Genomic DNA, 57,057 nt, shown 5'->3' with positions numbered 1-57,057 from the left:
TCCGCGCAAGGAGCCCGAGGCCTTTGCCGCCGCGCTGCGCACCGCGAGCGGCCTGATCGGGTCGAGCCACACGGTCGACGCCGCGCTGCTCGATGCGGCGCCACGGCTCGAGGTCATTTCGAGCGTGTCGGTCGGCGTCGACAACTACCCGCTGGCGGAACTGCACAAGCGCGGCATCGTGCTGTGCCACACGCCCGACGTGCTCACCGAGACGGTCGCCGACACGATGTTTGCGCTGCTGATGGCCACGCAGCGCCGCGTGGTCGAGCTGTCGAATCTCGTGCGCGAAGGGCGCTGGGACAAGAACATCGGCGAAGAACTGTTCGGCAGCGACGTGCACGGCAAGACGCTCGGCATCCTTGGCTTCGGCCGCATCGGGCAGGCCGTGGCGCGGCGTGCAGCGCTCGGCTTCGGCATGCCGGTGCTGTACCACGCGCGCCGGCCGGTCGACCTGGCCACGCAGGCCCCCGAGCTGCTGGGCCGGGCGGCGCACACGCCGCAAGACGAACTGCTGGCGCGCGCCGACATCGTGCTCGCGATGCTGCCGCTGACAGACGCCACGCGCGGCATGATCGACGCAGCGTTTTTCGCGCGCATGAAACCGGGCGCCGCTTTCATCAACGGCGGCCGCGGCCCTACGGTGGATGAAGAGGCATTGCTGCACGCGCTGGACCACGGCACCTTGCGCGCTGCCGGCCTCGACGTGTTCGCCAAGGAGCCCTTGCCGCTGGCTTCGCCCTTGCGCACGCACCCGCGCGTGACGCCGCTGCCGCACATCGGCTCGGCCACGCACGAAACGCGGCATGCGATGGCCGAACTCGCGACGACGAACCTGCTGCAGGTGCTGGCCGGCGAAAAACCGACTGCGCCCTACGACACGGCCGCCGCATGACATGAAGCCCACGGGCCGCGCCACCATCGCCGACGTCGCCGAGGCCGCGGGCGTCTCCAAGGCCACCGTCTCGCGCTTCCTCAACCACCGCGAGCGCCTGCTGAGCCCCGACATCGCCGCGCGCGTCGAGGTGGCCATCGCCAGGCTGGCCTATTCGCCGAGCCCGATGGCACAGGCGCTGAGCCACGGCCGCTCGCGGCTCATCGGCCTGATCGTGGCCGACATCACCAATCCGTATTCCGTCGCGGTGCTGCGCGGCGCCGAGAAGGCCTGCCAGGATGCCGGCTACCTCGTGATGCTGTTCAACCTCGGCAACGAGAGCGAACGCGAGCGCGAGGCCATCGATGCGCTGGCGGGCTACCAGGTCGACGGCTTCATCCTCAACACGCTCGGGCGCGGCAGCAACGTGGTCGACGCGGTCACGCTGCATGGCAAGCCCGCCGTGCTGGTGGACCGCCTGCACACGGGCATGCACACCGACTTCGTCTCGCTCGACAACCACGCCGCGATGCGGGCCACCTGCGGCCATCTGGTCGAAGGCGGGTATCGCGAACTGCTCTATGTCACCGAACCGCAGAAGGGCGTGAGTTCGCGGCGCGAGCGAACGGCGGCCTTCGGCGCCTGCGTGGCCGCGCACGAGCCGCGCGTGGCGGGCGAGGTCTTCGAGTGCGTCGAGGACGAGAGCGACGCGCTCGATGCCGCGCTGATCGCCTTGCGCAAGCGCGCGAAGCGGGGCCGCCGCGCCGCGGTGGTGGCCGGCAACGCCGTGGTCACGCTGCGGGTGGCGCAGGCCATGGCGCGCCTGGGCTGGCAGTTCGGCGCCGACCTGGGTTTTGTCGGTTTCGACGATCCCGAATGGGCCTCGCTGATCGGCCCCGGCCTGAGCACCGTGGCGCAGCCCACCGATGCCATCGGCCGCACGGCCGCTACATGCCTGATCGAGCGGCTGCGTGGACTGGATGCACCGCCGCGCCAGCTGCTGCTTCCGGGAGAGCTGATGGTGCGGGGCTCGTCCCGGGCGCTCTGGCATCCTGCACAGCCCGGTCGAAGGTGATCGGCCCGCGCATCCAGTCGGCTGCGCGCTCGGCGATCATGATCGTCGGCGCGTTGGTGTTGCCGCCGATCAGCGTCGGCATCACCGAGGCATCGACCACGCGCAGGCCTTCGATGCCATGCACGCGCAACTTCGCGTCGACCACGGCCATCGCATCCACGCCCATCTTGCAGGTGCCCACCGGGTGGTAGATGGTGTCGGCGCGCGCGCGGATGTGCCGCGCGAGTTCTTCGTCGGTGTGCGCATCGGCCGTGTAGAGCTCGGTGTGCCGGTACTTCTCGAGTGCCGGTGCGCGCAGGATCTCGCGCGTCTTCTTCACGCCCTGCAGCAGGAGCGCCATGTCTTCGGCCTCGGAGAGAAAGCGCGGGTCGATGCGCGGCGCCGACGCGGGGTTCGCATCGTTCAGCCGCACGTCGCCGCGGCCCTTGGGGCGCAGCACGCACACATGGCATGAGAAGCCGAAGCCGCCGTGCAGCTTGCGCGCATGGTCGTCGGTGATCGCGATCACGAAGTGCAGCTGCAGGTCGGGCCGGCGCAGTTCCGGCGACGACTTGATGAAGGCGCCGCCTTCGGCGAAAGGCGTTGCGATCATGCCCGTGCCGCTCTTGCGCCACTCGAGGATCGCCTTCATCAGGTGCAGGCCGCCGACCACACCGATGCCGAACAGGTCGGTCTGCTTCGACTTGTAGGCGAGGATGAAGTCCGTGTGGTCCTGCAGGTTCTGGCCGACGCCCGGCAACGCGTACTGCACCGCGATGCCATGGTGGCCCAGCTCGGCCGGGTCGCCGATGCCCGAGAGCATCAGCAGCTGCGGCGAATTGAAGGCGCCGCCGCACAGCGCCACTTCGCGCCGCGCGCGGATGATCTCGGTGTTGCCGCTGCGCCGCACCTCCACGCCAACGGCGCGCCTGTCCTCGAGCACCACGCGCAGGGCCTGGGTGCCGGCCAGCACCGTGAGGTTGGGGCGGTCCATCACAGGATGCAGGTAGGCCGCGGCCGCCGAGCAGCGCTCGCCGTTCTTCGCGCCGCCGTGGAACTGCGTGACCTGGTAGAGGCCTGCGCCTTCCTGCTCGGCGCCGTTGAAGTCGTCGTTGCGCGGAATGCCGCACGCGGCCGCGGCCCGCACGAAGTCGTCGGCGATCGGGCGCGGGCTCTGCTGCTCGGACACCTGCAGCGGCCCGTCGGCGCCGTGCAGCGCACTCTTTCCGCGCTGGTTGCCTTCGGCGCGCTTGAAGTACGGCAGCACCTCGTCGAACGACCAGCCCGCACAGCCGGCGCGCTCCCAGTCGTCGTAGTCGCCGCGATGGCCGCGCACATAGAGCATGGCGTTGATCGCGCTGGAGCCGCCCAGGCAGCGCCCGCGCGGCTGGTAGCCGCGGCGCCCGTCGAGGCCGGGCTGCGGCACGGTCTGGTAGGCGTAGTTGTTGATGCGCGGGCGGCCCGGCAGCATCGCCACCGTGGCGGCCGGCGCGCGCACCAGGATGCTCCGGCCATCGCCGCCGGCTTCGATCAGGCAGACCGTCACGGCGGGGTCTTCGCTGAGCCGGGAGGCCAGCGTGGCACCGCCGGAGCCGCCCCCCACGATCACGTAGTCGAATTCCATGGCGCTTTTTCCTCTTGTTGTCGCGTCTTGCCGGGCGAGAACGACTGTAGGAACAACGTGCAGGCGGGCGCCTAGCGTTTTCCCGCTGGTCGAAGGTATGCAGCCGGCCGCGGCCTCCCGGGGTTCCCCTGCGACCGCAGCGTCAACGTCAACTCCAGCGCGACGGAGCTGCCGACGCTCACGGGGACGCGCACGAAGGCCTGAGTGTCCGGTGCCGTCGGCGCCGGGGTCACCATCCGTGGAAGCGCCCCCACGGCTGCAACAAGCCGTCTTCGGACAGCGCGTGGTACTCGGGAAATTGCGCGCCGGTGGCGCAGGCATGGTTGGGCAGGATGCGCACGCGCGAGCCGAGCGGGAAGCGCGCGGCGATGTCGGTGCAGTGCGCCCCCTCGCGCGACAGGATGCCGTGCTCCTGGTTGGCGCCGCTGAGCACAAAGCCGTCGAGCACCGTGCCGTCGAGGCCGCAGACCTGTCCGTAGCCGTAGTCGCGCTTCTGCTTCCGCGTGCCCCGGTCGCGGCTCATGGCCATCCAGCCCGCATCGACGATGGCCCAGCCTTTCTCGGCCTGGTGGCCGATCACGGTGGTGAGCACGCTCAGCGCGATCTCGTCCGCGCCGCAGACGCCGACATTGCGCATCACCAGGTCGAAGAACACATAGACGCCCGCGCGCACCTCGGTCACGCCGTCGAGCCGCTCGGCCGTGAGCGCCGTGGGCGTGGAGCCCACGCTGACCACGGGGCAGGGCAGCCCGGCGTCGCGCAGCCTTTGCGCGGCCTGCACGCAGCCGGCGCGCTCCTGCTCGGCCATGGCCCTGAGCGCTTCGGGCGTGTCGAGCTCGTAGCTGGAGCCGGCGTGCGTCATCACGCCGCCGAGGCGCATGCCGCCGTCGTGCAGCAGCTGCGCGACCTGGAGCAGCACATCGTCCTCCGGGCGGATGCCGGAGCGATGGCCATCGGTGTCGACCTCGATCAGCACGTCGAAGGCTTCGCCGTTCGCGCGGCCGAACTCGGCGATGGCGCGCGCCGAGGCGACGCCGCCCGTGATGATGCCGAGCGCGCAGCCGCGGCGGCGCAGTTCCAGCGCATGCGGCAGCCGGTGCGGCGCCATGCCCACGGCATAGAGGATGTCGGTGAAGCCGGCGGCGAAGAACTGCTCGGCCTCCTTCAGCGTCGAGACGGTGATGCCCTGCGCGCCGGCATCGCGCTGCGCCCGGGCCACGTCGATGCACTTGCTGGTCTTGACGTGCGGTCGGAAGCGCACGCCCAGCGCGTTCATGCGCTGCTGCATCCGCTCGATGTTGTGCTGCATGCGCGGCCGCTCGACGATGGCGGCGGGGGTGTCGATGGTCGCGAGGGACGAAGAGAAGGAAGAAGTCATGGGGTGGGTCAGTCCAGGTAGTCGCCCTTGGCCTTGAGGGCGGGCACGTCGTCGCGCAGTCCGCGCGCGATCAGCGCGGACACTGCGGCAGGCTTGAGCGCATCGGGCGCCGGCAGGTCCACGCCCACGGCCTGCATCTGCCGGCGGAATTCGGGATCGGCCGCGGCACCGGCCAGCGCGGAGCGCAGCCGTGCCATCTCGGGCTCGGGCGTGCCGCGCGGCGCGAAGATGGCGTTCCAGGCGCGCACGTCGAGCGCGAAGCCGGCCTCCGCGGCGGTGCCGACGGCGGGCAGCTGCGGCAGGCGCGTCGACGACAGCACGGCCAGCGCCTTGATCCTGCCGCCCGCCACCTGCGGCAGCGCGGTGGTGGTCTGGTCGCACATGAAGTCGGTCTGGCCGCCCATCAGGTCGTTCATGGCCGGCGCCACGCCCTTGTAGGGAATGTGCGCGACGTTCTGCTGCAGCGCGGAGAGCAGCAGCACGCAGCCGTAATGGGAAATGGAGCCGACACCCGCGCTGCCGAACGAGGCCTTGGCCTTGTGGGCGCCGAGCCATGCGACGAACTCCTTGAGGTTCTTCGCGGGCAGGTCGGCCCGTGCGAGCAGCAGCATCGGCGCGGCGCCCGCGAGGCCGACGGGTTGGAAATCGGCCTCGGGGTCGTAGGGCAGCTTCTTGTACAGCGCGACATTGGCGACGTGCGTGCCGATGGTGCCGAAGGCCAGCGTGTAGCCGTCGGGCGCGGCTTTGACGGCCTTGGTGAGGCCGATGGTCCCGCCCGCGCCGGCCACGTTCTCGACGATGACGGCCTGGCCGAGCTGCTTGCCCATGTGCAGCGCGAAACCGCGCGCCAGTGCGTCGCTCGGGCCGCCCGGCGGGAAGGGCACGATCAGCGTGACAGGGCGCTGCGGAAAGCTGGTGGCCTGCGAGAACGCGGGTGCGTGCAGCGCGAACGCCGCCATCATTGCAAGCAGGCCACGCAGAAGCGCGGGGCGCCGGGTCATGCGGCGCGCCTGAAGGACTGCAGCCACGGCAGGGCGTGCGCGAGCGTCGGCCCCTGCAGCTCGGGCGACGGTGCGCCTTGCGGCAGCGCGAGTCCCACGCGGTTGTGCCAACAGGTGCGCAGGCCGACGGCCGAGGTGCCGAACATGTCGTAGCCCGACCCGGCGACGAAGGCGGCGTCGTCCGCCTTCACGCCGAGCCGGTCGAGCGCCATGCGGTACGGGCGCGGGTCGGGTTTGTAGAAGCCGGCCTCCTCGGAGGTGACGACCACGTCCCAGTCGACGCCCAGCAGCGACGCCGCGCGATGGCCGAGCCGGCGCGAGCAGTTGGTGACCACCGCGAGCTTGCAATGCGGCTGGAGCGCCAGCAGCAGCTCGCGTGCGCCGTCCCACGCGGGGAGTTCGTCCCAATGCGCTTCGAGCGCGTCCGGCGCGCCGTCGGCCATGCCGGTGTTGCGGGCGGCGTCTTTCACCAGCTGCTCGTAGGGCACGTAGGCGCCGCAGCCGTAGGTGAGCCGCAGGTATTCGGCGCGCCATGCGCGGCCTTTTTCCTCGGAGCCGGCCGCGGCGTTCCAGACGGTCCAGGAGTCGAGCAGGGCGGTGAGCAGGTCGAAGAGCACGGCGCGGGGGTAGGCGCCGGGAGGCGTGGCGGGTGTTTGCATGGCCATGGACTGTACATATCGAAGCCATCGTTGTGCTTCAATGTGCGCTCATCAATCGTTAAGCGCAGATTAATGATCCAGATCGAGGACATGCAACTGGCGGCCGCCCTGCTGCGCGAGCCTTCCCTCAGTGCCGCGGCGCGCTCGCTCGACGTCACGCCACCGGCGTTGTCGATGCGGTTGCGCAAGCTCGAGGCCACGCTCGGCCTCTCGCTCGCCACCCGCACCGCGCGGCGGCTGAGCCTGACGCCGGAGGGCGAGCGCTTCGCGCGCGAAGCCGCGGCGCTGCTCGGGCAGATCGAGGGGCTGCGCGAATCGATGCAGCGCGAGGACCGCCGGCTCACCGGCACATTGCGCATCGCCGCACCGTTCGGCTATGGCCGGCAGTACGTGGCGCCGATGCTTGCGCGCTTCGCCCGCCTGCATCCGGGCTTGCACATCCAGTTCGACCTGCGCGAGACGCCGTGGCCCGACCGGCACGATGCCGACGCGATCATCCACATCGGCACGGTGCGCGATTCGTCGTGGGTCGCGCGCACGCTGAGCGCCAACGAGCGCTGGCTGTGCGCGAGCCCGGAGTACCTGCGCGTGCACGGCGTACCCCGCGTCCCGCGCGACGTGATGGCGCACGCCTGCATCGTCATCCGCGAGAACGACGAGGACGTGACGCTGTGGCATGTGCGCCGGGCCGGCAAGGCGGCGGCGCAGCAGCAGCGCGCGGCGGCACGCGAAACGCTGCGCATCTCGCCGGCCTTCGTCACCAACGACGGCAGCGTGGCCCGGCAATGGGCCGAGCAGGGCATGGGGCTGGTGCTGCGCTCCGAATGGGACGCAGCCGACGCCATCGCGCGGGGCTCGCTGGTGCGGGTGCTGGCGGACTGGCAGTTCGACAGCGCGCCCGTGATCCTGCTGGTTCCTACCCGCAAGGGGCGGACGGCGCGCGTGCAGGCGTTGATCGAGTTTCTGGAGGCGAGCTTCGGTGGCTCGCCTGCCCGGCTGTCCAAGAAATGACACCTTGCATTTCTGTTCGTCGCGTTGTGTTGTTGGCATCCGCTGTTCAGGGCGCGCTCACGCCGACGGTGTGCTCTGCTCCGCGAATGTCCCCCGGCGCGGCCTAAGGCCGCATGCCTCCTCCTTTATTTCGCTGCGCAAGGCACCCCATCGGCGTGATCGCTCAGAGCACTTGTTGATCGGCTCGCACGGGCGCTGCGTCCATCGTGCGCAGGGCACCGGGTGCTCCCCGCAGCGAAACAAAGGAGGAGGGGCGAAAGCCGAAGCGGGGGACATTCGCGGAGGGGAGCACCCGGTGTCCTGTGCACGTACCCCGAAGAAACGCACCTCGGTCTTCACGCACTTCGCATCCGTTTCATGCGATGCGGATGGCGCCATGAAAAACCGAAATGCCGCGCGGCAGGCAGCTTGCCAATTTCGTTCCATCGCGGTGAAACGGTGGGCGCCTCGCGTTGCGAGGGCCTTCTAGAATCCAGCCCCGCGTTTGCCCGGCACAACCAGGCAAGGCGCATCGTTCATCCCATCTTTCCGCATGCCTCTTTTCCGACTTCGCTCCGCTCCTCCTGCTTTCCTGGCTGTTCTTCTTCTCTCCACTTCCGGCGCAGCAGCCCCTGCCTCGGCCGCCGATGCCGTCCTGACGCTGAACACCGACCGCGCGCAGGAAGACACCCAGACCCCCGCCATCGATCTCGCCCTGACCCGCTTCGCCGGCATGGCGTCCGGCTCCTACTACTGGCCCGAAGGCTTGCTGGCCGAACAACTGATCTCGGGGCTGTCGTCGCGCCGCGACCGCAAGCAGCAGGCCTTGCCCGGCGGCCAGCGGCTGCTGTCGTCGTACCGCCGGCCCTATGGCGGCAGCGAGCGCGCGGCCGTGTTGCTCGACGACCGCAGCGGCTATGTGCTGGCCGCGGCGCTGGTGCATCGCCAGTGCGGCAACGGTTCGGCTTCCGCCGGTTGCCTGGACGACCAGCACGCGGTGCTGTCGATCTTCCTGCGCCCCGGCTTCGATCGCGCCAAGGCGCAGCCGTTGCTCGCCTGGAGCCGCCAGGTGCCCGAAGACCTGCAGTCCGGCGACGGCGAAAGGATCGCGAAGACCGAGTACGCCACGATGGATGCGGCGCACACCGCTGCACGCCCCGTCGAACGGCCGAAGGGTTTTTCGGCGGCGGTGCCGCTGTACCCGAAGTCGCAGATCCATCGCACCGGGCAGGATGCGCTGAGCGACGCCAAGGCCAGGCGCGTGCTGCGCCTGCAGACCACGGACAGCATGGAACAGGTGCTGGCCTTCTACAAGCAGCTGACGCCGCCGCTCGAAGAGATGGAGTCGGGGCTGGACGAGCGCAACGGCTACGTCGCGGGCAGCCGCAAGGGCGTGGCTTTTTCGGTCAACGTGAAGCACGACCGGGACATGCCGGCGATCACGAACATCGAAGTGGAGATTTCCGAATGAAGAAGAAGTTGATTCCGGCCGCCATGGCGTCGCTGCTGCTCGCCTGCGCGGTCACCGCCCATGCGCAGGGCGCACAACCCGAGGCCTCGGGTCCCGTCACGACGGAGCTGCCCGCGCCTGCGCTGCGGCTCAGCGAGCAGACGCGCATCCGCAGCGCCGTGATCGGCATGGTCGGCTACGCGCGCGGCAACTACACCGAGCCCGATACCCTGATCGCACAGCAGTTGCTCGAGGGCATGCGTTCCAAGTACGACATCACGCGCACCGTCTGGCCCGACGGCCGCAAGGTCATCGCGTCGGTCAGCGGTGGCGGCCATGGCGAGGAACGCGCGGCCATGTTGCTCGACGCCGAAGGCCGGCTGGTGGCGTTGGGGTTGGTCAACGGCCATTGCCGCGCGCCGGCGAGCAGCGACAAGCCGAAGGTGTGCAACCCCGCGCCGCAGACCGTGCTGTCGGTCTTCCAGCGCACCGGTGCCAGCCAGGCGGACGCCGCACCGCTGGTGGCCTGGAGCAAGACACTGCCGTCGTTCCTGGCGGCCATGGCCGACAGCGACGATCCGGCGGATGTCGCGGCCGCGCAGAAGATCGCGAGTGTCGAATACATCACCGGCCAGCCGGATGTGCCGGGCTGGCATGTCGAACAGCTGCCGCCGGGCTTCCCGGCATCGCTGCACCCGTTGCTGGTGCAGACGGCCGAGGTGAACAGCACGGCGAGCGCCGGCAAGATCGTGCTCCCCAAGGGCCTCGTCGGCCAGCCGATGCGCACGGCGTACGAGCGCGCGCAGCGCCCCGAGGCCCGGCTCCCCGATGCCGAGGTCACGCTGCGCAGCTATGCCGGGCTCGGCGCGCTGGTCGGCACCTACCGCGAACTCGCAAAGGGCGCGACGCTGGACGAAGAGGGCCGCGAGGTCGTCTTCAACGGCACCGACGGTGCGGGCCGCTACAGCATCCGCCTGCGCGATGCGCAGGAGACCGGCGTGTTCATCACGGTGGCGAGCTGGAAGCGCAAGTAGCCGGTTCGCTTGCATGGTCCTTTGCGGCCCGGATGTCAATCGGAGAATTCTTGCCGCTCCCCTGCGATGACACCGAGGCGCGCGGTGCAAGGGGCTCACGAGAATCGATGCATGACCAGGGCCGTCAGAGCTCGCCGCATCCACCTCGAGGAGACAACCACCATGCATCGCTCCCGCTCCCTCCCAGGCCTCTTTCGCCTGCTGCTTCGCACCACGGTCCTGTGGGCGCTCGCGATGCTCGCGGCACCAGCGGCGCTGGCGGCCTACAACCAGAGCCTGACCCGCACGCTCGACGCCGGCCAGATCTACGGCAAGGCTGCCGCCAACAACACGCATGCCTTCCTGGGCATTCCCTTCGCGCAGCCGCCGGTCGGCAACCTGCGCTGGCGCGCGCCGCAGCCGCCGGTGCCGTGGAGCGGCTCGCGTGCCGCCACCACGCTGGCGGGCATGTGCGCGCAGGTCGGCAACCCCTTCGGCGAGCCCGACCCGGCCACCTTCGGCCAACCCGTGGGCACTGAGGACTGCCTGTACCTGAACGTCTGGCGCCCGAACTCCAGCACCGAGAATCTGCCGGTGTTCTTCTGGATCCACGGCGGCAGCAACACCAAGGGGTCGGCGCGCGAGCCCCTGTACGACGGCGCCTACCTTGCGCAGCGGGCCAACATGGTGGTGGTGACAGTGCAGTACCGCATGGGCATGCTGGGCTGGCTCAACCACCCGGCGATGAAGACCGGCAATGCGCTGGACGACTCGGGCAACTTCACCACGCTCGACCTCGTGCGCGCGCTCGACTGGGTGAGGGCCAATGCCCGCGCCTTCGGCGGCAATCCGGGGCAGGTGACGGTGGCGGGGCAGTCGGCCGGCTGCATCAACACCTGGGGGTTGCTGCAGTCGCCGCTGGCCGACGGCAAGTTCCATCGCGCGGTGTGCATGTCGGGCGTGCCGAACGCCTACCCGCCGCTGGTGGGCACACTGGCGGCCGAGTCGCTGATCGACAGCCTGCTGGTCGACACCGGCCGCGCCTCCACCACGGCGCAGGCCGCCGCGCAGCGCGCGACGATGAGCCAGGGCGATATCGCCTCGCTGTTGCGCAATGCGACGGCGGCGCAGATCATGAAGTTCACGCCGAGCCCGGTGGTGCCGGGGCATTTCACCGACGGTACGGTGATTCGCGCGAGCGGGCTGCCCGGCCTGCTCGCGGGCAACTACAACAAGATGCCGCTGATGATCGGTTCGACGCACGACGAGGGCTCGTACTTCGCGTTCCTGTTCGGCATGGGCCAGCCGACACAGGCCGAACTCTGGAACCTGGCCAACTTCGCGCCGCCCGGCAGCGTGACCTTCAACCAGCTCATCAAGCCGGAATTCCAGCCGATCTACACGCAGACGCACGAGGTGCTGACCTACGCGATCGACAACGTGCTCGACAACGTCATCCGCGTGCTGCGTCTGCAGAACGGCGACATCTACCGCTACAACTACAACTGGGACGACACGCCCCAGCCCTGGAAGGACACTTTCGGCGCCTTCCACGGCATCGACGTGGCCGCGCTGTTCGGCAACTTCGTGACCGACGAGCCGAACTTCATGCGCTTCGCCTGGAGCGCGTCGAACGCGGGCAGCCGCAAGGCGCTGTCCGACAAGTTCATCGACTACACCGCCACCTTCGCCCGCTACGGCGCACCGAGCCGGCTGTTCGACGGCAAGACGCCCTGGAACAACTGGACCAACTTCGTCTGCCTGTTGTGCAGCAAGCGGATGATCTTCGACAACCAGCCGCGCATGTCGCCGGACGACTATCTGTTCTTCTGGCCGCGCTACACGCTGCTGTCGCCGCAGCAGCGCGATTTCCTGATGCAGCAGATCGACTTCAACAGCCTGCCGGCGTCGGTCGATCCGCTGCGCGGCGGGGTGCGCTGAGCGGCCTACTGGATGAGGCCGTGGCGCACGGCATAGAGCACCAGCTCGGCCGTGCTGGCCACGCCGAGCTTGTCGAGGATGTTCGTGCGGTGCGTGCTCACGGTCTTCACGCTGATGAGCATCTCGTCGCCTATCGCCGTGAGCGACAGGCCCTTCAGCATCATCAGCATGATCTGGTGCTCGCGCACCGTGAGCCGCTGGTGGGCCGGGCGGTCGTCGCGGCCTTCGAGCTGGCCGCTGACCTGCGAGGCGGCACGCGCGCTCAGGTACTGGCGACCGGCCGCCACGCAGCGGATCGCGCGCACCAGCTCGGCCGGCTCCGCATCTTTCGCGATGTAGCCGCGCGCCCCGGCCTGGATGGCGACCAGCGCGTACTGCTCCTCGGCGTACATCGACAGCATCAGCACCGGCAGCGCGGGCTGCGCCGCGCGGATCGAGGCCAGCACCTCCAGGCCGTTGCGGCCTTCCATGTTGATGTCGAGCAGCACCACGTCGAAGCGGCGCTGGCGCACCAGCGCGAGCGCCTCGGCGCCGTTGCCGGCCTCGGCGGTGGTGCGCAGGTCGGTCTCGTCGAGCAGCAGGCGCTGCAGCCCGGAGCGGAAGATCGTGTGGTCGTCGACCATCAGGATGTCGATCATGCGGGGCGGGGCTCCTGGTGCAGCGGGACGCTCAGCAGGAGCCGCGTGCCCGCGCCGGGCGCCGAATGGATGTGCAGCTCGCCGCCGATCTCGCGCGCGCGTTCGCGCATGCTCAGCAGGCCGAGCGCGCTGCCCTCGGGCGCATCGGGGTCGAAGCCGCAGCCGTCGTCGTGCAGCGCGAGCTGGAGGCGGCCGTCTTCCACGCGCAGCCGCACGTTCACGCGTCGTGCCTTCGAGTGGCGCGAGACGTTCGTCAGGCCTTCCTGGAAGATGCGGTAGACCGCCGTCGCGTGCCGGGGCGCGAGCCGCAACGCCGGGGCGTCGGCGTCCAGCGCGTGCGGCACGCCCGATCGGCGCGTGAAGGCCTGCAGCTCGTTCGCCAGCGCAACGGACAGGTCGAGATGGTCGAGCGCGCTCGGGCGCAACGCTTCGGAGATCTGCTTCACCGTGTCGATGGTCTGCTGCGTGAGCGCGATCAGGCCCTGCGTCAGCGCCTGCACCTCGGGGTTGTCGGCGCGGCGCTGGATGCGCGTGGCGTCCATCTTGATCGAGGTCAGCATGCCACCGAGCACGTCGTGCACGTCGCGCGCAAGCGCCAGCCGCTGTTCCTCGAGCTTGTTCGCGGTGTAGGCGGCCAGGGCCTGCAACCGCTCGCGCGAGCGCTGGCGTTCTTCCTCGCCGCGCACGCGGTCGGTCACGTCGACGCCCACGCCCATCACGGCTGGCCGTCCCCGGTAGGTGATGCGCGAGCCGTGCACTTCCACGAAGCGCACGCGGCCGTCGCGGTGCAGGCCGCGCGTGATGAAGTGCATGCTCGGCGGCTGCCCCTCCAGCCGGGCGCGGATGCGCGAGCGCACCACCTCCAGGAAGTCCGGCGGCACGATCTGCGCGAGCGACATGCCGGTCGCTTCTTCCGCCGTGTAGCCCGCGATGCCGGCCCAGGTCGCGTTGCAGTAGACGAAGCGGTCGTCCTGGATCACGTAGATGCCCGCGACCATCTGTTCGACGATGGTGTCGAAGGGAATGTCCGGCAGGCGCTCTTGGGCGGGATCGGTCATGGGGTGGGCGGTGGCGCGCTGCATGATAGGTCGCAGGCCGCGCCGCGCGGCCCGGGGCCGAGGGTTTGCGAGCAGCAGGGTTCCCCGTAGCGTTGGCCGGAAATGTCCGATGGCCGGCACGCGTGGCGTGCCGCCAGGATCGGGGCCCGCCTGCTTTCAGGCAGCCCCACCGCCGGCGCGCCCGGCAAGGACGACACGACGATGTACCGCCGCTGGCTTCTGCTTCTGGGTCTCTTGTTCCTCGGCCTGCCGGGCCGGGCCGACGAGATCGTGGTGGGGCAGTCGCTGCCGCTGAGCGGCCCGCTCGGCGAGGCCGGGCGCAACGTGAAGGACGGCATCGACGCCTACCTGGCGCGCGCGCAGCGCGACGGCCTGCTCGGGCGGCACCGGCTGGTGTGGCGCGCGCTGGACGACGGCTACTCGGTGGAGCGCCACACGCAGAACATCCGGCGGCTCGTGGTGCAGGACAAGGTTGACGCGTTGGGGCTGTCGGCGGGTACCTCGCACATCGACGCCGCCTACCCGACGATGCGCGAGGCGGGCACGCCGCTGATCGGCGCCATGACCGGCGCCTCGGTGCTGCACGGTGCGCAGCGCGCGCTCATCTATCACCTGCGCGCGAGCTATGCCGATGAGGTGCGGCAACTGGTCGCGCAGGCGGTGTCGGTGCGGCAGCGGCGCGCGTTCGCGGTCTGGCAGGACGACGGGCTGGGGCGCGATGCCTTCGCGGCGCTCGAAAGCGCGCTGCGCGGTGCCGGCATCGAACTGGTGGGACAACAGGGCGTGGCGCTGGCGGAGATGGACGGCGCTGCCTTGGCCGCCAGCGTGCGCGCGGCGCGGCCCGACGCGCTTTTCGCGTTGTGCGTGACGCCCTGCGGCGTGAAGCTGCTGTCGGGCCTCGCGACCGAAGGAGGCGGCAGCGGCCTCACGCGGCCGACGCCGTACATGCTGTCGATCGTCAACGGCGAGGCGCTCGCGAAGAGCGTGGGGCCGGCGGCGCGCGGCACCGTGATCTCGCAGGTCATGCCCAATCCGCGCCTGGCGACTTCGCCGCTGGTGCAGCGCTACCAGCAGGACATGCGCAGCCACATGGGCAGGGACGAGTTCAGCTACTTCTCGCTCGAAGGCTACGTGGCGGCGATGGTCATGGTGGAAGCGGCGCGCACGGCGTTCGCCGCCTCGCCGCGCCGCTCGATGCAGGACGCCATGAAGCTGATGCTGCTGCGCGAGATCGAGGGCATTCCGGTGTCGGGCGGCGAAGACCCCGGGGTGCGCCCGCATCCGGTGACGCTGTCGATGATCGGCAGCGGCGGGCGGCTCATCCACTGAGCCGCCCGGCGGGAGCGGGCGGGGAGAGAAGGAGAAAAAGGATCAGCCGATTTCGGCGATCAGCTCGATCTCGACGCAGGCGCCCATCGGAATCTGCGCCACGCCGAAGGCGCTGCGTGCATGCGCGCCCTTTTCGGGGCCGAAGACTTCGGCGAAGAATTCGCTCGCGCCGTTGGTCACCAGGTGCTGCTCGGTGAAGGTGCCGACCGAGTTCACCAGGCTCATCACCTTGACGATGCGCTTGACCTTGTTGAGGTCGCCCACGGCCGCGTGCAGCGTGCCCAGCAGGTCGATGGCGATGGCGCGTGCGGCCTGCTTGCCTTCCTCGGTGCCAATGCCGGCGCCGAGCTGGCCGGCCCAGACCTTGCCGTCCTTCTTGGCGATGTGGCCCGACAGGAACACGAGGTTGCCGGTCTGCACGAAAGGCACGTAGGCGGCTGCGGGGGCGGCCACCGGGGGCAGGGTGATGCCGAGGCTGGAAAGTTTGTCGTAAACGCTCATGGAGACTCCTTGTCTTGGGGTGTCGATTGTGTCTGGCTTTGTGGCAGCCCTTCGACCACTTCCCCCACGGGCTGCACGGTCACACCGACGTTGAGCGTGTGCCGTGCGCCGCCATGGAGTACGCCGCGCATCGGCGATACGTCGGAGTAGTCGCGGCCGATCGCGAGCGTGACGTAGTCTTCGCCCGGCTGGCGGCCGTTGGTGGGGTCGAAGTCGGCCCAGCCGCCGGCGCTTTCGGGGCCATCGCCCTCGCCGTCGCCGTGACCGGGCAGGTACACCGACACCCAGGCGTGCGAGGCATCGGCGCCGACGAGCCGCGGCTGGCCCGGCGGGGGCTGCGTCAGCAGGTAGCCGCTCACGTAGCGCGCCGGCAGGCCCAGCGTGCGGAAGCAGGCGATCATAATGTGGGCGAAGTCCTGGCAGACGCCCTTGCGCTGGGCGAGCGCTTCGACGGCCGGTGTGTTGATCTCGGTGCTGTCGGCGTCGTAGGCGAAGTCGCGGTACATGCGCTCGGTGAGGTCCATCGCCACGTCGAAGGTGGGGCGCTCGGGCGCGAAGCTGGCGCGTGCGTAGGCGGCGAAGTCGTCGTGGCGCGGCACATAGGGCGAGGGAAAGACGAATTCGGAGGCCGCATCGAAGGTGGCGTCCTTGCGGAAACGGAAGCGTTCGCGCACGGCCTCCCAGGGCAGGTCGCGGGCCACGGCCGGCGAGAGCACCGGCGTGGAGGTCTCGACCACGCTCTCGGCCGTGACGACCAGCCTGCCGTGCGTGGCCTCGAGCGCGAAGAAGGCGCGGGTGTTGCCGTAGAGATCGGGCAGTTCGCTGCGCTGCGCGGGTGCCGGATCGATCACGAGCTTGTGGCTCACGAGCCGCTGCGAATCGGTGGCCAGCGGCTTCAGGTGGGCCAGGTGCTGCGCCGTCTCGACCGGCGGTGCGTACTCGTAGCGGGTTTCGTGGGTGACGTGGAGCAGCATGGTGATGCCGGCCTGTTACTTCGACCCGGCGCCGAAGTGCGCGGCGTAGATCCTGGCGTAGCTGCCGTCGGCCTTGATGTCCTCGAGGCCCTTGTCGATCCTGGCGAGCAGCTCGGCATTGCCTCTCTTCACCGCGATGCCGTAGTGCTCCACCGGAAAGCCCGGGTCGCTCACGGTCTTGAAGCCGCCGCCGGAATTGTTGGCGAGGTAGTGCACCACCACGCCGTTGTCGGCCACCACGGCCTGCACGCCGCCGGCTTCCAGCTCTTTCAGCGCGAGCGGGGTGGACTCGAAGCGCTTGACGCTGGTGCTGGACTTGCCCAGCAGCTTGCCCACCACTTCGTCGCCGGTGGTGCCGTTCTGCACGCCGACCTTCAGGGTCTTGATGTCGTCGAACCTGGCGACCGGCGAGTCGTTCCTGACCGCGATCAACTGCCTGGCGTCGAAGTAGGGCTTCGAGAAATCCATGGTCTGGCGGCGCTCGTCCGTGATGGTGATGGCCGACACCAGCAGGTCGCGGTCGCCCTGGTCGAGTGAATTGAAGATGCCTTCCCACGGCGTGTTGACGAACTTCACCTCGATGCCGGCCTTCTGGGCGATGGCCTTCACCACGTCGATGTCGAAGCCCACGATCTCGCCCTTTTCGTTCTGCGATTCGAAGGGCGTGTAGGCGGCGTCGGTGCCGACCACCAGCACGCGGGCGGCGGCTGGTGCAGGCGGGGCTGCAGCGGTGGCGGGCGCCGCAGGTTCCTGCTTGCCGCAGCCGGCCAGCGCGAGGCCGACGAGAAGGCCGGCAATGGTCAGCGTGAAGCGGCGATGGACGATGTCGTGGCGCATGTGGGGCCTCCTTGAATTCATTGTGGAACGCCGCAGAACCGGCTCCGCCGGGCTGCAGGCGTTGCCCCCGGCGAGGGGGAGTGCGAAGCGACACGAAGTGCGCGAAGCATGGGGGAGAGCCTATTCAAGCGCCGACGGAGCGGAGCGATTCGGAGGTGAGCGTGAAGTAGCGTGTGCCGATGGCGTCCGACACATGGTAGGCCGCCGTCTCGCAGTTGGCGAGCAGCTGGACCAGTGCGGGGTGGTTCCCGTCGGGCCCGGTGGCGCACAGGTGCTCGAGCGTCCAGGCGGCCGGATCGGGCAGTTCGTAGGACAGCGCGGTGAGCTTGCCGGGCGCGCTGCCGGCGAGCCGCGCGATGCGCCCGCGCAGCGTCTGCGTGACCCAGGCGAGCGAGCGCGGGTTCTCGGCGTCGAGCACCAGCAGGTCGACCAGCGTGGCGACGTCGCGGCGCTGCTGGTAGCGCGCATGGAAGGTGATGGTGCTGTCGAACAGCGCCACCATCGCCTCGAAGCCGCTGATCTCGTGCACGGCACCGTTGTCGAAGCCGGCTTCCAGCGCGTTCGACAGGAAGCCCAGGCGCTCGATGTGGCGGCCGATGGAGAGAAGGCGCCAGGCGTCGTCGCGCGTCATGCGGTCGGTCTGTGCGCCCGTCATGGCGGCCAGCGCGGTGCTGGCGGATTCGAGGGCGCGCAAGGCGGCGCTGGTGGCGAAGCTGCCTTCGCCGGCTTGCTCGGCTGCACGCCGCAGAAAGTCGGCCTCGGCGCGCACGATCTGGTTCCAGTTGTCCTGCGAGAGGCGCTCGCGCACCGCGGCGGCGGCCTGGCGAATGCAGCGCAGGCTGTAGCCGACGCTGCCGCCCTTGTCGACGTCGCCGAGTTCGGCAACCAGCGCGCGTTCGAAAACGCGGCGCGACTTCGGCGCGCTCGGCACCTCGGCCGGCACCAGCGCATTGCGCAGCGCCATGCGGTGCAGCCATTCGAGCAACGGGCGCGACGACTGGTCTTCGCCGCCGAGCAGGTTGAGCGTGAGCCGGGCAAGGCGCACCGCGTTCTCGGCGCGCTCGGTGTAGCGGCCGAGCCAGAACATGTTCTCCGCGGCACGGCTGGTGACCGGCGCGCGGTGCCGTGCGAGCGAGGCTGGCGTGGTATGGGGATGCAGCAGCGTGGTGCGGTCGACCTCGCCGTGCGTCTGCACCCAGACATCGGCGCTGCTGCCGCCGCGCTGCATCGAGGCGATCTGCGCATTGGCACCCGCGAGGCGGGCCAGTCCGCCGGGCAGCACCCGCCACGACTGCGCGCCATCGCTCACCGCGAACACCCGCAGCAGCACCGCTCGCGGCGCGATGTGGCCGGGGCCGAGGTCGCTGGCCCAGGTGGGCATCTGCGACAGCGGCAGGTAGCTCTGCACGGTGTGGGCGTCGCCTTCGCGCACGATGCGGCCGGCCCATTCGTCCAGCTCGCGGCGGCCGAGCTGGCTGCCGAGCACCGCGTCGAAGCTGGCGTGGCCATCGAAGCCGGGGTAGGTGGGCTTGATGGCGCAGTCGCCGAGCTGCGGCAGCACCGCTTCGAGCGCGGCGCGTTCGCCGCACCACCAGGTGGGGAGTGCCGGCAGCTTGAGCTTTTCGCCGATCAGCCGGCGCGCGAGGCCCGGCAGGAAGCCGAGCAGCGCGGGCGATTCGAGAAACGCCGAGCCGGGCATGTTGGCCACCAGCACGTTGCCGGCGCGAATGGCCTGCAGCAGCCCCGGCACGCCGAGCGTGGAATCGGGGCGCAGCTCCAGCGGGTCGAGGAACTGGTCGTCGAGCCGCTTGATGAGGCCGTGCACCGGGCGCAGGCCCTGCAGCGTCTTGAGGTAGAGCCGCTGGTCGCGCACCGTGAGGTCGTTGCCTTCGACCAGCGTCAGGCCGAGGTAGCGCGCGAGGTAGGCGTGCTCGAAATAGGTCTCGTTGTACGGGCCGGGCGTCAGCAGCGCGATGTGGGGCGGCACGCCGGCCGGGCACATCTGCTGCAGGCCCTCCATCATGGCGCTATAGGTGGCGGCGAGGCGCTGCACCTGCAGGGCCTCGAAGGCCTGCGGGAACTGCCGCGTGATGGCCAGCCGGTTTTCCAGCAGATAACCGAGGCCCGAGGGCGCCTGGGTGCGCTGCGACACCACCCACCAGTTGCCGTCGGGGCCGCGCGCGAGGTCGAAGGCCGCGATGTGCAGCCACGTGTCGCCCGGCGGCTTGACGCCGTGCAGCGCGCGCAGATAGCCCGGATGGCCGCGCACCAGCGCCGGCGGCAGCAGGCCCTCGGCCAGCAGCTGCTGCGGGCCGTAGACGTCGGCCATGACCCGGTCGAGCACGCGCACGCGCTGCAGCACGCCGGCCTCGATCTGGCTCCAGCTCTCGGGCGAGACGATCAAGGGGAACAGGTCGAGCGACCAGGGCCGCTGTGGGCCGTTGGCATCGGCGTAGACGTTGTAGGTGACGCCGTTGTCGCGGATCTGGCGTTCCAGGCTGACCGCGCGGCGCGGCAGGTCGCCGAAGCCGTCGGGGCCGAGCTGTTCGAAGAAGGCGTTCCAGGCGGGGGTGAGCGGTGGCTTGTCGCTGGACGACGTCTGTTGCTGCGACTGGGTTTGAGACTGGGACTGGGACTGCGTGCCCGCGGGCCRTTCTGCCGAGGCGTCGTACAGCAGCGGGGCGGGCGCGGGGGCCGGCGCCGCGCCGGGAGTCGGCCGCGCAGGCGCCGCCGTGGCCTGGCCGCGCAGTTCGTCGTAATGGCCCGGCATGGCTGCCGGTGCGAGCGCCGACGCCAGGGCCGCTGGAGATTCCAGTGCCTGGGCGTCGAACAGGGATTCGTTCAAAGGTTCCACAGGGGGATTGTCACACTGCCGTCACGGGTGTCCGCTCGGGCAATGTGCTAGGGATCCCCTTATCGGCGCAAGTCCAGCGTGAACGGGAATTCGCGGCTGCCCGGCAGCTCGATGGTGGCCGGGGGCGTGCGCATCAGGCCGGGGGTGTGGCCCATGCGGGTGAAGCGCGAATGACGGCGGCTTTCGGCCTCGTAGGCGTTGACCGGGAAGGTGTCGTAGTTGCGTCCGCCCGGATGGGCCACGAAGTACTGGCAGCCGCCCAGCGAGCGCTTCATCCAGGTGTCGACCAGGTCGAAGGTCAGAGGCGCATGGGCGCCGATGCTCGGGTGCAGCGCCGAAGGTGGGTTCCAGGCCTTGTAGCGCACGCCCGCAACGAATTCGCCAGTGGTGCCGGTGGGCTGCAGCGGCAGTACCTTGCCGTTGACGGTGATCACGTGGCGGCTCTCGTTGAGGCCGGTCACGCGCACCTCGATGCGTTCGAGCGACGAATCGACATAGCGCACGGTGCCGCCGGCCGAGCCTTCCTCGCCCATCACATGCCAGGGTTCGAGCGCGTTGCGCAGCGACAGCTCCACGCCCATCGCCTGCATCTGGCCGACCAGCGGGAAGCGGAACTCGAAGTGCGGTGCGAACCAGTCGGGGTCGAAGGCAAAGCCGGCTTGGCGCATCTCGCTGATGACGTCGTCGAAATCCATCTTGACGAAGGTCGGCAGCAGGAAGCGGTCGTGCAGCTCGGTGCCCCAGCGGGTGACGGGGGCCTTGTAGGGCTCGTCCCAGAAGCGGGCGACCAATGCGCGGATCAGCAACTGCTGCGCGATGCTCATGCGCGCATGTGGCGGCATCTCGAAGGCGCGCAGCTCCAGCAGTCCGAGGCGGCCGGTGCTCGAATCGGGCGAGTAGAGCTTGTCGATGCAGAACTCGCTGCGGTGCGTGTTGCCCGACACGTCGATCAGGATGTTGCGCAGCGTGCGGTCCACCAGCCAGGCGGGCATGTTGGCGCCGTAGATTTCGCGGTTCTTCGCGATTTCCTGGAGGGCGATCTCGAGCTCGTAGACCTGGTCGTTGCGCGCTTCGTCCACCCGCGGCGCCTGGCTGGTCGGGCCGATGAACATGCCCGAGAAGAGGTAGCTCAGCGACGGATGGTTGTGCCAGTAGAGCAGGAGRCTCGCGAGCAGCTCGGGCCGGCGCAGGAAGGGGCTGTCGGCGGGAGTGGCGCCGCCCATCACGAAGTGGTTGCCGCCGCCGGTGCCGGTGTGGCGGCCGTCGGTCATGAACTTCTCGGCCGAGAGGCGGGTTTCGAACGCGGCGTTGTAGAGGAACTCGGTGTGGGCGACCAGTTCCTTCCAGTTGTGCGCTGGATGGATGTTGACTTCGATCACGCCCGGGTCGGGGGTGACGGCCAGCATCTTGAGGCGCGGATCGCGCGGCGGCGGATAGCCTTCCATCACGATGCGCATGCCGAGCTGCTGCGCGGTGGCTTCGACGGCCGCGACGAGGTCGAGGTAGTCCTCGAGGCGGGCGAGCGGCGGCATGAAGACGTAGAGCACGCCCGAGGCGCTGCCCTTTTTCTCGGCCGAAGGGCCGTTGGCGCGGCGCGGGTCGCGCACTTCGACGCACAGCGCGGTGCGCGTGACCCAATGGGCCGATTCGCCGCGCAGGGGCTGGCGGGTGGCAGGCGTCGTGGTTGTGGTGGCTTCGTCGGCGGCTGCTGCGGCTGCAGCAGCAGCGTCGCCGCTCGCGGCATCGCCGGGGCTCTGCATGCGCAGCGCCGAAGGCACCACGGGCGGCGCGCCGAAGGCGTAGGGCACGGCGCCGAGGTCGCCGGTTCCGGATGCGCCGGTGTCCGTGGTGTAGCGCGCGCGGTAGTCGGAAGCGCTCGGCAGGGCGCCGCGCGGCGCGGTCGGGTCGCGTTCGATCAGGTAGGGGTAGTCGCCCTTGCTGGCCCACGGCTGCGAGTCGAGCGGCAGGCGGTAGCCCATGGGCGAGTCGCCCGGGATCAGGTAGAGGCGGTCGTCGCGCAGGAACCAGGGGCCGGTTTTCCAGGCCGGGCCCGCGAGCGCAGGCGCATCGCCGTTCGCGTTGCCGGGCTCGATGGGCAGCATGTAGCCGATCACCGCGTCGAGCTTCTGCGTGAACACGCGGCGCAGGCGCACGCGTTCGAGTTCGTCGTCGAGCTTCGATTCGAAGGGGTCGACGTTCACCGGCAGGCGGCGCTCGCGCCAGAGGTAGTAGTAGATGTCTTCGTAGCCGGGCTGGATGTAGCGCTCGGTCAGGCCGAGCTTGTGGGCCAGCACGGTGGTGAAGCGGCTCGCGTCTTCGCTCGTGTAGTGCGTGGGCACGCGTTCGTCGGCGAAGAGTTCGGGGTTGTGCCAGAGCGTCTGGCCGTCGGCACGCCAGAAGATCGAAAGGGCCCAGCGCGGCAACTGCTCGCCCGGGTACCACTTGCCCTGTCCGAAGTGCAGGAAGCCGCCCTGGCCGTACTCGGCGCGCAGCTTGTGGACCAGTTCGGTGGCGTAGCCGCGCTTCGTGGGGCCGAGCGCATCGGTGTTCCACTCGGGCGCGTCGCGGTCGCTGGTGGCCACGTAGGTGGGCTCGCCGCCCATCGTGAGGCGCACGTCGCCGGCCTTCAGGCGCGCATCGACCGCATCGCCCAGCGCCAGCACTTCGGACCACTGCTCTTCGGTGTAGGGCTTGGTGACGCGCGGCGATTCGTAGATGCGCGTGACCTTCATTTCATGGCCGAACTCGACCTCGGATTCGTCGACGCCGCCCTCGATGGGCGCCGCGCTCGATGGCGTGGGCGTGCAGGCGAGCGGAATATGGCCTTCGCCGGCCATCAGGCCCGAGGTGGCATCGAGGCCGATCCAGCCGGCGCCCGGCAGGAACACTTCGCACCAGGCGTGCAGGTCGGTGAAGTCGACCGTGGTGCCGCTCGGGCCGTCGAGCGACTTCACGTCGGGCGTGAGCTGGATCAGGTAGCCGGAGACGAAACGCGCGGCCAGGCCCATGTGGCGCAGCAGCTGCACCAGCAGCCAGCCCGAGTCGCGGCAGGAGCCGCTGCCGCTGGTGAGCGTTTCTTCCGGCGTCTGCACGCCGGGCTCCATGCGGATCAGGTAGTTGACGTCCTTCTGGACCTGCTGGTTGATGCCGACCAGGAAGTCGATGGTGCGCTGTTCCTTGCGCTCGATCTTGTCGAGGTAGGCCTGCAGCAGCGGGGTCGGCGTTTCGGTGACGAGGTAGGGTGCGAGCTCTTCGGCCTGCGAGGCGGTGTACTTGAACGGAAAGTTCTCGGCCTGCGGCTCGAGGAAGAAGTCGAAGGGGTTGTAGACCGCCATTTCGACCACGAGGTCGACGGTGACCTTGAATTCGCGCGTCTTCTCGGGAAACACGAGCCGTGCCTGGTAGTTGGCGAACGGGTCCTGCATCCAGTTGACGAAGTGCTCGGCCGGTTCGACCCGCAGCGAGTACGAGACCACATTGCTGCGGCAATGCGGCGCGGGCCGCAAGCGCACGACCTGCGGGCCCAGCTGCACCAGGCGGTCGTATTTGTAGTGGGTGACGTGGTGGAGAGCGGCGTGAATGGACATGCGTTTTTATGTGCAGTACTGCGAGATTGCATCGAAAAGATGTCTCTTGTGAGACGCATACTAGCCCAGATGCCAAGCAATTAACGCGCCATCGAGCGCGAGTCCGGGGAGGGTTTGCATCATGTGTTGTGGAGTTGTTCAGTGACGCCGTCACGGGCGTCGGGCTCGGCTGCGGCCGGGCCGTGGGCTTTTGCTGCGCTGGGCGGATCGCTGCTCGGCGCGGCGTTGCAATTGCATCAGCCTGCGTTGTGGGAGGCCGGTGCCTACGCGGCCTTGCTGTTTGCGGGCGTGGCGGGGCTGTGGTGGCGGCGGACGTCCGGGCGGCTGCTGCTGGCCGCGGCGCTGGTCTGCGGCGCAATGGCCGGTGCCGGGCTGGCGGGCTGGCGTGCCGTGGCCTATGCGAGCGGCGCGCTGGCGCCTGCGCTCGAAGGGCGCGACCTGCAGGTGATCGGCGTGGTGCCGCAGATGCCGCAGCGCAACGAGGCTGGAACGCGGTTTCATCTCGATGTCGAGTCGGCCCGATGGGCCGACGCGCGGGACGAGGTGCCGCCGGCCGTTCCGTCGCGCATCGCGCTGGGCTGGTATGGCGAGAACACCGGCCTGTGGGGGCGCGCTCCCGAGGGGCGGGCACCTTCTCCCAGCGTCGTCGGCGCATTGCATGCGGGCGAACGATGGCGCATGACGGTGCGGCTCAGGGCGCCCCATGGCAATCTCAATCCGCACGGTTTCGACAGCGAGCTGTGGCTGTGGGAGCAGGGCGTGCATGCCAGCGGCTATGTGCGCACGGGCGTGCGCGATGCGGCGCCCCAGCACCTGGCTGCCACCTGGCGGCACCCCATCGAGCGCGTGCGGGAGGCGGTGCGCGACGCGGTGTTCGAGCGCGTACTTGACCGGCGGCAGGCGGGCGTGATCGCTGCGCTGCTCACGGGCGACCAGGGCGCCATCGACCGCGCCGACTGGGACGTGTTCCGGGCCACCGGCGTCGCGCACCTCATGTCGATCTCGGGGCTGCACATCACCATGTTCGCCTGGCTCGCCGCGCATGCCGTCGGCGCACTGTGGCGATGCAGCAGCCGGTTGATGCTGCGCCTGCCGGCGCAACAGGCTGCGCTGGCGGGCGGTGTGCTGCTCGCGACGCTCTATGCACTCTTCAGCGGCTGGGGCGTGCCCTCGCAGCGCACGGTCTGGATGCTCGCGACGGTGGCGCTGCTGCGCCTGACCGGGCGGCGCTGGCCGTGGCCGCATGTCTGGCTGCTGACGGCCGCCGTGGTGGTGGCGATCGACCCCTGGGCCCTGATGCAGGCTGGCTTCTGGCTCAGCTTTGTCGCGGTGGGCGTGCTCTTTGCCACCGATTCGACAGGGCCGGCCGGGAGGAAAAAGGGCGCTGCAACCCGGTTGCTCCTGTTCTTTCGCGAGCAATGGGTGATCACGCTGGCACTCACGCCGCTCAGCCTGCTGCTGTTCCAGCAGGTGTCGCTGGTCGGCCTGATCGCCAACGCGATCGCGATTCCATGGGTCACCCTGGTGGTCACGCCGCTGGTCATGCTGGGGGCGGTCGTGGCGCCGATGTGGGACGTCGCGGCCTGGGCCGTGCAGGCGCTTGCCGTGCTGCTGCAATGGTTCGCCGGGTTGCCTTTCGCCACGCTGTCGATGGCTGCGCCGCCCTGGTGGATGGCAGCCTGCGGCGTGGCTGGCGGGGCGCTGCTCGCCATGCCGCTGCCATGGACCGTGCGCGCGCTCGGGCTGCCGCTGTTGCTGCCGGTGCTGTTGTGGCAGATGCCGCGGCCGGCAGCCGGTGAGTTCGAACTGCTCGCAGCCGACATCGGGCAAGGCAACGCGGTGCTGGTGCGGACGGCGACGCACAGCCTGCTCTACGACGCGGGGCCGCGCTACAGCCTCGAAAGCGATGCCGGCCACCGCGTGCTCGTCCCGCTGCTGCGAGCCTTCGACGAGCGGCTCGACATGCTGATGCTGAGCCACCGGGACATCGACCACACCGGCGGCGCTCCCGCGGTGCTTGCGATGCAGCCGCAGGCCGCGCTGCTCAGCTCGATCGAGGCCGAGCATCCGCTGCGTGCGCAGCGCCCCGGCGAGGTCTGCGAGGCCGGYCGGCAATGGGACTGGGACGGGGTGCACTTCGAGCTGCTGCATCCGCTCGCGTCGGACTATCTTGCAGGCGCCAGGCCGAATGCGATCTCTTGCGTGCTGCGCATCGGCAACGGCCGGGCGACCGCGCTGCTGGCCGGCGACATCGAGCGCGACCAGGAGCGCGCACTGGTGCAGCGCGGCAGCCCGCTCGCGGCCGATGTCCTGCTGGCGCCTCACCATGGCAGCAAGACCTCGTCGAGCGCCCCGTTCCTCGATGCCGTGCACCCGCGCATCGCGCTGGTCCAGGCCGGCTATCGCAATCGTTTCGGGCACCCGGCGCAGGAGGTGGTGGCGCGCTATGCGGAGCGCGGCGTGCGCGTGATCGACAGCGCCCATTGCGGTGCTGCACGCTGGACGAGTGTCCAACCCGGCGGCGTGGTCTGCGAGCGCGAACGCCGTGCGCGCTACTGGCAGCACCGCATGCCCGAAAGCCGGTCGAGCGACTGAGCGGCAGCATCCCCTTCGAACGGCATCCAAAATCGCTCTGCACATCAAAAAGACCGGGGTCGGCCCAATCCTAGGGCTTCTACTGGCCCTGAACTTGCTAAGCTATGGCTCAAGGAGATTGGTCGTTCCATGCACAAATTCGATGAGATGTATGAGCAGTTGCCCTACGCGGGGGCTGCAATCCGACAGCACTACAAGCGCTACGACCAATGGCTCGCGAAGCAACCCGGTGAGGTGATGCGTTCGCGGCGTGAAGAGGCGGAAATGATTTTCCGCCGGGTCGGCATCACCTTCGCGGTGTATGGCGCCAAGGACGAGGACGGCTCCGGCACCGAGCGGCTCATCCCGTTCGACCTGCTGCCCCGCATCATTCCCGCCCACGAGTGGGAGAGCATGGAAAAGGGGCTGGTGCAGCGCGTCACCGCGCTCAACCGCTTCCTGCATGACGTTTATCACGACCAGGAAATCATCAAGGCCGGCATCATTCCGGCCGAGCAGATCCTGAACAACGCGCAGTTCCGCCCCGAGATGATGGGCGTGAGCGTGCCGCACAACGTCTACTCCAACATCTCGGGCATCGACATCGTGCGCGCCCCCGATGCCCAGGGCAACGGCGAGTACTACGTGCTCGAAGACAACCTGCGGGTGCCCAGCGGCGTGAGCTACATGCTCGAAAACCGCAAGATGATGATGCGGCTCTTCCCCGAGCTGTTCAACCAGAACCGCATCGCGCCCGTGGCGCACTACCCCGACCTGCTGCTCGAAACCCTGCGCGCCAGCGCGCCGGCCGCCACCGCCGAGCCCACGGTGGTGGTGCTCACGCCCGGCATGTACAACAGCGCCTACTTCGAGCATGCCTTCCTCGCGCAGCAGATGGGCGTCGAACTGGTCGAGGGCCAGGACCTGTTCGTCAAGGACAACTTCGTCTACATGCGCACCACGCGCGGGCCGAGGCGCGTCGACGTGATCTACCGCCGCGTCGACGACGACTTCCTCGACCCCGAGGTGTTCCGCCCCACGTCCACGCTCGGTTGCGCGGGCCTGATGCGCGCCTACCGCGAAGGCAACGTCGTGATCTGCAATGCAGTCGGCACCGGCGTGGCCGACGACAAGTCGATCTACCCCTATGTGCCGAAGATGGTCGAGTTCTACCTCGGCGAAAAGCCGATCCTGAAGAACGTGCCGACCTACATGTGCCGCAACAAGGACGAGCTGCAGTACACGCTCGACAACATGAAGGACCTGGTCGTCAAGGAAGTGCACGGTGCCGGCGGCTACGGGATGCTGATCGGCCCGGCCGCCACGCAGGCCGAGATCGAGGACTTCAAGAAGGCCGTGATCGCCAAGCCCGACGGCTACATCGCGCAGCCCACGCTGAGCCTGTCGACGTCGCCGACCTTCGTCGACGCCGGCATCGCACCGCGCCACATCGACCTGCGCCCCTTCGTGCTTTCGGGCAGCGAGGTGCAGATGGTGCCCGGCGGCCTCACGCGCGTGGCATTGAAGGAAGGTTCGCTGGTGGTCAACTCGTCGCAGGGCGGCGGCACCAAGGACACCTGGATTCTCGAAGCCGACCGCACGTCCAAGCCCAAGGCGGCGCAGTCGCAGAGCCAGAGCCAAACCCCGTCACCGTCGGTCTGAGTGCAAGAAGCAAGGAACTAGGAGAACAAACGATGCTGTCACGCACCGCCGATCACCTCTACTGGATGTCGCGCTACACCGAGCGCGCGGAAAACACCGCGCGCATGCTCGACGTCAACTACCAGACCTCGCTGCTGCCGCAGTCCGCCGAAGTCGCCAAGTACGGCTGGCAGGGCGTGCTCTCCATCAGCGAGCTGCTGCCCTGGTACAACAAGAAGTACGACCAGATCACGCCCAACGACGTGATGGAGTTCATGGTCAAGGACGAGAGCAATGCCTCGTCGATCGTCTCCTGCCTCAAGGCCGCGCGCGAAAACGCACGCGCCGTGCGCGGAGCGCTGACCACCGAGGCCTGGGAAACCCAGAACACCACCTGGCTCGAGGTCAACCGCATGCTGCGCGCAGGCGATTTCGAACGCGATCCCGGCCAGTTCTTCGAATGGGTCAAGTTCCGCTCGCACCTGTCGCGCGGCGTCACGCTCGGCACGATGCTGCAGGACGAGGCCTTCCATTTCTCGCGCCTCGGCACCTTCCTCGAACGCGCCGACAACACGGCGCGGCTGGTGGACGTGAAGTTCCACGCCCTCAACAGCGAGTTCTTCGGCGCCGCCACCGAGGAAGACCAGGAGTACGACTTCTATCACTGGAGCGCGATCCTGCGCAGCGTCTCGGCCTTCGAGGTCTACCGCAAGGTGTACCGCGACGTGATCAAGCCCGAGCGCGTGGCCGAACTGCTGATCCTTCGCGCCGACATGCCGCGTTCGCTGCATGCCAGCCTGGTCGAGGTGGTGAGCAACCTCGCCAAGGTGCAAAACGAACAGAGCGCCGAAACGCAGCGGCGCGCCGGCAAGCTGCTGGCCGACCTGCAGTACGCGAGGGTCGACGAGATCCTGGCGACCGGGCTGCATGCGTACCTCACGCAGTTCCTCGACCGGGTGAACGAGCTGGGCGGACGGATCAGCCAGGACTTTCTGGTGCCCGCGCACTGAGGCCATCCCCCCGAGGGCTGCCAGCGGCAGGTGCCCCGCACAGCACATTGCACTCGGGCATCTGCCCGCAAGGTCTCAGGTCGCCGTGGCCTGCCGCACGGCGCGCTCCCAGCGCGCCATCGATTCCTCGGCCTGCGCGCGGCCCATGGTCGGCATGAAGCGGCGCTCCACCTTCCACAGCTTCGAGAGCTGGCGCGCATCGCTGTACACGCCCGTCGACAACCCCGCGAGGTAGGCGGCACCGAGGGCCGTCGTCTCGATCACTTCGGGCCGCACCACCGGAATGCCCAGCAGGTCGGCCTGGAACTGCATCAGCAGGTCATTCACGCTCGCGCCGCCGTCCACGCGCAACTCGGCCACCGGCTTGCCGCCGGCGGCCACCGCGTCGCGGCTCATGGCCTGCAGCAGCGCGGCGCTCTGGTAGGCGATGCTTTCGAGTGCGGCGCGCGCGATGTGCGCGACCGTGGTGCCGCGCGTCAGGCCGGTGATGGTGCCGCGCGCATCCGCATCCCAGTAGGGCGCGCCGAGGCCGGTGAAGGCCGGCACCATCATCACGCCGCCCGCATCGGGCACGCTCTCGGCCAGCGACTGCACTTCGGCGCTGCCCTTGATGGCCTTGAGGCCGTCGCGCAGCCACTGCACCACGGCGCCGCCCACGAACACGCTGCCTTCCATGGCGTATTGCGGTTTCGCGTCGGTCTGCGCGGCGCTGGTCACGAGCAGGCCGTTGTGCGAGGGCTGGAACGCGCCGCCCGTGTGCATCAGCAGGAAGCAGCCGGTGCCATAGGTGTTCTTGGCCATGCCGGCCTCGAAGCAGGCCTGGCCGAAGAGGGCGCTCTGCTGGTCGCCCGCCACGCCGCCGATGGGCAGCGTGTGGCCGAGCAGCGCGGCATCGGTGTCGGCGAAGTGCGAGCTCGACGGCTGCACCGTCGGCATCAGCGCAGCGGGAATATCGAGCGCCTTCAGCAGGTCCGCGTCCCATTCGTTGCGGTGCACGTTGAACAGCATCGTGCGCGAGGCGTTGCTCACGTCGGTCACGTGCACTTTGCCGCCTGTGAGCTGCCACATGAGCCAGCTGTCGACCGTGCCGAAGGCCAGTTCGCCGCGCTCGGCCTGCGCGCGCGCGCCGGGCACGTTGTCGAGCAGCCAGCGCAGCTTGGTGCCGGAGAAGTACGCGTCGATCACCAGCCCGGTCTTCTCGCGGATGGTGTCGGTCATTCCTTCTTCGCGCAGCTGCGCGCACAGCGGTTCGGCGCGCCGGTCCTGCCAGACGATGGCGTGGTGCACCGGCTGGCCGGTCTTGCGGTTCCACAGCACGGTGGTCTCGCGCTGGTTGGTGATGCCGATGGCGTGGATGTCGGTGGGCTTCAGCTTCGCCTTGACGAGCACTTCGCGCGCGGTGGCGATCTGGCTGCGCCAGATTTCCATCGGGTCGTGCTCGACCCAGCCCGGCTGCGGGTAGATCTGGGTGAGCTCCTTCTGCGCGATGGCGACGATGTGGCCTTCGCGGTCGAACACGATGCTGCGAGAGCTCGAGGTGCCCTGGTCGAGGGCTAGCAGGTAGGTCATGGGGTGGGTGTTCCTCGGGGTCTGATCAGGCGTTGAGGCTTGTCTTGTGCTCTTGGTGCTGTTGTTCTTGGCGCTGTTGTCCGGGGCGCGTGCACAGGACACCGGGTGCTCCCCTCCGCGAATGTCCCCCGCTTCGCTCCTCCTTTATTTCGCTGCGGGGAGCACCCGGTGCCCTGTGCACGAGGGACGCAGCGCTTGTGCGAGCCGATCAACCAGTGCTCTGAGCGATCACGCTGGCGGTGTGCTCTGCGCAGCGAAATAAAGGAGGAGGCATGCGGCCCTAGGCCGCGCCGGGGGACATTCGCGGAGCAGAGTACACCGTCGGCGTGATCGCGCCCTGAATAGCGCACGGCAAACACAACGCGACGACGAACAAAAAAACAAGCCGTCATTTCAATTCAATCGCGCGCAATCTCGAGGCGCACCTGCGCAGCGTGCAGCAGGTCGGCAAAAGGCGCAGGCGGCTCCGCATCGGTGAACAGCCGGTCGATCTGCGACAGCGTGCCCAGCTGGATCATCGCGGGCCGGTTGAACTTGCTCGCATCCGCCGCGAGCCACACCTCGCGTGCCTGCGAAATGATGGTTTGCGCCACCTTCACCTCGCGCAGGTCGAAGTCGCGCAGCGACCCGTCGGCCTCGATGCTCGACACGCCGATCAGCGCAATGTCGACCTTGAACTGGCGGATGAAGTCGATGGTGGCCTCGCCCACGATGGCGCGGTCCCGTGGGCGCACCGAGCCGCCGGCCACGATCACTTCGCACGAGGTGTTGCCGCTCAGGATGGTCGCCACGTTCAGGTTGTTGGTGATCACGCGCAGCCCGGTGTGGCGCAGCAGCGCCTTGGCGATCGCCTCCGTGGTGGTGCCGATATTGAGGATCAGCGAACAGTCGTTGGGCACCAGCTCGGCCACGCGGCGGGCGATGCGCGCCTTGCCTTCGGCATGCAGGGTTTCGCGCTGCTGGTAGCCGATGTTCTCGGTGGTCGAACTGGGCACGCGCACGCCGCCGTGAAAGCGCGTCAGCAGGCCCTGGTCGGCCAGCCGCTGCACGTCGCGCCGCACGGTCTGCAGCGTCACGCCCAGCATGTCGGCGAGTTGCTCGACCGTGACGGAGCCGCGCGTGCGCACGGTGTCCAGGAGGTTGATCTGGCGCGGATTGGAGTTCACAGGGGCGTCGTGGAGAGCGTAAAGACTGTGGGGAGGGTACAGGGCGCGTCACTTTAAAGCGAAAGAAAACGAAGCGAACTAAGGGAAAACTCGGGGGAAAATCGCGCTAAAAGGAATCCAAATGAAAAAACCCGAAAATACAATGGCGCCCTTCGGTGACCAAAGTCACGATTCAACGGGCCCATTTCCTGTGAGCGATTTCTCCTCCAATTCGCCTGCGCCGGCAACCGATTGCGATGTGCTGATCGTCGGCGGCGGCATCAACGGCTGCGGCATCGCGCGCGACCTCGCCGGGCGCGGCTGGCGCGTGGTGCTGTGCGAAAAGGACGACCTCGCCTCGCACACGTCGTCCTCGTCCACCAAGCTGATCCACGGCGGACTGCGCTACCTGGAGTACTACGAGTTCTCGCTCGTGCGCAAGGCGCTGCAGGAGCGCGAGGTTCTGCTCAAGAGCGCGCCGCACATCATGTGGCCGCTGCGCTTCGTGATGCCGCACGACCCTTCGATGCGGCCGGCCTGGATGATCCGCATCGGCCTGTTCATGTACGACCACCTCGCCAGGCGCGAAGTGCTGCCGGGTTCGCGCAGCGTCGACCTGCGCAGGCATGCGGCCGGCAAGCCGCTCAAGGACCAGTACAAGCGCGGCTTCGTCTATTCGGACGGCTGGGTCGACGACGCGCGGCTCGTGGTGCTGAACGCGCTCGATGCCCAGGCGCGCGGCGCCGAAGTGCTCACGCGCACCCGCTGCACCCATGCGCAGCGCGGCGCCGACGGCTGGACCGCCACGCTCGCAGGCCCGCAGGGCACGCGCACCGTGCGCGCCCGCGCCGTGGTCAACGCCGCGGGCCCGTGGGCCGAATCGTTCCTGCGCGGCGTGGCGCAATCGGCCAAGGGCGAGGCGCTCGCCACCAAGAGCCTGCGGCTCGTGAAGGGCAGCCACATCGTGGTGCCGCGCCTGTTCGAGCACGACCACGCCTACATCTTCCAGAACCCCGACAAGCGGATCATCTTCGCGATTCCCTACCAGGACGAGTTCACGCTGATCGGCACCACCGACATCGAACTCAACGGCGACGACCCCGGCGCCGCACGCATTGCCCAGGAAGAGATCGACTACCTCTGCACGCAGGCGAGCCGCTATTTCGAGAAGGCCATCGTGCCCGCCGATGTGGTCTGGACCTACTCGGGCGTGCGCCCGCTGCTCGACGACGCGTCGGGCGACCCCTCGGCCGTCACGCGCGACTACATGCTCGAGTCGAACACCACGGCCGCGCCGCTGCTGTCGGTGTGGGGCGGCAAGATCACGACCTTCCGCAAGCTCGCGGAAGACGCGGCCGACGAGGTCGGCAAGATGCTGGGCCAGTCGAATGCGCAGCGCCCCGCTTGGACCGACGGTGCCTTCCTGGCCGGCGGCGACCTGTCGGCGTGGATCGGTGCTGCGAAGCGGCCCGACGACGATTTCGAGCGCTTCGTGTCGGCCGTGCAAGCCAGGTATCCGTGGCTCTACGGCAAGCTGGCGCGCCGGCTCGCGCGCGCCTACGGCGCACGGGTGTCGGAACTGCTCGGCGATGCGAAGTCGCTGGCCGATCTGGGGGCTGCCGTGGCGCCCGACCTGCATGAGCGCGAACTGCGCTTCCTGCAGGACCACGAATGGGCCGTGAGCTCGGACGACGTGCTCTGGCGCCGCTCCAAGCTCGGCCTGCACTACACGCCGGCCGAGCGCGAACAGGTTGCGATCTGGCTGCAGGCCAACGCAAGGAACGACAAGATGGAAGAGGAGGTGCGCTGATGCAGCTGACACTGGAGCGCGTCACCAAGAAGGTCGGCGCGCAGACATGGCTCTACGAACAGAGCATTGCACCCAAGAGCGGTGCGGTGACCGTGCTGCTGGGCGCCACGCAGGCCGGCAAGACCAGCCTGATGCGGCTGATGGCGGGGCTTGACACGCCGAGCACGGGCAAGGTGCTGGTGGACGGCAAGGACGTGACCGGCATGCCGGTGCGCGAGCGCAACGTCGCGATGGTCTACCAGCAGTTCATCAACTATCCCTCGCTCAAGGTGGCCGACAACATCGCCTCGCCGCTCAAGCTGCGCGGCGAGAAGAACATCGATGCGCGGGTGAAGGCACTGGCCGACAAGCTGCACATCGGCATGTTCCTCGACCGCCTGCCGGCCGAGCTGTCGGGCGGGCAGCAGCAGCGCGTGGCGCTGGCGCGCGCGCTCGCCAAGAACGCACCGCTCATGCTGCTCGACGAGCCGCTGGTGAACCTCGACTACAAGCTGCGCGAAGGCCTGCGCGAAGAGCTCACCCAGCTCTTTGCCACCGGCGATTCGACCGTGATCTACGCGACCACCGAACCCGGCGAGGCGCTGCTGCTGGGCGGCTACACGGCCGTGATGGATGCGGGCGAGCTGCTGCAATACGGGCGGACCGCCGAGGTGTTCCATGCGCCGCAGTCGCTGCGCGTGGCGCGCGCCTTCAGCGACCCGCCAATGAACCTGTTGGCCGGCACCGCAACGGCAGGCCGCGTGCAACTCGCGGGTGGCCCTGCGCTGGCGCTGGCATTGCCCGAAAGCGTTTCGGGCGCCGTGACCGTCGGCCTGCGCGCGAGTGCATTGAACGTGGGCGCGGGCGAGGGCGACATCGCCTTGCCCGGCAAGGTGGAGCTGGCCGAGATCTCGGGCTCCGACACCTTCGTGCACGTTGAAACCGCGGTGGGCGAACTGGTGGCGCAGCTCACCGGTGTGCACCGCTTCGAGCTGGGCGCTTCGATCACGCTGTATTTCAGCGCATCGCAAGCCTATGTGTTCGATGCCAGCGAAAAGCTGGCGCTCGCGCCCGCATGGCGCAAAGGAAACTGAGATGGCACGCATCGATCTCGACCTGGCCCACGCCTACCGCGCAAACCCCGCGCAGGACAGCGACTACGCGCTGCTGCCGCTGAAGATGAGCTTTCGCGATGGCGGCGCCTACGCCTTGCTTGGCCCCTCGGGCTGCGGCAAGACGACCATGCTCAACATCATCTCGGGCCTGCTCGTGCCTTCGCAGGGCACGGTGACCTTCGATGGCCGCGACATGACACGCGCCACGCCGCAGGAACGCAACATCGCGCAGGTGTTCCAGTTCCCGGTGATCTACGACACCATGACCGTGGCCGAGAACCTCGCGTTCCCGCTGCGCAACCGCAAGGTGCCGGAAGACCAGATCAAGAAGCGCGTGGGCGAGATTGCCGAAATGCTCGACATGAGCGGCCAGCTCAACCAGCGCGCGGCGGGCCTCGCAGCCGATGCCAAGCAGAAGATCTCGCTGGGCCGCGGCCTGGTGCGCAGCGACGTGTCGGCCGTGCTGTTCGACGAGCCGCTCACGGTGATCGACCCGCACCTCAAGTGGCAGCTGCGCCGCAAGCTCAAGCAGATCCACCGCGAGCTCAAGCTCACGCTGATCTACGTGACGCACGACCAGGTCGAGGCGCTCACCTTCGCCGAAGAGGTGGTGGTGATGACGCGCGGCAAGGCCGTGCAGGTGGGCAGCGCCGAGGCGCTGTTCGAGCGGCCGGCCCACACCTTCGTCGGCCACTTCATCGGTTCGCCGGGCATGAACTTTCTTTCGGCGAAAAGCGAGAACGGCGCGCTCGAAGTGGCGGGCACTCCGCTGGTACCGATGCGCGAGCTGCCGCAGGGACCGCTCAAGATCGGCATCCGGCCCGAATACCTGCGCCTCTCGAACGCCGGCGCCGCCGGTGCCGTGCCGGCCGTGGTGAAGCAGGTGCAGGACGTCGGCACGCACGCGATGCTGAGTGCACAGGTCGATGGCAGCGTGATCAAGGTGCGGCTGCATTCGGACGAGCGGCCGCCGGCCGTGGGAGACACGGTGTGGCTGCGGGTGCTGGACACCCACACCTGCTATTACAAGGACGAGGAGCTGGTGGCATGAGCGCAGCGCAGGGCCGCCCCAAGCAAGCTCGCACCGCAGTGCGAAGCACGGAGGTATTTGAATGAACCCAACCAACAAGCCGATCAATCAGAAGGCCTGGTGGCTCGTGCTGCCGGTGCTGATCTGCGTGGCCTTCTCGGCCATCGTGCCGCTGATGACAGTGGTCAACTACTCGGTGCAGGACATCATCTCGCCCGAGCGCCGCGTGTTCGTGGGCACCGAGTGGTTCGCCTCGGTGATGCGCGACGACGAGCTGCACCAGGCGCTGTGGCGCCAGCTGGGCTTCTCGCTGTCGGTGCTGCTGGTCGAGATTCCGCTGGGCATCGGGCTCGCGCTGTCGATGCCGGCCAAGGGCTGGAAATCGTCGGCGGTGCTGGTGGTGGTGGCGCTCTCGCTGCTGATTCCGTGGAACGTGGTCGGCACCATCTGGCAGATCTACGGCCGGGCCGACATCGGCCTGATGGGCCATGCGTTGCAGACCCTGGGCATCGAATACAACTACACCGGCAGCGCGGCCGACGCCTGGCTCACGGTGCTGGTGATGGACGTGTGGCACTGGACGCCGCTGGTGGCGCTGCTCTGCTATGCGGGCTTGCGCTCGATTCCCGATGCCTACTACCAGGCCGCGCGCATCGACGGCGCGAGCAAGTTCGCGGTGTTCCGCTACATCCAGCTGCCCAAGATGCGCGGCGTGCTGATGATCGCGGTGCTGCTGCGCTTCATGGACAGCTTCATGATCTACACCGAGCCTTTCGTGCTGACGGGCGGAGGGCCGGGCAATGCCACCACCTTCCTGAGCCAGTACCTGACGCAGAAGGCGGTGGGGCAGTTCGACCTGGGGCCGGCTGCTGCCTTCTCGCTGATCTATTTCCTGATCATCCTGTTGTTCTGCTTCGTGCTCTACAACTGGATGCAGCGCGTGGGCACGCAAGAAGTGGAGAAAGAACAATGACCGAAAAAAGATTCCACAAGCGCAGCATCTTCCTGGTGCTGTACATCCTGTTCGCCCTGTTGCCCATCTACTGGATGGTCAACATGAGCTTCAAGACGAACGAGGAGATCCTCTCGAGCTTCTCGTTCTTCCCGCAGCAGCTCACCTGGGCCAATTACGCGCGCATCTTCACCGACGAGTCGTGGTACTCGGGCTACATCAACAGCCTGATCTACGTGGCGATCAACACCGTGATCTCGCTCACCGTGGCACTGCCGGCGGCCTATGCGTTCTCGCGCTATTCGTTCCTCGGCGACAAGCACGTGTTCTTCTGGTTGCTCACGAACCGCATGACGCCGCCCGCGGTGTTCCTGCTGCCGTTCTTCCAGCTCTACAGCACGGTCGGCCTGATGGACACCCACTTGGGCGTGGCACTGGCGCACCTGCTGTTCAACGTGCCGCTGGCGGTGTGGATCCTGGAAGGTTTCATGAGCGGCATCCCGCGCGAGATCGACGAGACGGCGTACATCGACGGCTACTCGTTCCCGCGCTTCTTCCTCACGATCTTCCTGCCGCTCATCAAGGCCGGCGTGGGCGTGGCGGCGTTCTTCTGCTTCATGTTCAGCTGGGTCGAGCTGCTGCTGGCGCGCACGCTCACCAGCGTGAATGCCAAGCCGATCGTGGCGACGATGACGCGCACGGTGAGTGCCTCGGGCATGGACTGGGCTACGCTGGCAGCCGCCGGTGTGCTCACCATCGTGCCGGGCGCGATCGTGATCTGGTTTGTCCGTCACTACATCGCGAAGGGTTTCGCGATGGGTCGCGTTTAAGGAGGTCCAAAGATGTTCGACTGGATGGTCTGGACCACCCCGGTGGCCGTGTTCTTCACCTGCATCGCGCTCATGCTGGTCGGCATGACGGTGTGGGAATTCAAGTCGCCCACCACCATGCGGCGCGGCTGGCTGCCGATTGCTACCACGCGCGGTGACCGGCTCTTCATCGGCCTGCTGTCGGCAGCCTACGTGAACCTGGTCTTCATCGGCCTTGCCGGCAAGTTCCAGGAATGGATGAGCCTCGAAGCCGAGCCGTCGATCTGGATCAGCTTCGTGCTGTCGATGTTCGTGCTGGCCCTTGTGATGCGCAAAGGCTAGGCCCGCAGATTTCGCAAACGCGTCCGGCTCTCCGCCTCCCCGGAGCCGCGATGGAAAGAACCGGGGAAGCACAACCGAGGAGACACATTCATGAAGATGCGCTACACGGCATTGGCACTGGCAGCGGCGATGTTCGCCGCGCACGGCGCTGCGTCGGCCGGCGAGGCCGAGGCGAAAAAATGGATCGACAGCGAATTCCAGCCGTCGACCCTGTCCAAGGACAAGCAGATGGAAGAGATGAAGTGGTTCATCGACGCCGCAAAAAAACTGCAGGCCAAGGGTGTGAAGGAGGTGTCGGTCGTTTCCGAAACGCTGACCACCCATGAGTACGAATCGAAGACGCTCGCCAAGGCCTTCGAGGAAATCACCGGCATCAAGGTCAAGCACGACCTGATCCAGGAAGGCGACGTGGTCGAGAAGCTGCAGACCTCGATGCAGTCCGGCAAGTCGATCTACGACGGCTGGATCTCCGACTCCGACCTGATCGGCACGCATTACCGCTACGGCAAGATCATGTCGCTGACCGAGTACATGAAGGGCACCGGCAAGGAGTTCACCAACCCCGGCCTCGACCTGAAGGACTTCATCGGCACCAGCTTCACCACCGCGCCCGACGGCCAGCTCTACCAGCTGCCCGACCAGCAGTTCGCCAACCTGTACTGGTTCCGCGCCGACCTGTTCGCGCGCAAGGACCTGCAGGACAAGTTCAAGGCCAAGTACGGCTACGACCTGGGCGTGCCGCTCAACTGGAGCGCCTACGAAGACATCGCCGAGTTCTTCAGCGTCGACGTGAAGACCATCGACGGCAAGCCGATCTACGGCCACATGGACTACGGCAAGAAGGACCCGTCGCTCGGCTGGCGCTTCACCGATGCGTGGCTGTCGATGGCCGGCTCCGCCGACAAGGGCATCCCGAACGGCATGCCGATCGACGAGTGGGGCATTCGCGTGGCTGCCGACAAGTGCACGCCGACCGGCGCCTCGGTCTCGCGCGGTGGCGCCACCAACTCGCCGGCTGCCGTCTATGCGCTCACCAAGTACATCGACTGGATGAAGAAGTACGCGCCCAAGGAAGCCATGGGCATGACCTTCGGCGAATCCGGCCCGGTGCCGGCGCAAGGCCAGATCGCGCAGCAGATCTTCTGGTACACGGCCTTCACCGCCGACATGACCAAGAAGGGCCTGCCGGTCGTGAACGACGACGGCTCGCCGAAGTGGCGCATGGCCCCCGGCCCGAACGGCCCGTACTGGAAGCAGGGCATGCAGAACGGCTACCAGGACGTGGGCTCGTGGACCTTCTTCAAGGGCCATGACGCCAACAAGACGGCGGCCGCCTGGCTCTACGCGCAGTTCATCACCGCCAAGACGACCTCGCTGAAGAAGTCGATCACCGGCCTGACCTTCGTCCGCGACAGCGATATCCGCTCGGACTACTTCACGCAGAACGCCAACAAGTACGGCGGCCTGATCGAGTTCTACCGCAGCCCGGCGCGCGTGGCATGGACCCCAACCGGTACCAACGTGCCCGACTATCCGAAGCTCGCACAGCTCTGGTGGAAGAACGTGGCCGAGGCCGTGACGGGCGAGAAGACCCCGCAGAAGGCGATGGACAACCTGGCCGACGAGATGGACAACGTGATGGCTCGGCTCGAGCGCGCCGGCATGGCCCATTGCGCGCCCAAGCTGAACCCCAAGGGCGACCCGGCCAAGTACCTGAGCGACGACCACGCCCCGTGGAAGAAGCTGGCCAACGAAAAGCCGAAGGGCGAGACCATCGACTACAACAAGCTGCTGAGCGCCTGGAAGGAAGGCAAGGTGCGCTGAGCGCCTGCGAATTCCGCCGATCCGCACAGCAGGAAGGGGCCGCACCGCAGGGAGCGGCCCCTTTTTCCATTGGGAATTGTCCGACCGTGGGATCGACGCGACGGCATGACCAATGGCAGATGCATTGGCCCGACGGTTGGCTTACATTCGACGGCCCTCGAAACCGTCCCGCACGTGACCTCAACCCCCCCCAGCTCCGCCACACGCCCCAAACGCGTGCTGGTCATCCACTATTCGCAATCCGGACAGCTGGCCGGCGTCGCCGAGCAGATCGTCGCGCCGCTGCGCGCCGACCCGGCCATCGAGGTGCACGAGGAAACGCTGCGCCCGCAGGCCGCGTTCCCGTTCCCCTGGCCCTTCATGACCTTCTTCGACGCCTTCCCGGAGTCGGCCCACATGAAGCCGCCGCCGCTGGCGCCACTCTCGCTCAAGGGCGACGAGGACTTCGACCTGGTCATCCTGCCGTACCAGGTGTGGTTCCTGGCGCCTTCGCAGCCGATCACCGCCTTCCTGAAGCACCCGCTGGCGAAGCGCCTGCTCGAAGGCAAACCGGTGGTAACGGTCATTGCCTGCCGCAACATGTGGCTCCTGGCCCACGAAAAGCTCAAGGGCATGCTCGGCGATGTGGGTGCGCGACTGGTCGACAACGTGGTACTGACCGACCCCGGCCCCACGCTCGCCACCTTCTTCACCACCCCGGCCTGGCTGATCTGGGGCCGCAAGCGTGGCTTCTGGGGCATGCCCGACGCGGGGCTCAGTACCGCCCAGATCCGCAGTACCGGCCGTTTCGGCCGCGCCCTGCGCGACGCGCTGCACCACGACCTGGAGCGCGGCACGCAGCCGTTGCTCGCGGGCCTCGGGGCGGTGCAGGCCAATGCGCGGCTCCTGATCAGCGAGAAGGCCGGCACCCGGAGCTTCTACCTCTGGGGCAAGCTCATCATGGCGGCCGGCGGGCCGGGCGCCTGGCAGCGCAAGCCCTTGCTGCTGCTCTACGTTCTCTTCCTGCTTGCGCTGATTGTCACGGTAGTGCCCGTGAGCTTGAGCCTCCAGGCGCTCCTGCGGCCCTTGTTCAAGGGGTGGCTGACTAAAATGACAGCCCAATTCGAGTGCCCGTCGGGCTCCGCCACGGACCGCTCCCATCTCTATGACGACTGATGTCTTCCTGACCCGCACCGCCGCCTTTCTGCCCTTTTCCCCGGTCAGCAATGAAGACATCGAAGAAGTCCTCGGTCGCATCGGCGGCAAGGCGTCCCGCGCGCGGCGGCTGATTCTTCGCAGCAACGGCATCCAGTCGCGCCACTACGCCATCGACCGCACCACCGGACGGCTGGCCATGACCAATGCGCAGCTCACCGCCTCGGCCATCCGGGCACTGGGCGATATCGGCCAGGTCGATTGCCTCGTCACCGGCACCTCGCTGCCCGACCAGCTGATGCCCAACCACGCGGTGATGGTGCACGGCGAACTCGGCTGGCCGCGGCTCGAAGTGGTGGCCTGCGCGGGCATCTGCCTGGCCGGCACCACGGCCCTCAAGCATGCGTGGCTCTCGGTGCGTTCCGGCGATGCGCGCCGCGCGGTCGCCACCGGCTCGGAACTGGCCTCCGCCGTCATGCGCGGCGCCAACTTCGAGGCCGAACTCGAACACAAGCTCGAAGCGCTCGAGGCCCGGCCCGAGATCGCCTTCGAGAAGGATTTCCTGCGATGGATGCTGTCCGATGGCGCGGGCGCCGTGCTGCTGGAGCGCGAGCCGCGCGGGCCGCTGTCGCTGCGCGTCGAATGGATCGACCTGTCGTCGGCCGCGCACGAGCTGCCGGTCTGCATGTACGCGGGCGCCGACAAGAACGCCGAAGGCGGCCTCGACGGCTGGGCGCGCACCTCGCCCGCGGAATGGCAGCGCGACTCGACCTTCGCCGTCAAACAGGACGTGCGCCTGCTCAACGAGAATGTCGTGCGCGCCACGCTGGGCGAGCCACTCGCGGCCATCATCGAGCGCCGCGGGCTGACCTCGAAGGACATCGACTGGTTCCTGCCGCACCTCTCGTCGCACTACTTCGTCGAGCCGGTGAGCCAGTGCCTCGAATCGCTGGGCCTGCCGATTCCGCGCGAGCGCTGGTTCAGCAACCTCGCGAGCAAGGGCAACACCGGGTCGGCATCGCCTTACATCATGCTCGACGAGCTGTTCCGTTCCGGGCGCATCCAGCCCGGCCACAAGCTGCTGATGTTCGTGCCGGAAAGCGGCCGCTTCTCCAGTGGCTTCATCTACATGGAGGCTGTGTAGCCATGGACCTCGACGCCGTTCCGCAAGAGGGCAACGCGACCCTCGATGGCCATTCCAAGCTGATGTACGCGCGCGACGCGCAGGGCCGCGTCGTCACCACCACGTCGCGTGGCTGGGAGGCGGAAGAAATCGTCACCAGCCATGCGGTCGATGTGCTGGTCGARCAGGCGCAGGCTGCGAAAGAGCGGGTGAAGGCGGGGCTTGCGTCGCCGCTCGAATACTGGATGTACGAGCGCCGCATGGATGTGGCGCTGCTCTCGCAGACCAGCGGCTTCTGGCAGTGGCGCGTGCGGCGCCACCTGCAGCCCCGGCACTTCACGGCCCTGTCGCAGGCGCAGCTGTCGCGCTATGCCGAAGCGCTGGGCCTTCCGATTCCCACCCTGCAAGGCCTGCCGTGAACTTCCAACATCAACAGGCGGCGCACTGCGAAAGCGGCGTCATCTCGAGCCTGATGCGCCACCACGGCGCGCCCATGACCGAGAGCATGGCGCTGGGCCTGTCGTCGGCGCTGTCCTTCGCCTATCTGCCCTTCATCAAGCTGTCGGGCCTGCCGCTCATCTCGTACCGCATGCCGCCCAAGGCCATCATCAAGGGCCTGCTGGCGCCGATGGCCGCGCGCTTCCGCTTCGAGACCTTTCGCAGCCCCGAGGCCGGGCAGCAGCGGCTCGATGCCTTGCTGGCCGACGGGCAGCTCGTGGGGCTGCAGACCTCGGTCTACTGGCTGCCGTACTTTCCGCCGAACATGCGCTTTCACTTCAACGCGCACAACTTGCTGGTGTACGGCAAGGACGGCGACGACTACCTGATCAGCGACCCGGTGTTCGAGGAGCCCGTGCGCTGCGCCAGCGGCGACCTGCTGCGCGCCCGCTTCGCCAAGGGCGTGCTGGCGCCGAAGGGGCTCATGTACTACCCGCAGGCCATCGAGCGCAAGGTGGTCGATGCGGCCTCGGTGACCAAGGCCATCCGCAAGACGGTGCGCAACATGCTCGCGCCGATTCCGATCGTCGGCGTGCGCGGCATGCGCACCCTGGCCAACCGGATGCAGCGGCTGTCGGCCACCGATGCGCGCAGTGTCGATTTCATCGGCCACGTGGTGCGCATGCAGGAGGAAATCGGCACGGGCGGCGCGGGCTTCCGCTTCATCTACGCCGGCTTCCTGCAGGAGGCGGCGCATCTGCTCGACAAGCCGCAACTGACGCAGATGTCCGAGCGGCTCATCGCCATCGGCGACGGCTGGCGCGCCTTCGCGCTCAAGGCGGCGCGCATGGTGAAGGGGCGCGAGCCGGTCGATCCGGCCGCGCTGGCGGGCAAGCTGCGCGAGCAGGCGCAGCAGGAAGAAAGCTTCTTCCGCGACCTCAAGGCCGCCGTCGCCTGATGCTCGAGCTGCAGGAGCTCAGCTACCGCTACCCGCATGCCGATGCGCCGGCGCTGGCGCAGGTTTCGCTCGCGGTGCCGCGGGGCTGCGTGCTGGGCCTGCTCGGGCCGAACGGCGCAGGCAAGACCACGCTGATCTCGCACCTGTCGGGTGCGCTCGCAGTGCAGTCGGGCGAGATCCGCATCGACGGCCAGCCGCTGCAGCAGGTGCGCGCCAAGGCGCCCACGCGCATCGCCGTCGCGCCGCAGGACCAGGCTTTCTATTCGATGCTCACGGTGGCCGAAAACCTTGCGTGCTTCGCCGCCGCGAGCAGGCTGTCGGGGGGGCGCAAGCGGGAGCGCATCGACGCCTGCATGGCGTTCTCGCAGCTCGAATCGTTCGCTGGCGTGCGTGCCGACCGGCTCTCGGGCGGCCTCAAGCGACGGCTCAACCTCGCGATCGCCTTGCTGCCCGAACCCGAGCTGATGCTGTTCGACGAGCCCACCGTGGGTGTCGACCCGCAGTCGCGCGCCTTCATCCTCGATGCCATCAAGAGCCTGGCGCAGAAGGGCGCGGCGGTGATCTATGCCTCGCACTACATGGAAGAGATCGAGGCCATCGCCGACCGCGTGGCCATCCTCGACCATGGCCGCGTGCTGCGCGACGGTCCGCTCGACGAACTGCTGTCGAAGAGCACGATGCTGCTCACGCTGGCCGCCGACGGGCTCGATGCGCAGATGCTGTCGCGCTTCGGTACGGTGGAGCAGGGCGTCGCGCACTGGCGCATCCATCTGAGCCCCGGCAATGGTCCCGGTCCGGTGCTGGCCGCGCTCGAAGCGGCGGGCATCGAAGTGCGCCACGCCGAATTCGGCCGCCACGACCTCGAGCAGCTCTTCATGGCGCTCACCCACCGCTCGCTGCGCGATTGACTGAACCCCATGCTCTTCGCGCTCATCAAGAAGGAACTGCTGGCACTCGTGCGCGACATGCACGGATTGGCCGTGCTGTTCGTCATGCCGATGGTCTTCATCGTGCTGATGTCGCTCACGCTGAAGGACATCTACCGCCCGCCGCTCGCCGAGTTGACGTATGCGGTCGATGCGCGCGACACCGCAACGCCCGCCAAGTGGCTGCTGCAGCTCTGGCAACGCAGCCATGGTGCGCCGCAGCCGCTCGGCAGCGACTGGCAGGCGCGGCTGCGCAACGGAACGCTCAAGTACGTGATCGTGCTGGAGCCGGGCCTGTCGGAAGAACTCGAATCGGCCGCGTTGTCGACCAGGGCGCACATCCGGTTGCTGACCGAACCCGGCATCGACGCCAACCTGTTCAATGCGCTGCGCGCGGAGCTCATCGGTGCATCGGGCGAGTTGAAGGCACGTCTCGCGCTGGCGGTGCCCGGCACGGCCAGTCCGGCGCCGGACGCTTCCATCCAGGCGATGGTGCAGGCGGAACGCTTCTCCACCGCCGGCCCGCGGCCCACCTCGGTGCAGCAGAACGTGCCGGCCTGGCTGGTGTTCGGCATGTTCTTCGTCGTGGCGTCGCTCTCCAGCCTGTTCGTGCAGGAGCGCAGTTCGGGCGCGCTCGGCCGGCTGCAGAGCCTGGGCGTGTCGCGCCCGATGCTGCTGGCCTCCAAGGCCTTGCCCTACCTGGGCGTGAATGCGCTGCAGGCGCTGCTGATGCTGGCGGCCGGCATCTGGTTCATGCCGCTGATCGGCGGCGATGCGCTGTCGCTCGCGGGCATCCACTGGGGCGCCTTGCTGCTGTCGCTCGCGGCCGTGAGCCTGGCCGCGGTGAGCCTGTCGCTCGCATTGGCCTGCCTGGTCCGCAGCCATGCGCAGGCAGCCACCCTGGGGCCCATGGTCAACGTGCTGATGGCGGCGGCGGGCGGCATCATGGTGCCGAAGTTCGTGATGCCGGGCTTCATGCAGCGGCTGGTCGAGATCTCGCCGATGAACTGGGGGCTCGAAGCCCTGCTGACCGTGCTGCTGCGCGGAGGCGGCGTGGCCGACGCCTTGCCGCAGATCGGGCGGCTGGTCGTGTTCGCGGCGGCCATGTTCCTTCTGGCTGTTTTTCTGTTTCGCAGGCGCACACCGTGAGTACCGTTTCCCCCGAATTCATTGCCAGTCTCAAGACGATGGTGCTCGAAGCCGTCGAGAAGGAAGCGCCCCCCGGCGGCCTTGGTGACGACGAACCGTTGTTTGGCCCCGAGGCGCGGCTGGACCTCGATTCGCTCGATGCCCTGCAGGTGTCGATGACGATCCAGCAGCGCTTCGGCGTGCGCATGCCCGACAGCAAGGAAACACGCCGCGCGATGACGTCCATCGCCCATCTGGCGGAGCACCTCGCGCAAGCGGGCAAGGTATGAGCTACCGGTCTGCTCCCAGGGCGAACACCGCAGCGCGCAGCGCGGAGGTTGTGCAGTGAGCGACGTGTACCTGGCCGGCTTCGGCCTGGCCTGCGTGCTCGGCAACGATATGCCGAGCGCGCTCGACGCGCTGCGGCGCGGCGGTGTGCCGCCGACGCCTGTTGCCATCGCCCAGGGCATTCACTGGCCGGTCTATGCGCTGCCACCGCAAGAGGGCGACTGGACGCAGCGCGTGCGCCGCACCGTGCGCAGCGTCGTCGCGCAGACCGGGGAATGGGGCGAGCGGACCGCGCCGCTCTTCGTCGCCTCGTCCTCGCTCGACATCGGCTACATGGAACATGAGAAGCAGGACCTCCGGCTCGGCGGCGATCTGCAGGACTTTGCCGGTGTCGTCGCTGCGGCGCTCGACTGGCAAGGCCCGGTCTTCACCGTCTCGACGGCCTGCACCTCGGCGCTCAACGCCGTGCTGGCGGCCGCCGACCTGATCCGCAGCGGAGAGACCGACGAGGCGCTGGTGATCGGCGCCGAGCTGGACAACCGCTTCACCGTGGCCGGCTTCGGTGCGATGCAACTGCTGGCGCCCGAGAGCGCGCAGCCCTTCGGCGCCGGGCGCAAGGGGCTGGTGCTCGGCGAAGCCGTGGCCGCACTGCGCCTGGGATCCCGCCCGGCGCGCTGGTGCCTCACAGGCGGCGCGAACGTGGTCGATGGACGCAATCCCTCGGGCACGGAAGCGAGCGCCGTGCGCGCCATGTGCCACGCGGCGCTCGCGCAAAGCGGCCTGCGTCCTGAAGACGTCGACCTGATCAAGGTGCAGGCCGCGGGCAGTCCCGTCAACGATGCCATCGAGGCAGAGGCGCTCAAGCAGGTGTTCGATCCGCTGCCGCCGCTGGTGTCGCTCAAGTCCTCGCTCGGCCACACGCTCGGTGCCGCGGGCGCTGCGGAGCTGGCCTTGCTGGTCGGCTGCATCGAGGGCGGGGCCTGGCCATCGACCGGCTACCCGCTGGACGACACGCTGGGCATCGCATTGAGCGCACAGGCGCCCGCGAAGCTGCGCAACATCCTGCTCAACGTGGTCGGCTTCGGCGGCGGGCATGCCTCTCTCATGCTCAGGGACTGCAGCGAATGAGTGCCGGAGCCAAGACCGCGTGGCGCGTCACCGCCCACTTCGTCGTCCACCCGCCGCCCGCGGACTGGCGCGACGAACTGGCGAACCGCCTCGGCCGCCGGCCGCGCCGCGTCGGCCTGTGGACCGAGCTCGCCATGTACGGCGCACGCCGCTGTCTCGATGCCGCGGGAGAGGCTGCATTGCCGCCAGGCGCGCGCCTGCGCGTGGCCAGCCTGCGCGGCGCCTGGGGCGCCACGCATGCAGGTCTGGAGCAGCTCGATGCCGGTCTGCCGATGCCCTTCACCTTCATGCAGAGCCAGCCGGCGCTGATGCTCGCCGAGGTCGGCCGCTGCCTCGAATGGCAGGGCGACGCCAGCTTCATGCTGTGCCGCGATCCGCAGCGCCTGCTGCAGTTGTCGAAGCTCGGCGCCACGCGCGACGGACTGATGTTCGGCATCGTGGAAGAGGAGCGCAACGACGAACTGCCGCGCTCCGAGTGGTGGCGCCTGATGCCGGACTGAAGTCGTCCTACAGGCTGTACAAGATGTTGTAGAACGACTTGTGATCGTCCTTGATGGAGGCCAGATCATGGTCGATGCCAATCATCTCGAACGTCGCCCTGCTGACTGTCATTCGGCGATGGATCAATGCCTCCAGAATCTTGCCAAACAACTGATCGTCGTTGACGTATTTCTTCAGCCTTGAGATTTCTCGAGGCTTTTTCTGCAATACGTGGAACGAGTAATTCATCAGGATGATGTTGGAGACAAAAAGATTTTCCGTTGACTGGAAAGGGTTGACCGTATCGATCAGCGCGTCATATATCCGTTTCCTGTCCTGGGTGCAGGTGTCCAGGAAAACATCGGGATACATGAACTCACCGTATCGATCGTCGATGGCCAACCGGTATCTTTTGCCATCGGGCTGGGCCAGCAGCTTGATGACGCTCGTCTGATAGTTTTTCAAGGTGGCCAGCAATGCATGTTCTTTTCTGCCGTCTGCCTTGAGCGCTTCGTACGCCAGATCGATAACGTCCAGGAATGTCAAAGGTCCCAGCGCATCGGTAGCCATCATCATCTGATGACCCTGGATGCTGAAGCGGCGATAAGCCTCATCGTCGATGCTCAGTTCGAAAAGAAGAAACCTGAGCATGTAGTTCCTGATCCGTTCATCGGCATCGAGCGCGCTGTTTTTCAAACAGATCAACTGAATGACATAGAAGAAAACAAAATAATCCTTGTTGCTTCGTTGGCGGTTGTCGATTTCAAGAAGATAGCCAAGACGGGACAGGACCAGGAGGAGGGCGTAGCAGTCCGGCTCGCTGAAGCCGATTTTCGACATGGCCTTTTTGAAGGCACTCACGGAAAACAGATCCTGCCAGCGACTCACGCTGAAGGTCGATCCGTTGCTTTTTCTGGCAACGACGGAAAACAGGGAAATCTCATCCTGTTCATAAAAAATGGAACCCAGCTCCTTCGGATGAGGCCTGATGTTCAGGAAGTTTTCCAGCTTGTATGAAAAGAGTTCGAATATGTCCATGTTTGAAGTTTTCCGCCCGGACTGCCTTCCCGCCTCTTATCCGGAATTCCCCGTGAAATAGCCAGACCAGGCCGCGGCGATCGACCGCTGCAGGTTGGCGCGTGCGCGTGCTTCGAGCAGCGCGTGCATCCGGGGCGTGGCGTAGATCGCTTCGCGGTCCAGAAAGCGCTGCAGGATCGCGCGCCGGCGCGGCAGGCGCACTTCGTCGGGCACGAAGGCGTACTCGGCGCGGACCTGGCGTTCGTATTCGTCGAAGCGTGCCTGTTCGGCGCCGAGGATGGAAAGATCGATGTCGATCAGCAGTTCGGCATCGCGCCCTTCGGGCACCGCGTCGTGGCGGGTGGCCATCACGAGCGCATGCACGCGCCCGGCCGCTTCTTCGTTCGCGCCTGCGGCAAGCAACGCCTTGCGCGCCCAGTCGGCACTGCGCGCCTCGTTGTCGTGCGCATGCACGTCGTAGATGGCGTCATGGAACCAGAGCGCGAGCGCCACTTCGCCCGGCCGCTCGGCCAGCGCCTTCTCGCGCTCGAACCAGGCGAGGCATTCGCCCAGGTGCTGCATCGTGTGGTAGTGGCGCTGCGGCTCGCCGTAGCAGCGCTGCAGTTCGGCGCACGGCGCCGGGTCGGGCGCCTCGATGCCCAGGGCCCGCCAGGCACCGGTCCAGTTCGCAAGCAGCGCCTCGGGCGTCATGGCGGCTATGGCTCCATGGCGGCCTTGACCTCCTGCCCGAGGTCGAGCACCGACATCGCGTAGTAGCTGCTCCAGTTGTAGCGCGTGATCACGTAGAAGTTGCGCGTGCCGGCCAGGTAGGTCGGCGGCGCGTCGGCACCGTTCTGCAGCTCGACGAGCGCGAGCAGGCCCTTGTGGCTCAGGCCTTCGCCTTCGGGCACCGCACCGGCGGCCACGAAGCTGTCGGCGCTGAAGCTCGGAAGGATGTCGGGCGCGAGCAGCAGGGCCTTCTGGAGCCGCGCCTCCTCGAAATGCACCGGGTAGGTGGCCGGCATGCCGGGCTGCCAGCCGAAGGACTTGAAGTAGCTGGCAACCGAGCCGATCACGTCGGCCGGGTTGTTGACGAGATCGATGCGGCTGTCGCCGTCGAAGTCGACCGCGTACTTGGCGATGCTGCTGGGCATGAACTGCGGCATGCCCATTGCGCCGGCATAGCTGCCGACGGGCGTCAGCGGATCGTCGGCCGTGCGGCTCTCGGTGCTCAGGAAGCTCTCGAGTTCGCCGCGAAAGAACGCTTCGCGCTCGGCCGCGCGCGGATGGCCCTGCGGGAAGTCGAACGACAGCGTGGCCAGCGCATCGATCACCCGGAAGTTGCCCATGTTGCGGCCGTAGATGGTCTCGACGCCGATGATGCCGACAATGATTTCCGGCGGCACGCCGTACACCTGTTCGGCCCGCGCCAGCGTGTCGGCATTGGCGCGCCAGAAGCGCACGCCGGCCGCGATGCGCACCGGATCGATGAAGCGGCTGCGATATGTTTGCCAGTTCTTCACCGTTCCCACCGGGCCGGGCAGCATCAGCCGCGGCACGTTGGGCAGGAAGCGCGCTGCGCCGATGGTGGCGCGCACCCATTCGCGGTCGAGGCCGCGGCGCTCGGCGACGTCGTCGGCGAAGCGCATCGCGTCGTCGCGTGTGGCGTAGGGGATGCTGCCGCGCACGGCGGCTGCGCCGTTGCGGCCGTTGGTGGATTTCTGGGCTGCGGCCCCCGTGGACCATGCGCAGCTGGCGGCAAGAAGGGCGAGGGCGACGGCGGCGCGGGACGGCTTGGGGAGGAAAAATCGCATGCGCCGATTGTGCCGTCCGCCCGCGCGGGTATTCCGGCGGGACACCTGCGGTTTCAGCGGAGTGGGTTTGCGGCGGGCCAGCTGAGGCGGCGGAACTCCGCGCGCAGGGCGGCCAGCGTGCTCGGCGCGGCCTCTTGGGCATAGCGCTGGGCCTCGAGCTTCAGCAGCCAGTCGCGAACGGATTGCGCGGCAGGGCCGAAACGTGCGTCGGCCTCGGCGGCCATCTGGCGCGGCGGCGTGGTCTCGGGCAGGGGCAGGCCGGCCTTCACCAGGCGCGCGCGCGCCTGGCCCAGCAGGCGCAGCCACGGGTCGTGCCGGCTGCGTTCCCACAGCGTCCAGGCCGCGCCCGCGAGACTGGCTCCCACCAGCAGGTAGAGCAGCACGTAGGCGAGGTCCTCGAGGCTCGGTGCTTCGAAGCCGATGTTCTTCAGCAGGTTGAGCTGGCGGCTCTGCGTGTAGTTGAGCACCCACTGGTTCCAGCCGTTGTTCATCGCCTCCCAGGCGGCGCGCAGGTTCTGTACCAGCGTGGGGCTCATCGCGCCGATGGCGCCGGCGAACAGCCCCGGCTGCGGCAGGAGCCGCTGCAGTTGTCCGACCCGACCGGGCGCCACCGAGGCGGTCGGGTCGACGCGCACCCAGCCCGAGCCCGCCTGCCAGACCTCGGCCCATGCGTGCGCATCGCTCTGGCGCACCACCCAGTAGTTGTCGACGCCGTTGAGTTCGCCGCCCTGGTAGCCGGTCACGATGCGCGCGGGGATGTCGAGGTTGCGCATCAGCACCACGAAGGCCGAGGCGATGTGCTCGCAGAAACCTTCCTTGCGGTCGAACCAGAACTCGTCGGCGGTGTCGTTGCCATAGACGCCGGGCTCCAGCGTGTAGGTGTAGCCGCCGGTGCGCAGCCGTTGCAGGGCGGCCTGCACGAAGGCGGGCGTGGCGGCGCCGGCCAGCGCCGGGTTGTTGCGCATTTCGGCGGCGAGCGCGGCGGTGCGCGGGTTCGTGCCGGGCGGCAGTGCCAGGTAGGCCTGCAGTTGTGCGCCGGCACGGCGCACCGGGCCGCTCTGGAACTGCGTGTAGCTCTCGGCGCGGTAGCGCAGCAGATCGGTGACGGGTCGGTTCGAGATCCATTGCAGGTCGGGTGTGCCTGTCACTTCGAGGCCCACGGCTTCGGGTGCCTTTTGTGCGACGTCGAGCGTCAGCAGCCACGGCCGGTTGTTGGGTTCGAGCGTGACCTCGTAGCGAAAGGGTTCGCCGCTCACGCGCAGGTTGGCGAGGCCCTGCCCGCCGCGCGCCCATGGCGGCAGGGCCGTCCACTCGCGCCCGTCGAACTGCGCCAGCACCGGACCGCGGAAGTAGAGCTGGCTTTGCGGCGGCGCGCGGTTGTCGTCGAACTTGACGCGGGCGGCGATGCTGTCGTCGAGCGCCAGCTCTGCGATGGTGCCGACGCGCATCGTGTTCGAGAGGCCGGTGCGGCCGGCCATGGCATCGCCCGGCGTGCCCCAGAGCGGCGCGAAGCGGGGGAACAGCAGGAACAGCGCGAGCATGATCGGCGCGCCGGCGAGGGCCATCCAGCCTGCGGTGCGCGCGGCCTGCATCAGCGACGGTCTTCCGACGGGCATGTGCGCGTTGACCAGCGCGGTCAGCAGGCCCAGCAGCGCGAGCAGCATCGTGAATGCGGTCAGCAGCGACTGCGAATAGAAGAAGTTGGTGAGCATCGCGAAGAAGCCCAGGAAGAAGACGACGAAGGCGTCTCTCCGGGCGCGCAGCTCCAGCGTCTTGAGGGCCAGCAGGATGACGATCAGGGTGACGCCCGCGTCGCGGCCCAGCAGGGTGCGGTGAGTGGCGTAGGTGGCCCCCAGCGCGAGGGCGAGCAGGGCGATGCGCCACCATCGGCTGGGCAAGGGGCGGGCCTGCACGGCCAGCGAAGCGCGCCACAGGAGGACCATGGCGGTGAGGGCCGAGCACCACCAGGGGAGGTTTTCCACCTGGGGGAGGACGATCAGGCCGATGACCGTCAACAGGAAGAGCGTGTCCCTGGCGTCCCTGGGGAGCGCCGAGAGCTCCTGCATCACTTTGTTCATGAGACCTGACTCAACACAAGGCCAACGCTTCCAGGCAAGCCCTCTTGTGGGCCTCGCCCTGGGAAGGCTTCACGACCCGGGCCCCGACCCGAATCCCATAGTCCGCGCCCAACCGGTCCGCCATCAACACCCAGGCGCAGAGCCGGGACACGCGGGCCTCGGTATCTGCAAGCCCCGTGGCCTGCGCATCGAGCCAGAGCTCTTCGCGCTGCGTGTGCTGCGTATCCCGGCTGACCAGGTCTTCCGAGCCGGTCGCCTGCGCCCGCGCCGCCTTCTTCCAGACCACGAGCTTCAGCGGATCGCCGCGCCGATAGGCCCGCACGCCGTCGTACTCCCCGGACGCCTGCGCGTGCATCGCCGCCGACACGGCGGCAGGCCCCGACAAGGGCTCCCCGGGCGGCAACGGCGGCGGATGCGCCTCGGGCGTCGGATACACCAGCATCTGCGCCGCAGGACGCCAGACCGTCCATACGCGGAACGTCCCCAGGGGAAAGCGCGTCTCGGCCGTCAACGGCGGTACCGGATGCAACCCCCGCCGCTCGGGCTGGAACGCGATCTCGACCGTGGAAGTGCCTTCGGCCGGCACGTCGGTCCATGCCCATTGCCCACTGCCGCGCACCGCCATCCCGATGCCATAGCGCACGCTGCGCCGCGTGTTGTGCAGCACCACGCGAAAGACGGCTGCGGCCCCCGCGTAGTGCGCCTCGGGCGGCATCATGTGCATCGCCAACCCGCGCAGGGTGGCATGGCACACATGCATCCCCACGGCAACGCTGCCGGCCAGCAGGAAGGTCAGCAGGTAGCCGAGATTGAGCTGGTAGTTGATCGATGCGATCAGCAGCACCAGCAGCGTGGCCGCCAGCGTCCACCCCGCCCGCGTGGGAACGATGTAGACGTTGCGTTGCGTGAGCTCCAGCGTGTCCGACGGCGGCCGCCGGGACAGGAACCAGCCGTCGATGCGCGAGCGGAGGACGCCGACCGGATTCACGGCAGCGGCACCGCCGCGATCATGGCGCGCACCTGCTCGACGGCACCGCGGCCTGCGTCGCCCACCGGCGTGAGGCGGTGCGCGATCGTCTGCGGCAGCACGGCCTGCACATCGTCGGGCGCGACGTAGTTGCGGTTGGCCAGCAGCGCCTGTGCCTTGGCGGCGCGCAGTACCGCAATGCCGGCACGCGGCGACAGGCCTTGAAGGAACCAGCGGCCCGAGCGCGTGGCCGCGATCAGGTCCTGCACGTAGTTGAGCAGCGGTTCGGCCGCATGCACTTGCTGCACGCGCTGCTGGATGGCGGTCAGTTCGCCGGCCGTCAGCATGGCGGGCAGGCTGGCCAGCATCTCGCGCCGGTCCACACCCGAGAGCAGCAGCCGCTCGGCCGCGCGGTCCGGGTAGCCGAGCGAGATGCGCATCAGGAACCGGTCGAGCTGCGACTCGGGCAGGGCGAAGGTGCCGAGCTGGTCCTGCGGATTCTGCGTGGCGATCACGAAGAAGGGCGTCGGCAGCGGCCGGGTCTCGCCTTCGATGGTGACCTGCTTTTCTTCCATCGCCTCGAGCAGGGCGCTCTGGGTCTTGGGGCTGGCGCGGTTGATTTCGTCGGCCAGCAGCACCTGCGCAAAGATCGGACCGGGGTGGAACACGAAGGCCTGCTGCCCCCGGTCGTAGATCGCCACGCCCGACAGATCGCCCGGCATCAGGTCGGCCGTGAATTGAACCCGCGAAAACTGCAGGCCGAAGGTGTGCGACAGCGCATGGGCGAGGGTGGTCTTGCCGACCCCCGGCACATCCTCGATCAGCAGGTGCCCGCCTGCGAGCAGGCAGGCCACGCAGTCGCGCACTTGCGCCTCTTTGCCCACGATCACCGTGTTAAGCTGACTCAGCAAAGTGGCAAGCTTCGCAGCAACGTCCATATTTGTATCCATATGCAAACGATACCGTAAGACCTTGCGGCCCCATGCCGTGTGAGGTCTAGACGCGACAAGAGACATGGGCAAGACAGGCTACTTCACACACCGCGACTTCTGGAAGCATGACATGGGCCGGGGTCATCCCGAGTGCCCCGAGCGACTGGATGCCATCGAAGATCGGCTTCTGCTCACGGGCGTCGGCGACGCGCTGGAGCACTGCGAAGTACCGCTGGCCACCCTGGAGCAGCTCACCCGGGCCCACAGCGTTTCGCACGTCGAGCACCTCGAAGCGCTGCACCAGCGCCTGGTGGCCGACGAACCTGCGGGCGGCCCCGACCACGCGCAGCTCGACCCCGACACTTCCCTGAACCGTTTCACGCTGCTGGCCGCCCGCCGCGCCGCGGGCGCCGCCATTGCTGCGACTGACGCGGTGATCGCCGGCGACATCGAGAACGCGTTCTGCTCGGTGCGCCCGCCGGGCCACCACGCCTGCCGCGAGCAGGCCATGGGTTTCTGCTTCTTCAACAACGTCGCGATCGCGGCGCGGCACGCGCTCGAGGTGCATGGCTTCGACCGGGTGGCCATCGTCGACTTCGACGTGCACCACGGCAACGGCACCGAGAACATCCTCTCGAACGATCCGCGCGTGCTGATGGTCGGCTTCTTCCAGCACCCGTTCTACCCGTACAGCGGCACCGATCACCCGGCGCCGAACATGCTGAACCTGCCGATCCCGGCCTACACCCGGGGCATGGACGTGCGCGAGATGATCGAGGCCGCCTGGATGCCGCGGCTCGAAGAGTTCCGGCCGCAGATGGTCTTCATCAGCGCGGGCTTCGACGCCCACCGCGAGGACGACCTGGGCCAGCTCGGCCTCACCGAGAACGACTTCGCCTGGATCACCGGCCGCATACACGATGTTGCCAGGCGCCATGCGCGCGGCCGTATCGTCTCGATGCTCGAGGGCGGCTACAACCTCGATGCGCTGGCGCGCAGCGTCGAAGCCCATATCCGTGTCCTGGCCGATCTGTAACGCCACCGGCGCGAACACGGCGCCATGTTTTCCCAAGAGATGAATTTCAACGACTTCACACAACGCCTGAGCCAGGTCGACGCGCGCGGCATCGGCATCGAACTCGCTGCACTGGTGGCCTGCGTGGCGCTGGCCTGGGCCATCTGCAAATGGTTCGGGCGCGACCAGCCCAAGGATTCGATCTGGTTCGGCGAAAGCACCTTCGACGGCGTGCTGTTCCCGCTGCTGTCGCTGGTGTTCACCGATCTTGCGCGGCGCCTGGTGATCGACTTCCAGCCGGTGCTGGTGCTGCGCATCGCGGTGTCGGTGTTCCTCTCGCTGATGGTCATCCGGCTGTTCGCGCGGGTGCTGAGGGCGGTGTTTCCCACCTCCAACCTGGTGCGGCTGCTCGAGCGCACGATCTCCTGGCTGGCCTGGATCGCCGCCGTGCTCTGGATCGTCGGGCTGCTGCCGCCGGTGCTGGCCGAGCTCGACAACATCACGCTGGCCTTCGGCAAGACGCGTGTCAGCCTGCAGACGATCTTCCAGGGCGTGCTGTCGGCCGGGYTGGTGCTGGTGATCGCGCTCTGGATCGCCTCCACCATCGAGAAGCGCATCCTGCGCGAAGCCGTCACCGACCTGTCGATGCGCAAGGTGGCGTCGAATGCGGTGCGCGCCTTCCTGTTGCTGATCGGCCTGCTGTTCGCGCTGTCGGCGGTGGGGGTCGACCTCACGGCGCTCTCGGTGCTGGGCGGTGCGCTCGGCGTGGGCCTGGGCTTCGGCCTGCAGAAGCTGGCGGCCAACTACGTGAGCGGCTTCGTGATCCTGCTCGAGCGTTCGATCCGCATCGGCGACAACGTCAGGGTCGACGCCTTCGAGGGCCGCATCACCGACATCAAGACGCGCTACACGCTGATCCGGGCAGGCAACGGGCGCGAGGCCATCGTGCCGAACGAGTCGCTGATCACCAGCCGGGTGGAAAACCTGTCGCTGGCCGACCGCAAGTTCAACATCACGACCAACATCGTGGTGGGCTACGAGAGCGACGTAGCACGGGTGCAGGCCATCCTGTGCGAGGCGGCGAAGGCCCAATCGCGCGTATTGACCGACCCCGCGCCCGTGACCTTCCTCGTGAACTTCGCGCCCGACGGCCTCGAGTTCAGCCTGAACTTCTGGGTCGCCGACCCTGACAAGGGCAAGGACAACGTGCGCTCCGCCATCAACATCGCCATCCTCGAAGGGCTGCGCGGAGCGGGCATTGATATTCCCTATCCGCAGCGCGTGCTGCGCGTGGAATCTTTGCCGCAGGGAATCGCACCGGCGCCCGACGCTGTCTTATAATCACGGAAAAGCACGACCGTTCTTTTTTTGTCGCCCGCGATGTCGATCTGAACGAACACCGAGGTTGCCAAGGTCAAACCCTAAAATGACCGGTTGCCCTCGAAGCCCCCTTTTTGCAATCCAATGGAGTCAAGTCAATGAAGGTTCTTGTGCCTGTCAAACGGGTCGTCGATTACAACGTGAAGGTGCGCGTGAAGAGCGACGGCACCGGGGTGGACATTGCCAACGTCAAGATGAGCATGAACCCCTTTGACGAGATCGCCGTTGAAGAAGCGGTGCGCCTGAAGGAAAAGGGCGTGGTCACCGAAGTCATCGCCGTCTCCTGCGGTGATGCCAAGTGCCAGGAAACCCTGCGCACCGCCATGGCCATCGGCGCCGACCGCGGCATCCTCGTTGAAACCACCGAAGAGCTCCAGCCCCTGGCCGTCGCCAAGCTCCTGAAGGCGCTGGTCGACAAGGAACAGCCCCAGCTCATCATCCTCGGCAAGCAAGCCATCGACGACGACGCCAACCAGACCGGCCAGATGCTGGCGGCCTTGGCCGACCTGCCCCAGGCCACCTTCGCCTCCAAGGTCGAAGTGGCCGACGGCAAGGCCACGGTCACCCGCGAAGTCGACGGCGGCCTGGAAACCATCAGTCTCAGCCTGCCGGCCGTCATCACCACCGATCTGCGCCTGAACGACAGACTCTTATACACATCTSACGCTGCCGACGAWCTAATAAGWGTAGAT

The 57,057-nt window shown here is 67.9% G+C and carries 47 protein-coding genes and 1 pseudogene (1 of these 48 only partly in view); 29 read left to right on the top strand and 19 right to left on the bottom strand.

Annotation, left to right across the window (positions count from 1 at the left end; all coding sequences use genetic code 11):
- Positions 1 to 892, top strand: the 3' portion of a protein-coding gene (locus tag AC1DXX_RS18345) for a 2-hydroxyacid dehydrogenase (protein ID WP_478135630.1). Its footprint begins 89 nt before the window's first position; the window shows 892 of its 981 coding nt (coding positions 90-981); the start codon falls outside the window, past its left edge; the stop codon is at positions 890 to 892.
- Position 893: 1 nt separating this feature from the next.
- Positions 894 to 1,916 (top strand): annotated as a pseudogene (locus AC1DXX_RS18340) (LacI family DNA-binding transcriptional regulator); the annotation flags it as partial.
- On the opposite strand, the gene AC1DXX_RS18335 reads toward AC1DXX_RS18340, so the two are convergent.
- From AC1DXX_RS18335 to AC1DXX_RS18320, 4 genes are all read right to left on the bottom strand, one after another.
- Entirely contained in the window at positions 1,819 to 3,549 is a 1,731-nt protein-coding gene (locus AC1DXX_RS18335) for a GMC family oxidoreductase (protein ID WP_478135629.1), read from the bottom strand. The pseudogene AC1DXX_RS18340 and the gene AC1DXX_RS18335 overlap by 98 nt on opposite strands.
- 229 nt (positions 3,550 to 3,778) lie before the next feature.
- Positions 3,779 to 4,927 (bottom strand): DSD1 family PLP-dependent enzyme, encoded by a 1,149-nt coding sequence (locus tag AC1DXX_RS18330; protein ID WP_478135628.1) that lies wholly within the window; start codon positions 4,925 to 4,927, stop codon positions 3,779 to 3,781.
- Positions 4,928 to 4,935: 8 nt separating this feature from the next.
- Positions 4,936 to 5,928 (bottom strand): tripartite tricarboxylate transporter substrate-binding protein, encoded by a 993-nt coding sequence (locus AC1DXX_RS18325; protein ID WP_478135627.1) that lies wholly within the window; start codon positions 5,926 to 5,928, stop codon positions 4,936 to 4,938.
- Entirely contained in the window at positions 5,925 to 6,587 is a 663-nt protein-coding gene (locus AC1DXX_RS18320; RefSeq protein WP_478135640.1) for an HAD family hydrolase, read from the bottom strand. The genes AC1DXX_RS18325 and AC1DXX_RS18320 overlap by 4 nt, the downstream gene beginning before the upstream one ends.
- 72 nt (positions 6,588 to 6,659) lie before the next feature.
- Here AC1DXX_RS18320 and AC1DXX_RS18315 point away from each other — a divergent pair, with 72 nt between their 5' ends.
- The 4 genes from AC1DXX_RS18315 to AC1DXX_RS18300 all read left to right on the top strand — a co-directional run bounded on the left by AC1DXX_RS18315 (position 6,660) and on the right by AC1DXX_RS18300 (position 11,981).
- Positions 6,660 to 7,598: a LysR family transcriptional regulator gene (locus AC1DXX_RS18315; protein ID WP_478135626.1), complete on the top strand. Its 939-nt coding sequence runs from the start codon at positions 6,660 to 6,662 to the stop codon at positions 7,596 to 7,598.
- A gap of 532 nt (positions 7,599 to 8,130) precedes the next feature.
- On the top strand, positions 8,131 to 9,048 hold the full coding sequence (locus tag AC1DXX_RS18310; RefSeq protein WP_478135625.1) for a hypothetical protein: 918 nt from the start codon (positions 8,131 to 8,133) through the stop codon (positions 9,046 to 9,048).
- The gene (locus AC1DXX_RS18305; protein WP_478135624.1) at positions 9,045 to 10,061 is read left to right on the top strand and encodes a hypothetical protein; all 1,017 of its coding nucleotides are present in this window, start codon (positions 9,045 to 9,047) and stop codon (positions 10,059 to 10,061) included. The genes AC1DXX_RS18310 and AC1DXX_RS18305 overlap by 4 nt, the downstream gene beginning before the upstream one ends.
- A gap of 162 nt (positions 10,062 to 10,223) precedes the next feature.
- Entirely contained in the window at positions 10,224 to 11,981 is a 1,758-nt protein-coding gene (locus AC1DXX_RS18300; protein WP_478135623.1) for a carboxylesterase/lipase family protein, read from the top strand.
- A gap of 5 nt (positions 11,982 to 11,986) precedes the next feature.
- On the opposite strand, the gene AC1DXX_RS18295 is transcribed toward AC1DXX_RS18300, so the two are convergent.
- Positions 11,987 to 12,619: a response regulator gene (locus AC1DXX_RS18295; RefSeq protein ID WP_478135622.1), complete on the bottom strand. Its 633-nt coding sequence runs from the start codon at positions 12,617 to 12,619 to the stop codon at positions 11,987 to 11,989.
- A complete protein-coding gene (locus AC1DXX_RS18290) occupies positions 12,616 to 13,677 on the bottom strand; it encodes a sensor histidine kinase (RefSeq protein ID WP_478135621.1) in 1,062 nt (353 codons plus the stop codon). The genes AC1DXX_RS18295 and AC1DXX_RS18290 overlap by 4 nt, the downstream gene beginning before the upstream one ends.
- A gap of 102 nt (positions 13,678 to 13,779) precedes the next feature.
- Here AC1DXX_RS18290 and AC1DXX_RS18285 point away from each other — a divergent pair, with 102 nt between their 5' ends.
- The gene (locus AC1DXX_RS18285) at positions 13,780 to 15,006 is read left to right on the top strand and encodes an ABC transporter substrate-binding protein (RefSeq protein ID WP_478135620.1); all 1,227 of its coding nucleotides are present in this window, start codon (positions 13,780 to 13,782) and stop codon (positions 15,004 to 15,006) included.
- Positions 15,007 to 15,048: 42 nt separating this feature from the next.
- Here the strand turns inward: AC1DXX_RS18285 and AC1DXX_RS18280 are convergent, their stop codons facing one another.
- From AC1DXX_RS18280 to AC1DXX_RS18260, 5 genes are all read right to left on the bottom strand, one after another.
- Positions 15,049 to 15,507 carry a RidA family protein gene (locus AC1DXX_RS18280; protein ID WP_478135619.1) on the bottom strand — a complete coding sequence of 153 codons (459 nt, stop codon included), beginning with the start codon at positions 15,505 to 15,507 and terminating at the stop codon, positions 15,049 to 15,051.
- Positions 15,504 to 16,481: a transglutaminase family protein gene (locus AC1DXX_RS18275; RefSeq protein WP_478135618.1), complete on the bottom strand. Its 978-nt coding sequence runs from the start codon at positions 16,479 to 16,481 to the stop codon at positions 15,504 to 15,506. The genes AC1DXX_RS18280 and AC1DXX_RS18275 overlap by 4 nt, the downstream gene beginning before the upstream one ends.
- Positions 16,482 to 16,496: 15 nt before the next feature.
- Positions 16,497 to 17,318: a basic amino acid ABC transporter substrate-binding protein gene (locus tag AC1DXX_RS18270; RefSeq protein ID WP_478135617.1), complete on the bottom strand. Its 822-nt coding sequence runs from the start codon at positions 17,316 to 17,318 to the stop codon at positions 16,497 to 16,499.
- A 124-nt stretch (positions 17,319 to 17,442) separates the two neighbouring features.
- On the bottom strand, positions 17,443 to 20,172 hold the full coding sequence (locus tag AC1DXX_RS18265; protein WP_478135616.1) for a circularly permuted type 2 ATP-grasp protein: 2,730 nt from the start codon (positions 20,170 to 20,172) through the stop codon (positions 17,443 to 17,445).
- A gap of 59 nt (positions 20,173 to 20,231) precedes the next feature.
- The gene (locus AC1DXX_RS18260) at positions 20,232 to 23,759 is read right to left on the bottom strand and encodes a transglutaminase family protein (RefSeq protein WP_478135615.1); all 3,528 of its coding nucleotides are present in this window, start codon (positions 23,757 to 23,759) and stop codon (positions 20,232 to 20,234) included.
- A 141-nt stretch (positions 23,760 to 23,900) separates the two neighbouring features.
- On the opposite strand from AC1DXX_RS18260, the gene AC1DXX_RS18255 reads away from it, so the two are divergent.
- From AC1DXX_RS18255 to AC1DXX_RS18245, 3 genes are all read left to right on the top strand, one after another.
- Positions 23,901 to 26,354: a DNA internalization-related competence protein ComEC/Rec2 gene (locus tag AC1DXX_RS18255; protein ID WP_478135614.1), complete on the top strand. Its 2,454-nt coding sequence runs from the start codon at positions 23,901 to 23,903 to the stop codon at positions 26,352 to 26,354.
- Positions 26,355 to 26,483: 129 nt separating this feature from the next.
- Positions 26,484 to 27,995, top strand: coding sequence for a circularly permuted type 2 ATP-grasp protein (locus tag AC1DXX_RS18250; protein WP_478135613.1), 1,512 nt, complete (start codon positions 26,484 to 26,486; stop codon positions 27,993 to 27,995).
- Between the two features lie 32 nt (positions 27,996 to 28,027).
- Positions 28,028 to 28,984 carry an alpha-E domain-containing protein gene (locus AC1DXX_RS18245; RefSeq protein WP_478135612.1) on the top strand — a complete coding sequence of 319 codons (957 nt, stop codon included), beginning with the start codon at positions 28,028 to 28,030 and terminating at the stop codon, positions 28,982 to 28,984.
- 75 nt (positions 28,985 to 29,059) lie between these two features.
- Here AC1DXX_RS18245 and glpK read toward each other — a convergent pair whose 3' ends face one another.
- Both glpK and AC1DXX_RS18235 read right to left on the bottom strand, forming a co-directional pair.
- Positions 29,060 to 30,553, bottom strand: coding sequence for a glycerol kinase GlpK (gene glpK / locus AC1DXX_RS18240; RefSeq protein WP_478135611.1), 1,494 nt, complete (start codon positions 30,551 to 30,553; stop codon positions 29,060 to 29,062).
- A gap of 398 nt (positions 30,554 to 30,951) precedes the next feature.
- Entirely contained in the window at positions 30,952 to 31,719 is a 768-nt protein-coding gene (locus tag AC1DXX_RS18235; RefSeq protein ID WP_478135610.1) for a DeoR/GlpR family DNA-binding transcription regulator, read from the bottom strand.
- A 121-nt stretch (positions 31,720 to 31,840) separates the two neighbouring features.
- On the opposite strand from AC1DXX_RS18235, the gene glpD reads away from it, so the two are divergent.
- From glpD to AC1DXX_RS18155, 16 genes are all read left to right on the top strand, one after another.
- On the top strand, positions 31,841 to 33,508 hold the full coding sequence (gene glpD, locus AC1DXX_RS18230; RefSeq protein WP_478135609.1) for a glycerol-3-phosphate dehydrogenase: 1,668 nt from the start codon (positions 31,841 to 31,843) through the stop codon (positions 33,506 to 33,508).
- Positions 33,508 to 34,581 (top strand): ABC transporter ATP-binding protein, encoded by a 1,074-nt coding sequence (locus AC1DXX_RS18225; protein ID WP_478135608.1) that lies wholly within the window; start codon positions 33,508 to 33,510, stop codon positions 34,579 to 34,581. The genes glpD and AC1DXX_RS18225 overlap by 1 nt, the downstream gene beginning before the upstream one ends.
- Before the next feature lies 1 nt (position 34,582).
- Complete coding sequence (locus AC1DXX_RS18220) at positions 34,583 to 35,653, top strand: ABC transporter ATP-binding protein (protein WP_478135607.1); 1,071 nt, start codon at positions 34,583 to 34,585, stop codon at positions 35,651 to 35,653.
- A 61-nt stretch (positions 35,654 to 35,714) separates the two neighbouring features.
- Positions 35,715 to 36,605, top strand: coding sequence for a carbohydrate ABC transporter permease (locus AC1DXX_RS18215; protein ID WP_478135606.1), 891 nt, complete (start codon positions 35,715 to 35,717; stop codon positions 36,603 to 36,605).
- Complete coding sequence (locus AC1DXX_RS18210; RefSeq protein ID WP_478135605.1) at positions 36,602 to 37,414, top strand: carbohydrate ABC transporter permease; 813 nt, start codon at positions 36,602 to 36,604, stop codon at positions 37,412 to 37,414. Before AC1DXX_RS18215 ends, AC1DXX_RS18210 begins: the two co-directional genes overlap by 4 nt.
- A gap of 12 nt (positions 37,415 to 37,426) precedes the next feature.
- Complete coding sequence (locus tag AC1DXX_RS18205) at positions 37,427 to 37,735, top strand: DUF2160 domain-containing protein (protein WP_478135604.1); 309 nt, start codon at positions 37,427 to 37,429, stop codon at positions 37,733 to 37,735.
- 90 nt (positions 37,736 to 37,825) lie between these two features.
- Complete coding sequence (locus AC1DXX_RS18200; protein WP_478135603.1) at positions 37,826 to 39,559, top strand: ABC transporter substrate-binding protein; 1,734 nt, start codon at positions 37,826 to 37,828, stop codon at positions 39,557 to 39,559.
- A 174-nt stretch (positions 39,560 to 39,733) separates the two neighbouring features.
- Complete coding sequence (locus AC1DXX_RS18195; RefSeq protein WP_478135602.1) at positions 39,734 to 40,714, top strand: dialkylrecorsinol condensing enzyme; 981 nt, start codon at positions 39,734 to 39,736, stop codon at positions 40,712 to 40,714.
- On the top strand, positions 40,704 to 41,837 hold the full coding sequence (locus AC1DXX_RS18190) for a beta-ketoacyl-ACP synthase III (protein WP_478135601.1): 1,134 nt from the start codon (positions 40,704 to 40,706) through the stop codon (positions 41,835 to 41,837). Before AC1DXX_RS18195 ends, AC1DXX_RS18190 begins: the two co-directional genes overlap by 11 nt.
- Positions 41,838 to 41,839: 2 nt before the next feature.
- Positions 41,840 to 42,235: a DarG family dialkylresorcinol biosynthesis protein gene (locus AC1DXX_RS18185; RefSeq protein WP_478135600.1), complete on the top strand. Its 396-nt coding sequence runs from the start codon at positions 41,840 to 41,842 to the stop codon at positions 42,233 to 42,235.
- A complete protein-coding gene (gene darH / locus AC1DXX_RS18180; protein ID WP_478135599.1) occupies positions 42,232 to 43,212 on the top strand; it encodes a BtrH-related acyltransferase DarH in 981 nt (326 codons plus the stop codon). Before AC1DXX_RS18185 ends, darH begins: the two co-directional genes overlap by 4 nt.
- Complete coding sequence (locus tag AC1DXX_RS18175; RefSeq protein WP_478135598.1) at positions 43,212 to 44,120, top strand: ABC transporter ATP-binding protein; 909 nt, start codon at positions 43,212 to 43,214, stop codon at positions 44,118 to 44,120. The genes darH and AC1DXX_RS18175 overlap by 1 nt, the downstream gene beginning before the upstream one ends.
- A 9-nt stretch (positions 44,121 to 44,129) precedes the next feature.
- Entirely contained in the window at positions 44,130 to 45,287 is a 1,158-nt protein-coding gene (locus tag AC1DXX_RS18170) for an ABC transporter permease (RefSeq protein WP_478135597.1), read from the top strand.
- Positions 45,288 to 45,325: 38 nt separating this feature from the next.
- Complete coding sequence (locus AC1DXX_RS18165; RefSeq protein ID WP_478135639.1) at positions 45,326 to 45,556, top strand: acyl carrier protein; 231 nt, start codon at positions 45,326 to 45,328, stop codon at positions 45,554 to 45,556.
- A 55-nt stretch (positions 45,557 to 45,611) separates the two neighbouring features.
- The gene (locus tag AC1DXX_RS18160; protein WP_478135596.1) at positions 45,612 to 46,682 is read left to right on the top strand and encodes a beta-ketoacyl synthase N-terminal-like domain-containing protein; all 1,071 of its coding nucleotides are present in this window, start codon (positions 45,612 to 45,614) and stop codon (positions 46,680 to 46,682) included.
- Positions 46,679 to 47,182, top strand: a complete 504-nt coding sequence (locus AC1DXX_RS18155) for a hypothetical protein (protein ID WP_478135595.1) — start codon at positions 46,679 to 46,681, stop codon at positions 47,180 to 47,182. The genes AC1DXX_RS18160 and AC1DXX_RS18155 overlap by 4 nt, the downstream gene beginning before the upstream one ends.
- Before the next feature lie 7 nt (positions 47,183 to 47,189).
- Here the strand turns inward: AC1DXX_RS18155 and AC1DXX_RS18150 are convergent, their stop codons facing one another.
- From AC1DXX_RS18150 to AC1DXX_RS18125, 6 genes are read right to left on the bottom strand one after another with little or no spacing between them, the layout of a single operon-like run.
- The gene (locus tag AC1DXX_RS18150) at positions 47,190 to 48,200 is read right to left on the bottom strand and encodes a hypothetical protein (protein WP_478135594.1); all 1,011 of its coding nucleotides are present in this window, start codon (positions 48,198 to 48,200) and stop codon (positions 47,190 to 47,192) included.
- A gap of 36 nt (positions 48,201 to 48,236) precedes the next feature.
- A complete protein-coding gene (locus AC1DXX_RS18145) occupies positions 48,237 to 48,890 on the bottom strand; it encodes an HD domain-containing protein (RefSeq protein ID WP_478135593.1) in 654 nt (217 codons plus the stop codon).
- 5 nt (positions 48,891 to 48,895) lie between these two features.
- Positions 48,896 to 49,993 carry a lytic murein transglycosylase B gene (mltB, locus tag AC1DXX_RS18140; protein WP_478135592.1) on the bottom strand — a complete coding sequence of 366 codons (1,098 nt, stop codon included), beginning with the start codon at positions 49,991 to 49,993 and terminating at the stop codon, positions 48,896 to 48,898.
- 53 nt (positions 49,994 to 50,046) lie between these two features.
- Complete coding sequence (locus AC1DXX_RS18135) at positions 50,047 to 52,071, bottom strand: transglutaminase TgpA family protein (RefSeq protein WP_478135591.1); 2,025 nt, start codon at positions 52,069 to 52,071, stop codon at positions 50,047 to 50,049.
- Between the two features lie 10 nt (positions 52,072 to 52,081).
- The gene (locus tag AC1DXX_RS18130; protein ID WP_478135590.1) at positions 52,082 to 53,059 is read right to left on the bottom strand and encodes a DUF58 domain-containing protein; all 978 of its coding nucleotides are present in this window, start codon (positions 53,057 to 53,059) and stop codon (positions 52,082 to 52,084) included.
- Positions 53,056 to 53,976: an AAA family ATPase gene (locus AC1DXX_RS18125; protein WP_478135589.1), complete on the bottom strand. Its 921-nt coding sequence runs from the start codon at positions 53,974 to 53,976 to the stop codon at positions 53,056 to 53,058. Before AC1DXX_RS18125 ends, AC1DXX_RS18130 begins: the two co-directional genes overlap by 4 nt.
- A gap of 76 nt (positions 53,977 to 54,052) precedes the next feature.
- Here AC1DXX_RS18125 and AC1DXX_RS18120 point away from each other — a divergent pair, with 76 nt between their 5' ends.
- The 3 genes from AC1DXX_RS18120 to AC1DXX_RS18110 all read left to right on the top strand — a co-directional run.
- On the top strand, positions 54,053 to 55,006 hold the full coding sequence (locus tag AC1DXX_RS18120; protein ID WP_478135588.1) for a histone deacetylase family protein: 954 nt from the start codon (positions 54,053 to 54,055) through the stop codon (positions 55,004 to 55,006).
- A 39-nt stretch (positions 55,007 to 55,045) separates the two neighbouring features.
- Complete coding sequence (locus AC1DXX_RS18115; RefSeq protein ID WP_478135638.1) at positions 55,046 to 56,326, top strand: mechanosensitive ion channel family protein; 1,281 nt, start codon at positions 55,046 to 55,048, stop codon at positions 56,324 to 56,326.
- 137 nt (positions 56,327 to 56,463) lie between these two features.
- Positions 56,464 to 57,057, top strand: a 594-nt coding sequence (locus AC1DXX_RS18110) for an electron transfer flavoprotein subunit beta/FixA family protein (protein WP_478135587.1), incomplete at its 3' end; no start/stop codon positions are given.

Source organism: Variovorax sp. P4_B10, assembly GCF_056402375.1.
This window is presented reverse-complemented; position numbering and strand designations above follow the sequence as displayed.

Bases quoted from the DNA above. Each gene is read 5' to 3' on its own strand.
- AC1DXX_RS18335 (WP_478135629.1), bottom strand. From the start codon at position 3,549: ATGGAATTCGACTACGTGATCGTGGGGGGCGGCTCCGGCGGTGCCACG.
- AC1DXX_RS18330 (WP_478135628.1), bottom strand. From the start codon at position 4,927: ATGACTTCTTCCTTCTCTTCGTCCCTCGCGACCATCGACACCCCCGCC.
- AC1DXX_RS18325 (WP_478135627.1), bottom strand. From the start codon at position 5,928: ATGACCCGGCGCCCCGCGCTTCTGCGTGGCCTGCTTGCAATGATGGCG.
- AC1DXX_RS18320 (WP_478135640.1), bottom strand. From the start codon at position 6,587: ATGCAAACACCCGCCACGCCTCCCGGCGCCTACCCCCGCGCCGTGCTC.
- AC1DXX_RS18315 (WP_478135626.1), top strand. From the start codon at position 6,660: ATGATCCAGATCGAGGACATGCAACTGGCGGCCGCCCTGCTGCGCGAG.
- AC1DXX_RS18310 (WP_478135625.1), top strand. From the start codon at position 8,131: ATGCCTCTTTTCCGACTTCGCTCCGCTCCTCCTGCTTTCCTGGCTGTT.
- AC1DXX_RS18305 (WP_478135624.1), top strand. From the start codon at position 9,045: ATGAAGAAGAAGTTGATTCCGGCCGCCATGGCGTCGCTGCTGCTCGCC.
- AC1DXX_RS18300 (WP_478135623.1), top strand. From the start codon at position 10,224: ATGCATCGCTCCCGCTCCCTCCCAGGCCTCTTTCGCCTGCTGCTTCGC.
- AC1DXX_RS18295 (WP_478135622.1), bottom strand. From the start codon at position 12,619: ATGATCGACATCCTGATGGTCGACGACCACACGATCTTCCGCTCCGGG.
- AC1DXX_RS18290 (WP_478135621.1), bottom strand. From the start codon at position 13,677: ATGACCGATCCCGCCCAAGAGCGCCTGCCGGACATTCCCTTCGACACC.
- AC1DXX_RS18285 (WP_478135620.1), top strand. From the start codon at position 13,780: ATGTCCGATGGCCGGCACGCGTGGCGTGCCGCCAGGATCGGGGCCCGC.
- AC1DXX_RS18280 (WP_478135619.1), bottom strand. From the start codon at position 15,507: ATGAGCGTTTACGACAAACTTTCCAGCCTCGGCATCACCCTGCCCCCG.
- AC1DXX_RS18275 (WP_478135618.1), bottom strand. From the start codon at position 16,481: ATGCTGCTCCACGTCACCCACGAAACCCGCTACGAGTACGCACCGCCG.
- AC1DXX_RS18270 (WP_478135617.1), bottom strand. From the start codon at position 17,318: ATGCGCCACGACATCGTCCATCGCCGCTTCACGCTGACCATTGCCGGC.
- AC1DXX_RS18250 (WP_478135613.1), top strand. From the start codon at position 26,484: ATGCACAAATTCGATGAGATGTATGAGCAGTTGCCCTACGCGGGGGCT.
- AC1DXX_RS18245 (WP_478135612.1), top strand. From the start codon at position 28,028: ATGCTGTCACGCACCGCCGATCACCTCTACTGGATGTCGCGCTACACC.
- glpK (WP_478135611.1), bottom strand. From the start codon at position 30,553: ATGACCTACCTGCTAGCCCTCGACCAGGGCACCTCGAGCTCTCGCAGC.
- glpD (WP_478135609.1), top strand. From the start codon at position 31,841: ATGAAAAAACCCGAAAATACAATGGCGCCCTTCGGTGACCAAAGTCAC.
- AC1DXX_RS18225 (WP_478135608.1), top strand. From the start codon at position 33,508: ATGCAGCTGACACTGGAGCGCGTCACCAAGAAGGTCGGCGCGCAGACA.
- AC1DXX_RS18220 (WP_478135607.1), top strand. From the start codon at position 34,583: ATGGCACGCATCGATCTCGACCTGGCCCACGCCTACCGCGCAAACCCC.
- AC1DXX_RS18215 (WP_478135606.1), top strand. From the start codon at position 35,715: ATGAACCCAACCAACAAGCCGATCAATCAGAAGGCCTGGTGGCTCGTG.
- AC1DXX_RS18210 (WP_478135605.1), top strand. From the start codon at position 36,602: ATGACCGAAAAAAGATTCCACAAGCGCAGCATCTTCCTGGTGCTGTAC.
- AC1DXX_RS18205 (WP_478135604.1), top strand. From the start codon at position 37,427: ATGTTCGACTGGATGGTCTGGACCACCCCGGTGGCCGTGTTCTTCACC.
- AC1DXX_RS18200 (WP_478135603.1), top strand. From the start codon at position 37,826: ATGAAGATGCGCTACACGGCATTGGCACTGGCAGCGGCGATGTTCGCC.
- AC1DXX_RS18190 (WP_478135601.1), top strand. From the start codon at position 40,704: ATGACGACTGATGTCTTCCTGACCCGCACCGCCGCCTTTCTGCCCTTT.
- AC1DXX_RS18175 (WP_478135598.1), top strand. From the start codon at position 43,212: ATGCTCGAGCTGCAGGAGCTCAGCTACCGCTACCCGCATGCCGATGCG.
- AC1DXX_RS18170 (WP_478135597.1), top strand. From the start codon at position 44,130: ATGCTCTTCGCGCTCATCAAGAAGGAACTGCTGGCACTCGTGCGCGAC.
- AC1DXX_RS18165 (WP_478135639.1), top strand. From the start codon at position 45,326: ATGGTGCTCGAAGCCGTCGAGAAGGAAGCGCCCCCCGGCGGCCTTGGT.
- AC1DXX_RS18155 (WP_478135595.1), top strand. From the start codon at position 46,679: ATGAGTGCCGGAGCCAAGACCGCGTGGCGCGTCACCGCCCACTTCGTC.
- AC1DXX_RS18150 (WP_478135594.1), bottom strand. From the start codon at position 48,200: ATGGACATATTCGAACTCTTTTCATACAAGCTGGAAAACTTCCTGAAC.
- AC1DXX_RS18145 (WP_478135593.1), bottom strand. From the start codon at position 48,890: ATGACGCCCGAGGCGCTGCTTGCGAACTGGACCGGTGCCTGGCGGGCC.
- mltB (WP_478135592.1), bottom strand. From the start codon at position 49,993: ATGCGATTTTTCCTCCCCAAGCCGTCCCGCGCCGCCGTCGCCCTCGCC.
- AC1DXX_RS18135 (WP_478135591.1), bottom strand. From the start codon at position 52,071: ATGAACAAAGTGATGCAGGAGCTCTCGGCGCTCCCCAGGGACGCCAGG.
- AC1DXX_RS18125 (WP_478135589.1), bottom strand. From the start codon at position 53,976: ATGGACGTTGCTGCGAAGCTTGCCACTTTGCTGAGTCAGCTTAACACG.
- AC1DXX_RS18120 (WP_478135588.1), top strand. From the start codon at position 54,053: ATGGGCAAGACAGGCTACTTCACACACCGCGACTTCTGGAAGCATGAC.